General features: G+C 63.2%; 52 protein-coding genes and 5 pseudogenes. 27 read left to right on the top strand and 30 right to left on the bottom strand.

What is annotated here, in order from left to right:
• Window positions 1-426 precede the first annotated feature (426 nt).
• Window positions 427-678: an outer membrane lipoprotei OprI gene (gene oprI, locus CCOS864_RS10165; protein WP_003259780.1), complete on the top strand. Its 252-nt coding sequence runs from the start codon at window positions 427-429 to the stop codon at window positions 676-678.
• Window positions 679-807: 129 nt separating this feature from the next.
• Here oprI and CCOS864_RS10160 read toward each other — a convergent pair whose 3' ends face one another.
• From CCOS864_RS10160 to CCOS864_RS10150, 3 genes are all read right to left on the bottom strand, one after another.
• Window positions 808-1785: a L,D-transpeptidase family protein gene (locus CCOS864_RS10160; RefSeq protein ID WP_115086176.1), complete on the bottom strand. Its 978-nt coding sequence runs from the start codon at window positions 1783-1785 to the stop codon at window positions 808-810.
• 121 nt (window positions 1786-1906) lie between these two features.
• The gene (locus tag CCOS864_RS10155) at window positions 1907-2188 is read right to left on the bottom strand and encodes a hypothetical protein (protein WP_010222548.1); all 282 of its coding nucleotides are present in this window, start codon (window positions 2186-2188) and stop codon (window positions 1907-1909) included.
• 56 nt (window positions 2189-2244) lie between these two features.
• On the bottom strand, window positions 2245-2850 hold the full coding sequence (locus tag CCOS864_RS10150; RefSeq protein ID WP_115086175.1) for an arylesterase: 606 nt from the start codon (window positions 2848-2850) through the stop codon (window positions 2245-2247).
• 10 nt (window positions 2851-2860) lie between these two features.
• Between CCOS864_RS10150 and CCOS864_RS10145 the strand changes: the two genes are divergently transcribed.
• Together CCOS864_RS10145 and CCOS864_RS10140 are read left to right on the top strand one after the other, a co-directional pair.
• Window positions 2861-3544, top strand: coding sequence for an ABC transporter ATP-binding protein (locus CCOS864_RS10145; RefSeq protein ID WP_010222550.1), 684 nt, complete (start codon window positions 2861-2863; stop codon window positions 3542-3544).
• On the top strand, window positions 3544-6042 hold the full coding sequence (locus CCOS864_RS10140) for an ABC transporter permease (RefSeq protein ID WP_115086174.1): 2499 nt from the start codon (window positions 3544-3546) through the stop codon (window positions 6040-6042). Before CCOS864_RS10145 ends, CCOS864_RS10140 begins: the two co-directional genes overlap by 1 nt.
• Here the strand turns inward: CCOS864_RS10140 and greB are convergent, their stop codons facing one another.
• On the bottom strand, window positions 6043-6519 hold the full coding sequence (greB, locus tag CCOS864_RS10135) for a transcription elongation factor GreB (protein WP_010222552.1): 477 nt from the start codon (window positions 6517-6519) through the stop codon (window positions 6043-6045).
• A 152-nt stretch (window positions 6520-6671) separates the two neighbouring features.
• On the opposite strand from greB, the gene CCOS864_RS10130 reads away from it, so the two are divergent.
• A complete protein-coding gene (locus CCOS864_RS10130) occupies window positions 6672-7889 on the top strand; it encodes a DUF3422 domain-containing protein (protein ID WP_115086173.1) in 1218 nt (405 codons plus the stop codon).
• A gap of 21 nt (window positions 7890-7910) precedes the next feature.
• Here CCOS864_RS10130 and CCOS864_RS10125 read toward each other — a convergent pair whose 3' ends face one another.
• The 3 genes from CCOS864_RS10125 to CCOS864_RS10115 form a co-directional block, all read right to left on the bottom strand.
• A complete protein-coding gene (locus CCOS864_RS10125) occupies window positions 7911-8219 on the bottom strand; it encodes a hypothetical protein (RefSeq protein WP_115086172.1) in 309 nt (102 codons plus the stop codon).
• A gap of 407 nt (window positions 8220-8626) precedes the next feature.
• Window positions 8627-9064, bottom strand: a complete 438-nt coding sequence (locus CCOS864_RS10120) for a DoxX family protein (protein WP_115086171.1) — start codon at window positions 9062-9064, stop codon at window positions 8627-8629.
• A 104-nt stretch (window positions 9065-9168) separates the two neighbouring features.
• Window positions 9169-10593: an MltF family protein gene (locus CCOS864_RS10115; RefSeq protein ID WP_115086170.1), complete on the bottom strand. Its 1425-nt coding sequence runs from the start codon at window positions 10591-10593 to the stop codon at window positions 9169-9171.
• A gap of 158 nt (window positions 10594-10751) precedes the next feature.
• Between CCOS864_RS10115 and CCOS864_RS10110 the strand changes: the two genes are divergently transcribed.
• From CCOS864_RS10110 to CCOS864_RS10100, 3 genes are all read left to right on the top strand, one after another.
• Entirely contained in the window at window positions 10752-11558 is an 807-nt protein-coding gene (locus CCOS864_RS10110; protein WP_115086169.1) for a TatD family hydrolase, read from the top strand.
• Between the two features lie 86 nt (window positions 11559-11644).
• Window positions 11645-13123, top strand: a complete 1479-nt coding sequence (locus CCOS864_RS10105; protein WP_115086168.1) for a methyl-accepting chemotaxis protein — start codon at window positions 11645-11647, stop codon at window positions 13121-13123.
• A 76-nt stretch (window positions 13124-13199) separates the two neighbouring features.
• Window positions 13200-13562 (top strand): Mpo1-like protein, encoded by a 363-nt coding sequence (locus tag CCOS864_RS10100; protein ID WP_115086167.1) that lies wholly within the window; start codon window positions 13200-13202, stop codon window positions 13560-13562.
• Window positions 13563-13568: 6 nt separating this feature from the next.
• Here the strand turns inward: CCOS864_RS10100 and CCOS864_RS10095 are convergent, their stop codons facing one another.
• The 3 genes from CCOS864_RS10095 to CCOS864_RS10085 all read right to left on the bottom strand — a co-directional run bounded on the left by CCOS864_RS10095 (window position 13569) and on the right by CCOS864_RS10085 (window position 15516).
• Window positions 13569-14369 (bottom strand): acyl-CoA thioesterase, encoded by an 801-nt coding sequence (locus tag CCOS864_RS10095; protein ID WP_115086166.1) that lies wholly within the window; start codon window positions 14367-14369, stop codon window positions 13569-13571.
• Window positions 14370-14452: 83 nt separating this feature from the next.
• A complete protein-coding gene (locus CCOS864_RS10090; protein ID WP_115086165.1) occupies window positions 14453-15223 on the bottom strand; it encodes a CHAD domain-containing protein in 771 nt (256 codons plus the stop codon).
• A gap of 14 nt (window positions 15224-15237) precedes the next feature.
• Window positions 15238-15516, bottom strand: coding sequence for a hypothetical protein (locus tag CCOS864_RS10085; protein WP_028941416.1), 279 nt, complete (start codon window positions 15514-15516; stop codon window positions 15238-15240).
• 156 nt (window positions 15517-15672) lie between these two features.
• Here CCOS864_RS10085 and CCOS864_RS10080 point away from each other — a divergent pair, with 156 nt between their 5' ends.
• Window positions 15673-16713, top strand: coding sequence for a patatin-like phospholipase family protein (locus CCOS864_RS10080; RefSeq protein WP_115086164.1), 1041 nt, complete (start codon window positions 15673-15675; stop codon window positions 16711-16713).
• Window positions 16714-16822: 109 nt separating this feature from the next.
• Here the strand turns inward: CCOS864_RS10080 and CCOS864_RS10075 are convergent, their stop codons facing one another.
• From CCOS864_RS10075 to kdpF, 6 genes are read right to left on the bottom strand one after another with little or no spacing between them, the layout of a single operon-like run.
• Window positions 16823-17521 carry a response regulator gene (locus CCOS864_RS10075; RefSeq protein WP_115086163.1) on the bottom strand — a complete coding sequence of 233 codons (699 nt, stop codon included), beginning with the start codon at window positions 17519-17521 and terminating at the stop codon, window positions 16823-16825.
• On the bottom strand, window positions 17518-20172 hold the full coding sequence (locus CCOS864_RS10070; RefSeq protein WP_115086162.1) for a sensor histidine kinase: 2655 nt from the start codon (window positions 20170-20172) through the stop codon (window positions 17518-17520). The genes CCOS864_RS10075 and CCOS864_RS10070 overlap by 4 nt, the downstream gene beginning before the upstream one ends.
• Window positions 20173-20187: 15 nt before the next feature.
• Complete coding sequence (kdpC, locus tag CCOS864_RS10065) at window positions 20188-20748, bottom strand: potassium-transporting ATPase subunit KdpC (protein ID WP_115086161.1); 561 nt, start codon at window positions 20746-20748, stop codon at window positions 20188-20190.
• A gap of 15 nt (window positions 20749-20763) precedes the next feature.
• The gene (gene kdpB / locus CCOS864_RS10060) at window positions 20764-22818 is read right to left on the bottom strand and encodes a potassium-transporting ATPase subunit KdpB (protein WP_115086160.1); all 2055 of its coding nucleotides are present in this window, start codon (window positions 22816-22818) and stop codon (window positions 20764-20766) included.
• Window positions 22819-22828: 10 nt separating this feature from the next.
• Entirely contained in the window at window positions 22829-24523 is a 1695-nt protein-coding gene (gene kdpA / locus CCOS864_RS10055; RefSeq protein WP_115086159.1) for a potassium-transporting ATPase subunit KdpA, read from the bottom strand.
• Between the two features lie 8 nt (window positions 24524-24531).
• Window positions 24532-24621: a K(+)-transporting ATPase subunit F gene (kdpF, locus tag CCOS864_RS10050; RefSeq protein ID WP_036996387.1), complete on the bottom strand. Its 90-nt coding sequence runs from the start codon at window positions 24619-24621 to the stop codon at window positions 24532-24534.
• Window positions 24622-24915: 294 nt separating this feature from the next.
• Between kdpF and CCOS864_RS10045 the strand changes: the two genes are divergently transcribed.
• Entirely contained in the window at window positions 24916-25314 is a 399-nt protein-coding gene (locus CCOS864_RS10045) for a hypothetical protein (RefSeq protein WP_115086158.1), read from the top strand.
• A gap of 103 nt (window positions 25315-25417) precedes the next feature.
• Here the strand turns inward: CCOS864_RS10045 and CCOS864_RS10040 are convergent, their stop codons facing one another.
• The 3 genes and pseudogenes from CCOS864_RS10040 to CCOS864_RS28730 form a co-directional block, all read right to left on the bottom strand.
• On the bottom strand, window positions 25418-27106 hold the full coding sequence (locus CCOS864_RS10040) for a putative bifunctional diguanylate cyclase/phosphodiesterase (RefSeq protein ID WP_115086157.1): 1689 nt from the start codon (window positions 27104-27106) through the stop codon (window positions 25418-25420).
• A 22-nt stretch (window positions 27107-27128) separates the two neighbouring features.
• A pseudogene (locus CCOS864_RS28735) lies at window positions 27129-28142 on the bottom strand (methyl-accepting chemotaxis protein); the annotation flags it as partial.
• Between the two features lie 270 nt (window positions 28143-28412).
• A pseudogene (locus CCOS864_RS28730) lies at window positions 28413-28577 on the bottom strand (PAS domain-containing protein); the annotation flags it as partial.
• Window positions 28578-28960: 383 nt separating this feature from the next.
• Between CCOS864_RS28730 and CCOS864_RS10030 the strand changes: the two are divergent.
• The 7 genes from CCOS864_RS10030 (at window position 28961) to CCOS864_RS09995 (ending at window position 34354) form a co-directional block, all read left to right on the top strand.
• The gene (locus CCOS864_RS10030; RefSeq protein ID WP_115086155.1) at window positions 28961-29275 is read left to right on the top strand and encodes a helix-turn-helix domain-containing protein; all 315 of its coding nucleotides are present in this window, start codon (window positions 28961-28963) and stop codon (window positions 29273-29275) included.
• Window positions 29276-29522: 247 nt separating this feature from the next.
• Window positions 29523-30833 (top strand): C4-dicarboxylate transporter DctA, encoded by a 1311-nt coding sequence (locus CCOS864_RS10020; RefSeq protein WP_038994418.1) that lies wholly within the window; start codon window positions 29523-29525, stop codon window positions 30831-30833.
• A gap of 69 nt (window positions 30834-30902) precedes the next feature.
• Window positions 30903-31607 (top strand): FadR/GntR family transcriptional regulator, encoded by a 705-nt coding sequence (locus CCOS864_RS10015; RefSeq protein ID WP_115086154.1) that lies wholly within the window; start codon window positions 30903-30905, stop codon window positions 31605-31607.
• Window positions 31608-31623: 16 nt separating this feature from the next.
• On the top strand, window positions 31624-32310 hold the full coding sequence (locus tag CCOS864_RS10010; RefSeq protein ID WP_115086153.1) for a GntR family transcriptional regulator: 687 nt from the start codon (window positions 31624-31626) through the stop codon (window positions 32308-32310).
• 111 nt (window positions 32311-32421) lie between these two features.
• Window positions 32422-32868 carry a GNAT family N-acetyltransferase gene (locus CCOS864_RS10005; RefSeq protein ID WP_415842526.1) on the top strand — a complete coding sequence of 149 codons (447 nt, stop codon included), beginning with the start codon at window positions 32422-32424 and terminating at the stop codon, window positions 32866-32868.
• On the top strand, window positions 32865-33242 hold the full coding sequence (locus CCOS864_RS10000; RefSeq protein ID WP_115086152.1) for a DUF7079 family protein: 378 nt from the start codon (window positions 32865-32867) through the stop codon (window positions 33240-33242). Before CCOS864_RS10005 ends, CCOS864_RS10000 begins: the two co-directional genes overlap by 4 nt.
• 65 nt (window positions 33243-33307) lie before the next feature.
• On the top strand, window positions 33308-34354 hold the full coding sequence (locus CCOS864_RS09995; protein ID WP_115086151.1) for a hypothetical protein: 1047 nt from the start codon (window positions 33308-33310) through the stop codon (window positions 34352-34354).
• Between the two features lie 9 nt (window positions 34355-34363).
• Here the strand turns inward: CCOS864_RS09995 and CCOS864_RS09990 are convergent, their stop codons facing one another.
• Entirely contained in the window at window positions 34364-34810 is a 447-nt protein-coding gene (locus tag CCOS864_RS09990) for a PACE efflux transporter (protein ID WP_115086150.1), read from the bottom strand.
• A gap of 122 nt (window positions 34811-34932) precedes the next feature.
• Between CCOS864_RS09990 and CCOS864_RS09985 the strand changes: the two genes are divergently transcribed.
• From CCOS864_RS09985 to CCOS864_RS28720, 3 genes and pseudogenes are all read left to right on the top strand, one after another.
• The gene (locus tag CCOS864_RS09985; RefSeq protein WP_115086149.1) at window positions 34933-35817 is read left to right on the top strand and encodes a LysR family transcriptional regulator; all 885 of its coding nucleotides are present in this window, start codon (window positions 34933-34935) and stop codon (window positions 35815-35817) included.
• A pseudogene (locus tag CCOS864_RS28725) lies at window positions 35744-36976 on the top strand (cache domain-containing protein); the annotation flags it as partial. The gene CCOS864_RS09985 and the pseudogene CCOS864_RS28725, both read left to right, overlap by 74 nt.
• A gap of 117 nt (window positions 36977-37093) precedes the next feature.
• Complete coding sequence (locus CCOS864_RS28720; protein ID WP_415842527.1) at window positions 37094-37879, top strand: methyl-accepting chemotaxis protein; 786 nt, start codon at window positions 37094-37096, stop codon at window positions 37877-37879.
• A gap of 54 nt (window positions 37880-37933) precedes the next feature.
• Here the strand turns inward: CCOS864_RS28720 and CCOS864_RS09975 are convergent, their stop codons facing one another.
• The 3 genes from CCOS864_RS09975 to CCOS864_RS09965 all read right to left on the bottom strand — a co-directional run bounded on the left by CCOS864_RS09975 (window position 37934) and on the right by CCOS864_RS09965 (window position 40597).
• A complete protein-coding gene (locus CCOS864_RS09975) occupies window positions 37934-38998 on the bottom strand; it encodes a YkvI family membrane protein (RefSeq protein WP_115086147.1) in 1065 nt (354 codons plus the stop codon).
• A 71-nt stretch (window positions 38999-39069) separates the two neighbouring features.
• Window positions 39070-39447, bottom strand: a complete 378-nt coding sequence (locus CCOS864_RS09970) for a RidA family protein (RefSeq protein ID WP_010227046.1) — start codon at window positions 39445-39447, stop codon at window positions 39070-39072.
• A gap of 19 nt (window positions 39448-39466) precedes the next feature.
• Window positions 39467-40597 carry an NAD(P)/FAD-dependent oxidoreductase gene (locus CCOS864_RS09965; RefSeq protein ID WP_115086146.1) on the bottom strand — a complete coding sequence of 377 codons (1131 nt, stop codon included), beginning with the start codon at window positions 40595-40597 and terminating at the stop codon, window positions 39467-39469.
• 121 nt (window positions 40598-40718) lie between these two features.
• Between CCOS864_RS09965 and CCOS864_RS09960 the strand changes: the two genes are divergently transcribed.
• Together CCOS864_RS09960 and CCOS864_RS09955 are read left to right on the top strand one after the other, a co-directional pair.
• Complete coding sequence (locus tag CCOS864_RS09960; protein WP_010227048.1) at window positions 40719-41342, top strand: helix-turn-helix domain-containing protein; 624 nt, start codon at window positions 40719-40721, stop codon at window positions 41340-41342.
• A 232-nt stretch (window positions 41343-41574) separates the two neighbouring features.
• On the top strand, window positions 41575-42360 hold the full coding sequence (locus CCOS864_RS09955; RefSeq protein ID WP_115086145.1) for a sulfite exporter TauE/SafE family protein: 786 nt from the start codon (window positions 41575-41577) through the stop codon (window positions 42358-42360).
• A gap of 130 nt (window positions 42361-42490) precedes the next feature.
• Here CCOS864_RS09955 and CCOS864_RS09950 read toward each other — a convergent pair whose 3' ends face one another.
• On the bottom strand, window positions 42491-43531 hold the full coding sequence (locus tag CCOS864_RS09950; RefSeq protein ID WP_167458872.1) for a DUF1176 domain-containing protein: 1041 nt from the start codon (window positions 43529-43531) through the stop codon (window positions 42491-42493).
• 145 nt (window positions 43532-43676) lie between these two features.
• On the opposite strand from CCOS864_RS09950, the gene CCOS864_RS09945 reads away from it, so the two are divergent.
• Genes CCOS864_RS09945 through arsH form a run of 3 tightly spaced genes read left to right on the top strand, consistent with a single transcriptional unit; the run spans window position 43677 to window position 45207 of the window.
• Entirely contained in the window at window positions 43677-44021 is a 345-nt protein-coding gene (locus tag CCOS864_RS09945) for a metalloregulator ArsR/SmtB family transcription factor (protein WP_115086143.1), read from the top strand.
• Window positions 44022-44032: 11 nt separating this feature from the next.
• Window positions 44033-44503, top strand: a complete 471-nt coding sequence (locus tag CCOS864_RS09940; RefSeq protein ID WP_115086142.1) for an arsenate reductase ArsC — start codon at window positions 44033-44035, stop codon at window positions 44501-44503.
• Between the two features lie 11 nt (window positions 44504-44514).
• Entirely contained in the window at window positions 44515-45207 is a 693-nt protein-coding gene (arsH, locus tag CCOS864_RS09935; protein WP_100782374.1) for an arsenical resistance protein ArsH, read from the top strand.
• 96 nt (window positions 45208-45303) lie between these two features.
• Here the strand turns inward: arsH and CCOS864_RS09930 are convergent, their stop codons facing one another.
• The 5 genes and pseudogenes from CCOS864_RS09930 to CCOS864_RS09915 all read right to left on the bottom strand — a co-directional run bounded on the left by CCOS864_RS09930 (window position 45304) and on the right by CCOS864_RS09915 (window position 50798).
• Window positions 45304-47061: a putative bifunctional diguanylate cyclase/phosphodiesterase gene (locus CCOS864_RS09930; RefSeq protein WP_115086141.1), complete on the bottom strand. Its 1758-nt coding sequence runs from the start codon at window positions 47059-47061 to the stop codon at window positions 45304-45306.
• Window positions 47062-47070: 9 nt separating this feature from the next.
• Window positions 47071-48018: pseudogene (locus CCOS864_RS28715) on the bottom strand (methyl-accepting chemotaxis protein); the annotation flags it as partial.
• A gap of 360 nt (window positions 48019-48378) precedes the next feature.
• A pseudogene (locus tag CCOS864_RS28710) lies at window positions 48379-48636 on the bottom strand (PAS domain S-box protein); the annotation flags it as partial.
• A 111-nt stretch (window positions 48637-48747) separates the two neighbouring features.
• Window positions 48748-49704: a LysR family transcriptional regulator gene (locus CCOS864_RS09920; RefSeq protein ID WP_115086139.1), complete on the bottom strand. Its 957-nt coding sequence runs from the start codon at window positions 49702-49704 to the stop codon at window positions 48748-48750.
• Window positions 49705-50135: 431 nt separating this feature from the next.
• Window positions 50136-50798 (bottom strand): hypothetical protein, encoded by a 663-nt coding sequence (locus tag CCOS864_RS09915; RefSeq protein WP_148708524.1) that lies wholly within the window; start codon window positions 50796-50798, stop codon window positions 50136-50138.
• 283 nt (window positions 50799-51081) lie between these two features.
• Here CCOS864_RS09915 and CCOS864_RS09910 point away from each other — a divergent pair, with 283 nt between their 5' ends.
• Complete coding sequence (locus tag CCOS864_RS09910) at window positions 51082-51528, top strand: acetyltransferase (protein WP_115086137.1); 447 nt, start codon at window positions 51082-51084, stop codon at window positions 51526-51528.
• 43 nt (window positions 51529-51571) lie between these two features.
• Here CCOS864_RS09910 and CCOS864_RS09905 read toward each other — a convergent pair whose 3' ends face one another.
• Entirely contained in the window at window positions 51572-52033 is a 462-nt protein-coding gene (locus tag CCOS864_RS09905) for a hypothetical protein (RefSeq protein ID WP_115086136.1), read from the bottom strand.
• A gap of 341 nt (window positions 52034-52374) precedes the next feature.
• Between CCOS864_RS09905 and dusA the strand changes: the two genes are divergently transcribed.
• Both dusA and tal read left to right on the top strand, forming a co-directional pair.
• Window positions 52375-53385, top strand: a complete 1011-nt coding sequence (dusA, locus tag CCOS864_RS09900; protein ID WP_115086135.1) for a tRNA dihydrouridine(20/20a) synthase DusA — start codon at window positions 52375-52377, stop codon at window positions 53383-53385.
• Window positions 53386-53510: 125 nt separating this feature from the next.
• Entirely contained in the window at window positions 53511-54437 is a 927-nt protein-coding gene (tal, locus tag CCOS864_RS09895) for a transaldolase (RefSeq protein ID WP_115086134.1), read from the top strand.
• Window positions 54438-54536: the final 99 nt, after the last annotated feature.

The raw sequence follows: 54536 nt of genomic DNA, 5'->3' as shown, positions 1-54536 counted from the left end.
CCCTTTGGACAGCGAGAAGAGCATGGCTGTTCTCTGGCAAGTGAGCACGTACAAATAGTAGGCGCCCCATGCCCAGATGCTCAAGGTGGCTGGTCGCAAATTTCATCCACTTGGGGCACGCGGACAGGGCGACGAGCATCGGCCTGAACAGTTGCCGGATGTTGTAGTGCTATGACGAAGGATGACACTTTAAGTCACTTTTAGTTCAACAAAATACACACTTGCTACACTTGTTAGCACCCGCGCATGCGGCGCCTTCACAGTTTTTCTACATAAGGCTGTGGCGGACCCGGGACAGGCGCATTTTTTTGCAGTTCTTGCGCTCTGTCAGTTTACTTACTACAAGTAATGGGTACTATGTACGCCGGCCAGTTTCTCTTTCTTGAGAGATGGCTATTTAATAGAAAGTCCTTGAAGGGGAACACGATGAACAACGTTCTGAAATTTTCTGCTCTGGCTCTGGCCGCAGTTCTGGCAACCGGTTGCAGCAGCGTATCCAAAGAAACCGAAGCTCGTCTGACCGCTACCGAAGACGCAGCTGCTCGTGCACAAGCTCGTGCCGATGAAGCCTATCGCAAAGCTGACGACGCTCTGGCTGCTGCTCAAAAAGCACAACAGACCGCTGACGAAGCTAACGAGCGCGCTCTGCGTATGCTGGACAAAGCCAGCCGCAAGTAATAGTCCTTCGGGATTGTTATTGGAAGCCGACCCACTTGTGGGTCGGCTTTTTTATTGCCGCCAGCAAAGTGCAACGCCAGAAACGACGAGGCCTGCACGATGGCAGGCCTCGGGTATAGCAGGAATGGCTTACTGCATGTCGTAAGGCACGCTGGAAACCATCGGTGCCGGGCCGCCAGCGCCATTGGGCACGGCGATCTCCACCGGCATGCCGTCTTCGGCGGCGACCACGTCACGGACCATGTCCCAGTTCATGCGCAGGTTGTTGGCCAGGTCTTCACGCTTGAGCAGCGCGTTGATGACCGCGGTGTGCTTGTCGACCACCGACGGGTCGCCTTTGTCGTCAAGCGGCGTGTGCGCCTCGAGGTAGACCTTGCCGGCACTGAGGCCGAACTTGTACGGCTCGTTGATGATGCGTACCGGCACGCCGACCGGGGCCATCTTGGCCAGCTCCAGCACGTTGTTGTTGAACATGCGGAAGCAGCCGTGGCTGGTGCGCATGCCGATGCCGAACTTCTTGTTCGAACCGTGGATCAGGTAACCCGGCACGCCAAGGGTGAACTTGAACGGCCCCAGCGGGTTGTCCGGGCCAGCCGGTACCACGGTCGGGAGGATATCGCCGTCTTCGGCGTGTTCCTTGCGGATCGAGGCCGGTGGCGTCCAGGTGGGGTTCGGGGTCTTGGCGGTAACCTTGGTATTGGCGATCGGCGAGCCCCAGCCTTCACGACCGATACCCAGCGGGTAGGTGTGCACCACGTTCTGCCCTTTCGGGTAGTAGTACATGCGGTACTCGGCCAGGTTGATGACGATGCCTTCGCGCGGCCCCGGCGGCAGGATAAAGCGGGTCGGCAGGATGATTTCGGTGCCGGCGCCCGGCAGCCACGGGTCGACGCCGGGGTTGGCGGCGATCATTTCCAGGTAGCCCAGGTCGTTGGCGGTGCCGATGTCGGCAAAGGTGTCTTCGTACTTGGCCTTGATCACCTGGACCTGGCCGATGACGTCTTCACCGGGAGGCGGCAGGGGGAACTCCAGCGCAGCGGCGGGACCTGCCGCCAACAGGGCGGCCAGGGACAGGCAACGGGTGACGGCGGGAAAGCGCGGCAACATCCGGGAAATCCTTCGCTAATTCAATTGAGTCAAGCAATCGATTGTACACCGGCACCCGCGTAATCGGGAGATGTCCCGGGCGCAGTTGGCCGTACAGGGGATGAAAGGTTATATCGGCAGGTTACAGCTCGGGCCATACCGGCCGTGTGCCACGGCGCTGGGCATCGAGAATCGCCCGGCACAGCGAGCACAGGCGGCGGTCACGGTAAATGCTGCGCTCGGCCTGCGACCAGCGCGGTTGCGCCGGCAACAGGGTGCCGCACAGGGTACGGTCGGCCGAGCCACCGAGCTCGAGCTGGCGGGCTACCAGGTGGACGCGGATCTCCTGGCAGGCGAACAGGTCAAGCTGTTCGTCAGGCTCGATCAATTGATAGGCATACAGGGACCAGGCGGGACGCGGCATCGGGGGCTCCAAATCGGGGGCGCAACATTAGCCGAAAGCCGGTCACTATAAAAGCGTCAAAGCAGCGGTTTTAGTTGCGGCCAGGCATTTTCCAGCAACCTGGCCTGGGCGCCCTGCCCCGGATGAATGCCATCGGCCTGCATCAGCTCGGGCACACCGCCCACCCCTTCGAGAAAGAACGGCACCAGCGGCACCTGTTTTTCCGTCGCCAGGTTTTCATACACCTTGGCGAAGGCCTCGTTGTAACGCTTGCCGTAGTTGGGCGGCAGGCGCATGCCCAGCAACAGCACCTTGGCGCCGGCAGCTCGCGACTTGTCGATCATCGAGGCAAGATTTTGTTGCAATTGCGTTGGCAGATGCCCGCGCAGGCCATCGTTGCCGCCCAATTCAAGCACCACCAGCTCCGGCTTGTGCTCTGCAAGCAGCGCCGGCAGCCGCGCCTGGCCTCCGGCACTGGTGTCGCCGCTGATCGAGGCATTGACCACCTTGGCGTCGAAACCCTCGTTCTTCAGGCGTTTTTCCAGCAAGGCAACCCAACCCTCGCGGGTATCCAGGCCGAAAGCGGCACTGATACTATCGCCGACAATCAGCACGGTCCCCGCTGCTGCGCCCTGGGCCATGCACATCAAGGCCAGGCCAGCACTCAATAACCACACTCGCATCGGATTCTCCATGGGCCCCAGCATTCTCAGTGCGCGCAACCTTAGCAAAGTGGTCCCCAGCGCGGAAGGCGACCTGACCATCCTGCACGAACTCTCGCTGGAATTGAAACAGGGCGACAGCCTGGCGATCGTCGGTGCCTCGGGCTCGGGCAAATCGACCCTGCTCGGCCTGCTGGCCGGGCTCGACCTACCCAGCGCCGGCTCCGTGACCCTGGCCGGCCACGACCTCGGCCCGCTGGATGAAGACCAGCGCGCGCGGGTGCGGGCCGAGCATGTCGGCTTCGTGTTCCAGTCGTTCCAGTTGCTCGACAGCCTCAACGCGCTGGAAAACGTCATGCTGCCACTGGAGCTGGACGGTCGCCGCGATGCCCGCGAGCACGCCCGCAGCCTGCTTGAACGGGTCGGCCTGGGCCAGCGCCTGAGCCACTCGCCACGCCAGCTTTCCGGTGGCGAACAGCAACGGGTGGCCATCGCCCGCGCTTTTGCCGCCGAGCCCGCGGTGCTGTTTGCCGACGAGCCCACCGGCAACCTCGACAGCCATACCGGCGAGCGCATCAGCGACCTGCTGTTCGACCTGAACAAGGAACGCGGTACCACCCTGGTACTGGTCACCCATGACGAACGCCTGGCCCAGCGCTGCCGTCGCCTGATCCGCCTGGACGCCGGCCACCTGGTCGCGCCGCTGGAGCCTTGATGAAGCGCTTGCCGTTGTTCCCCCTGGCCCTGCGCCAGTTGCTGCGCGACGCCCGCGCCGGCGAGTTGCGCGTGCTGTTCTTCGCCCTGCTGGTAGCGGTGGCGGCCAGTACCGCCATCGGCTATTTCGGCGCCCGCCTCAACGGCGCCATGCTGTTGCGGGCTACCGAGTTCCTCGGCGCCGACCTGGTGCTGCAGGGCAGCTCGCCCGCAGAGCCCGGGCAGGTCAACCGCGGCACCGCGCTGGGCTTGCAACACGCCCGGGTGGTCGAGTTTTCCAGCGTGATCGCCACCGACAACGGCATTCAGCTGTCGAGCATCAAGGCGGCCAACGATGCCTATCCGCTGCGCGGCGAGCTGCGCAGCGCCGCCGAACCCTATGGCGTCGAAACCGCTGGCGGCGGCCCGGCGCCGGGCGAGGCCTGGGTCGAACCGCGGCTGCTGGCAGCGCTGGACCTGAAAATAGGCGACAGCATCGATGTAGGCATGAAAACCCTGCGCATGAGCCGGGTGCTGACCTACGAACCCGACCGTGCCGGCAACTTCTATAGCCTGACCCCGCGGGTACTGATCAACCTCGCCGACCTTGAGGCCACCGGGGTAGTGCAACCGGGCAGCCGGGTCAGCTACCGCGAACTCTGGCGTGGCGAGCCCGACGCCCTGGCCAGCTACCGCGATGCGCTCAGCAACAACCTCGCCGCCAACCAGCGCCTGCAGGATTCACGGGATGGCAACCAGCAGATCGGCGGCGCCCTGGGCAAGGCCGAGCGTTACCTGAACATGGCCAGCCTGGTGGCGGTGCTGCTCGCAGGTGTTGCCGTGGCGCTGTCGGCCAGCCGCTTCGCTACCCGGCGTTTCGATGCCAGCGCCCTGCTGCGCTGCCTGGGCTTGTCGCGCCGCCAGGCATTGAGCCTGTTCTGCCTGCAACTGGCGATTCTCGGCAGCATCGCCGCCGTGTGCGGCGCAGCGCTTGGCTGGCTGGCCCAACTGGGCTTGTTCGAATTGCTGCAAGGTCTGATGCCGGCGCAGATTCCTCCTGGCGGTGTCGGTCCGGCCCTGGCCGGTATCGCCACCGGCCTGGTGGCCCTGGCCGGGTTCGCCCTGCCGCCGCTGGCCGCCCTTGGCCGGGTGCCACCCCTGCGGGTGCTGCGTCGCGACCTGCTACCGGTACCAGCCAGCAGCTGGCTGGTGTACGGCGCCGCGCTGTTCGCCCTGGGCCTGATCATGTGGCGCCTGAGCCTCGACCTGCTGCTGACCTTCGCCCTGCTCGGCGGTGGCCTGGTCGCCGCCTTGCTGCTGGGCGGGCTACTGTTGCTCGGCCTGCGCAGCCTGCGGCGCTTGCTTGCCGACAGCCCGCTGGCTTGGCGCCTGGGCCTTGGCCAATTGCTGCGCCACCCACTGGCGGCTGCCGGGCAGTCCCTGGCCTTCGGCCTGATCCTGCTGGCCATGGCCCTGATCGCCCTGCTGCGTGCCGAGCTGCTCGACACCTGGCAGAACCAGTTGCCCAAGGACGCGCCCAACTACTTCGCCCTGAACATCCTGCCCGACGACAAGAACAACTTCGCCCAACGCCTGACCGAGTTCTCCGCCGAGGCCGCACCGCTGTACCCGGTAATCCCCGGGCGCCTGACCGCCATCAACGGCGAGCCGGTGCAACAGATTGTCAGCAAGGAATCCACCGGCGACCGCGCCGTGCAGCGCGACCTGAGCCTGACCTGGGCCGCCGACCTGCCGCAGGGCAACACCCTGAGCGAAGGCCAGTGGTGGCAGGTCAAACCTGCAGCCGATGCCTTGCCCGGTGTTTCAGTGGAAGCCGAGCTGGCCCTGAGCCTCAAGCTCAAACTCGGCGACCAGCTGACCTTCACCATTGGTGGCCTGCAACGCCAGGTGCAAGTCACCAGCCTGCGCACGGTCAACTGGGACAGCTTCCAGCCCAACTTCTACATGATCTTCCAGCCTGAAACCCTGCAGGACCTGCCGACCACCTACCTGACCAGCTTCTATCTGGCACCCGGGCATGACCAGCAGGTGGTCGCGCTGTCGCGGGCGTTCCCGGCGGTGACCATCCTCCAGGTCGACGCGTTGCTGGCTCAGTTGCGCAGCATCCTCGCCCAGGTCACCCTGGCGGTGGAGTACGTGCTGTTGTTCGTGCTGGCGGCAGGCCTGGCGGTGCTGTTCGCCGGTTTGCAGGCGACCCTCGACGAACGCATTCGCCAAGGCGCCCTGCTCCGCGCCCTGGGCGCCGGGCGCGGATTGCTGGTCAAGGCACGGCGTATCGAGTTCGGCCTGCTGGGGGCGGCCAGCGGCCTGCTGGCAGCGATCGGTTGCGAGCTGATCACCCTGGTGCTGTACCGTTATGCCTTCGACCTGCACTGGAGCCCGCACCCGTGGCTACTGCTGCTGCCGGTCATCGGCGCCCTGCTGGTCGGCGGTGCCGGGGTCTACGGCACGCGCCGGGCGCTCAATGCCAGCCCGCTGGCAGTACTGCGCGAGGGCTGATCAGGGTTTGACGTAGTCGATGGCGTTGACCCACCAGCACATCTCGCCGGAAGGGGTCTGGACGATGACTTCATCGCCGACCTCTTTTTTCAGCAACGCGCGGGCCATGGGTGAGTCGATCGAGATGTAGTCCATGCGCCCGTAGATCTCGTCGTAGCCGACGATGCGAAAGCGCTTGGTCTCGCCCTCCTCGTTCTCGATCTCGACCCAGGCGCCGAAAAACACCCGGCCCTCCTGCTCCGGCGAGTACTCCACCACACGCATGTCTTCCAGGCGCTTGCGCAGGTAGCGCACGCGGCGGTCAATCTCACGCAGAAGCTTCTTGTTGTACTGGTAATCGGCGTTCTCGCTGCGATCGCCCAGGGACGCTGCCCAGGTGACTTTCTGGGTGATATCGGGACGCTTTACCCGCCACAGATGGTCCAGCTCCTGCTTGAGCGCTTCGTGACCTTCCTTCGTGATGATTTGCGTACTCAACAAAAATTCTCGCTTCCAGGCTGACTGAGTGGCTTGCAGGGCCTGATCATCAACCCTGTCGAGGCGCGGCGCAACTGCACGTGACTTGTGCCTGTCAGCTCCAGTCCCAAGAGTGAAACCGCAGACAACCACAACAATACGGTCTGACCCGCATGCACGCCCAACGCACCGCCTTGCACAACGAGCTGCACGCCCGTCCGTCGCTGTACTTCGACGAACCGGCGCATGTCTTCCATCTGGCGTTTCTCGGCACCGATGCCGACTGCAATGCCCTGTTGCAGCGTTGCTGCCCGGACGCCTTCGAGCCCGATGCCGCACAGGGCATCACCCGGCTGGACGGTCATCCGTTCAAATGGGAGCGCCATTCCGAGTTCTTCACCCTGACGCTGGTGGTGCCCGCCGCCAGCGGCGAGCTGAACTGGACCACCCTGCCCCCGGCCCTCGCCGCAGGCGTCGAGCCCTACCGCGAGCAGATGATCAACGCGGTGCAGGTGCTGGTGCGCGACGAACAGGACCTGGACCTGAGCCGTTATGGCTTCAAAGACCCCTGCGGCTCCTGCGTAGGCGGCGGCGATGCCGTGGTGTGGAGCGATTTTCGCCTGACCGCAGATGGCACCAACCGCTTCCTGTTCATCAACCGCCGGCTCAATGCCTACCGCCAGGGACGAATGATCCGCCGCCTGCTGGAGATCGAGACCTACCGGATGATGGCGTCATTGTCGCTGACCGCCGCCAAGGCCCTGAGCCCGCAACTGGACGCCTATGACCGCAAGCTGGTCAGCCTGTCGGAGCGTAACGTCAGCAGTGACGGCGGCAATGCCAAGGCATTGCTCGCCGACATCGCTCAGCTGTCGCGCCAGGTGGTCGGCAGCACGGTCAAGCACCGCCATCGCTTCAGCGCCACCCAGGCCTACGCGCAACTGGTGTTCGAGCGCCTGGGCGAGCTGCGGGAGAGCCATGTCGGTGATTGCCAGCGCCTGGGAGTGTTCATCGAGCGGCGTTTCAAGCCCACCGTGCGTTATTGCGCGGTCACCGAACAACGCCTGGAACACCTGGCCGAGAGCGTGGCCAACCTCGGCGACCTGCTGCAGGCGCGGGTGCAGGTCGAGATGGAAGAACAGAACGCCGAGATCCTGCGCAGCCTCAACGCCCGCGCCGATACCCAGATCAAAATCCAGCGGGCAGTGGAAGGCCTGTCGATCATCGCGATCAGCTACTACCTGCTGAGCCTGTTCAAACTGTTCTATGCCGGCCTGCACACCCTGGGCGCGCAGATCAGCGCACGCGAGGCGCTGCTGGGTATGGCGCCGGTGGTGGTATTGATCATGCTGGTGATTGTGCTACGGATCAGGAAAGCCAAGGCACATTGAGCGGCTAACCCGGGCTGTCACTCAAGCCCGGGTGATCAGGCCCTGTCGAGCGACACGGGTCAGGTGACCGAGAACTTCGGCGGCATCTTCGGCGCTGGGCGACTGAATCACCGCCAGATCGAAACGGTCGTTGGCGAACTGGCCAAGCGAGGCGCAGGTGTCGGCAAACTGGATCAGGAAGGCAGTGGCACGGCCTTTACGGCGTGGCCAGCCATCGAGGTAGCGCAGAAGTGTTGGCTGATGGCTGCCGCCCAAGAGAATACGCGGCGTGCGCGTAGCCTGGCTGGCAGGCAAGGGGGTCAGGCAAACACTGGAACGTGGACAACTCATGGAGTAGATCTCCGCCTCGCAAAACCCGCTGGGCTGCGGTGGGAGGCGTCACCGAACCAGCGTTTTAGCGGTATTAGGTGAAACCCCCGAAGAGGAAACCCTGCGCCCCGCAAGTAGCTGTTTAAATCGGCGCAAGTCAGCATCCTAGAGAAGCTGCGGGTGGGATGTCAACATGTGACTGTAGGAGCGGGCTTACCCCGCGATAGCGTCCCGCCTGCCACATCGCATCGCGGGTCAGGTCGAGTCGTCGCACCGCCGCTCCCATAGAGTCAGGCAAGCAAGAGCGAAGCGTAGGGCCCCTGGTGGGCGAGAATTTTGGCTTACTATTGTTTCGACTGAACAAAGTAAGGCGCCGTAAAGGCGCAAAGGTGAGGCAGCAGCGCTGCCTCACCCGGATCGACCCAACCTTAGCGAGCAATCAACCGGTCCAAAGACCCCCGCCCTGCCCCCTCGACCAGCACCGCCAGCGTCCCCGCCATCAACGCCAGGGCAAACTCATAGCCGTTGTTGGCCATGAACAACCCATTGCCGATATGCACCGAGAAGATCGCCACGATCAACGTCACGGTCAGCGCCAGCGCCGCTGGCCGTACCAGCAAGCCGATCACCAGGGCCAGGCCGCCGAAGAACTCGGCACCGCCGGACAGCAGCGCCATCAGTAGGCCAGGCGCCAGGCCAAGGCTTTCCATGAACTGCGCAGTCCCCGCCAGGCCGCCGCCGCCAAACAGGCCGAAGAGCTTCTGCGCGCCATGGGCCATGAAGATGATACCGACCAGAATACGGATGATGCTCAGGCCCCAGCTGGCACGGCTGGCAACTACGGCGTTGAGGATGTTGTTGTTCATGAGTGTTCCTTAAGGGGGGTGATGTGTGGTGTTGGGCGCCATATTAATCGAATCAACCAATAGTAAAATCGCAATATTTGCGACATTAAAATCGAATTATTCGATTATTTTTGCCCCACACCTTTACCCCCTTTCGGCTCCAGGGATGCGCGCTCACGGTCAAAGGCCAGGAAGTACTTGTTGACGCTGTTCACATAGCTCACCGGCCCCATGCCCACCTGTTCCATGGCGATGCGCTCGGTCTGGAAGAACCACTGGTTGCCATTGAGCCCACGCCGCCGCGCTTCGGCACGCATCGCCTGAACCCGCTCCGGGCCCAGGTTATAGGCCGCCAGGGTGAACGCCATGCGTTCACGCTCGTTAAGCTGGTTGCTGGAAAAGAACTTGCGCCGGATCAGCGCCATGTAGCGGGCGCTGGCCTGAACATTGCCATCGACATTGGCAATATTGCTCACCCCCACCCGCTGGGCGGCGCTGGGGGTGATCTGCATCAGCCCGTGGGCGCCCCCTGCCCCGCGGGCAGTCGGGTCAAGGGAGGACTCCTTGAAGGCCACCGCAGCCAGGTTCAGCCAGTCGATTTTCTGTTCGCGGGCATGGCGCTGCAGCACCGGCCGCAAGGCCTCCAGGCGCTTGCGATCAGTGCGTGCCAGGGGATTGTGGACCCGGTACAGACGCCGGTAGATCCGCTCAAACGCTGCATCCTGATTGGCCGGCGCCTTGTAGCCCTGAAGAAAGCGGTCGACGCTGGCGTGCAGCATTACCGCGTCACGGCGCACGTACCAGCGCATGGCCTCGGGGCTGGCCACATGCAGCTTGCGCTCGACCCGCAGCTTGGACATGACCTTGGCCCAGCGTTCGGCAATCGGCTGCTCGACCACGGTCAGGTGAAAAATCCCGGCCTGGACCATCTCCAGCACATCTTCGACCGCCAGCGTCGGGTCGACCCACTCGACCTTGATCGGCGCCAGCTTACGCAGGGCCAGCTTCTGGTTGATCTCATGCAAGGTATCGCCGGCGGCACTTGAGCTGGTCAGCGCCAGGGTGCGCCCGGACAGCTGCTCGACGCGCTGGAAACTGCGCTCGCCCTTGCGCCCGACCAGCACCAGGGGCACCTTGTCGACCACCGGATCGCTGGCGCTGAGGCCACGGGTAGAGGTGGGGTCGACCAGTTCGCCCGGTGCCACCAGGTCGGCTTCGCCGCGCTGCAATGCGGCCAGCAGTTGTTCCTTGGCGCGGGGGATGATCTTCAGGCGGATTTCCTCGCCATCGCGGGCGCGGGCGTTGAGGTAATGCTCGAAGGCTCGCAGACGATGGTACTCGACGCCCACCGGCTCGCCCTTGACTTCACCGGAGCTGTTGCGGCTCTGATTGACCAGCACCTTCAATACCCGGCTGCTGCGGATCTGCGCCAGGTCGCGCGCCTGGGTCTTGGGCACCGCCTGTTGCGGCCCGGCCAGACGCGCACTGGCCGGCCCTGCAGGCAGCAGCGAGAGGCTCAGCACGATCAACAAAAACAGCGCTCGGGTCATCCGTTGCAAGGTCCGCGCGTGTGGGGTTGGCGCCATAGTCTGCAGTCGTTCCATGACAATTGACCGCAACAGACCACGACAACTCGTTGAAGTTCTTGGCTTTATCGATTTTCGCCGAGCTTTGTTATGCTGGCCGGCCCCCGGCCTGAGGTAGCACCATGCAACTCATCGACATCGGCGTCAATCTGACCAACCCAAGTTTTGCCGACAAACATCAGGCGATTCTCGAACGCGCCGTGGCTGCCGGGGTGGTACAGATGATGGTCACCGGCACCAGCCTTGAGGGTAGCGAACAGGCCCTTGAGCTGTGCCAGCAGCTCGATGAAAGCGCCCAGCGCCTGTTCAGCACCGCCGGTGTTCATCCCCATGACGCCAGCAGCTGGAGCGCCGACAGCAGCCGCCAGTTGCGCGCGCTGCTTGGGCAGCCGCGGGTGCAGGCCGTGGGTGAATGCGGGCTGGACTTCAACCGTGATTTCTCGCCGCGCCCGCAGCAGGAAAAGGCGCTGGAAGAACAGCTGGCCCTGGCCGTGGAGCTGCAGATGCCGGTGTTCCTGCACGAGCGTGACGCCAGCGAACGCCTGCTGGCGATCCTCAAGGAGTTTCGCGATCGCCTGCCAGCAGCGGTAGTGCACTGCTTTACCGGCGAGCGCGCGGCGCTGTTCGGCTACCTCGACCTGGACCTGCACATCGGCATCACTGGCTGGATCTGCGACGAACGACGCGGCACCCACCTGCACCCGCTGGTCAGCAGCATCCCCCAGGGCCGCCTGATGCTCGAAAGCGACGCGCCGTACCTGCTGCCGCGCAGCCTGCGGCCCAAGCCGAAAAGCGGGCGCAACGAACCGGCCTTTCTCACTGAAGTGCTGCGCGAAGTAGCCCTGCACCGCGGCGAAAGCCCTGAGCAACTGGCTGCCCACAGCACCGCCAGCGCCCGCGCCTTCTTTAACCTGCCCGCGATTATTTGACGCATATCAAAACGTCTTGATGATCGAGTCGGCACAATGATGGCACCTTGCCAACAATGTTTCCGCTCAATCAGAGAAGACCTACCATGGGTGCCTGGCTTAGCAATATCTCCCTGAAGTACAAGTTCTGGGCCGTGAACGCGGTCGCCTTCGTCACCACGCTGTTCCTGGTGCTGTATGCCGTGCATCTGGAGCAACAGGCCCGGGCCCAGAGTGCACAAAGCAAAGCCCAGGCCGAGGCGCAGTTGCTGGCGGCCTGGCCCGCCGGGCAAGCCCTGCCGAACAATGCGCTGTGGCTGACTTACAGCCCCGGCCAGGCGCCGCAATTCGAAGGACAAAGCCTCGATACGCTGGCCACGGCCCAGGGCTGGGTCGAGCTCGAAGGCTTGCCGTTGCTGGGCCGCGATCCGCTGACCGGTGCCCAGGTCATCAGCCGTGATAACCAGCAGATCGCCGTGCTCGCCCCCTCCCCCAGCCTGGTCCAGGTGTTCACCGACCGCTTCACCAACTACGCCGTGTGCGTGCTGATCCTGATGCTGGCGATGCTTTGCGCCTCGCAACTGCTCATCCGCTTTCTGCTCAGCCAGCTCAACACCCTCAAGGACGTAATGCTGCACGTGGAAAAAACCGGCGACCTGTCGGCCCGCGTACCCCTGGCCTGTGGTGATGAAGTCGGACAGATGGCCAGTGCCTTCAACGCCATGCAAACCACCTACCACCGGGTGGTCAACACCGTCGCGCGCACCGCCGCACAACTGGATTCCGGCGCCGCGCGCCTGGCCGCGAGCATGAACGACGTGCGTCACGGCATGCTTGGCCAACAGAGCGAAACCGATCAGGCCGCCACCGCCATCAACGAAATGACCGCCACGGTCTATCACATCGCCCAGCACGCCGGCGCCACCCGCGACCTGTCGCAGAGCGCCGACACCCTGGCTGGCAGCGGCCAGGAAGTGGTCAGCCGGGTACAGACCTCGATCGCCGGGCTGTCCAGCGGCGTACAACAGACCGCCGAAATGATCCGCCAGCTGGCCGACGACAGCCAGAAGATCAACGGCGTGGTCGGGGTGATTCACAGCATTGCCGAACAGACCAACCTGCTGGCCCTCAACGCCGCCATCGAGGCCGCCCGCGCCGGCGATCTGGGCCGTGGTTTTGCGGTGGTCGCCGACGAAGTACGCAACCTGGCCAAACGGGTGCAGGCTTCCACCGACGAAATCACCACCATGGTCTCGGCGCTGCAGGCCGGTACCCGCGACGCCGTGGATTTCATGCAGGAAAGCTCGTTCAAGGCTGACGACTGCGTACAGCAGGCCCAGGAAGCCGGTGCCGCGCTGGCAGAAATCACCAGCGCGGTGGCGCAGATGCGTGAAAGCAACACGCAGATTGCCGTGGCCGCCGAGCAACAGAGCCAGGTGGCCGAAGAAATGAACCGGGCAGTGGTAAGTATCCGCGACGTAACCGAAGAGACCGTGCAGCAAACCGTCGACTCGGCCACCACCAGCAGCGAACTGGCGACCCTGGCCGGCGAACTGAACAAAGCCATCGGCCAGCTCAAGCTATAGGCGTCATAGCCGCCATCGATTGGCCCCTTCACCGGGGCCGCACTATTCTTCAGGCAAGCCCCTGAGGAAAATTTCCATGAGCAAACGCCTGCCCAACCTGCCCGCCTGGCAATGGCGTGGCTACCACCACAACCACCGCAACCCGACCAACCTGGTGCTGCACCTGATCGCCGTGCCGTTGTTCATCCTCGGCGTATTGCTGGTGCTTTCGGGGTTGTTCTCGCTGGACCTGGGGCAACTGGCCGTTGGCATCATCGCCCTGATCGCCGGGCTCGGCCTGCAACGCCAGGGTCACCGCCTGGAAGCCGAACAACCCGAGCCGTTCGCCAACCGCAAGGATGCCATTGGCCGCCTGCTGGTCGAGCAGTTCGTCACGTTCCCGCGCTTTGTACTCAGCGGTGCCTGGTGGCGCGCCTGGCGCGACCGGCACCGCCATTGAGCCGTCTCAGCCGAACACGGTCACGGTCTGGCGGCTGAGCGCCAGCAACTCGCCCTTGTCGCTCCACAGCGCGGCCGCCGCATGCCCGTAACCATCTCGGGCATGTTCGGTTTCGACGTGGTAGCGGCACCAGTCCAGGGTGGTCAGGCTCGGCACCGGCTGGATGAATTCGATGGTCCAGGTCAAGGTGCTGCCGGACGCCGGTTTGTTCAGGTGCGAAAGCAAGGTCGGGGGCCAGGCGTCAACCAGCGCCAGCAAGTGCGCTTCACTGACCGGCTCTTCACGTTCGCTGTCGCGAAAACGTACCCAGCCGCCCATGTCCCGGGACTTGTTATTGCTGAACGGAATGCCGCCGATGGCCCAGCGCAGGGACACATGGCGCATGAACTCCGGGGTCACCCCCTTGATGTACGGAAGCTCTGTGCTCGATTGCTCAAGCGGCTTCATCTCTACCGCCGGCAAGGCCGGCACATCGATCATCGAATCGCGGCCGCTGCCAAAGCTGCCCTGCATCAGGGTAACCACCTGGCCGTTCTGCAGGGCGCGCCCGAGCAGCGAGCTGACGGCCTTGCCCTCGCGCAGCAGTTCCACTTCGAAACTGATCGGCACCTCAGGTTCGGCCGGGCCGACAAAGGTGATGGCCAGGGAGCGCACCGGACGCCCCGGCGAGGTCTTGGCCAGCATGGCCTCATACAGCAAGGCAGCCATCAGCCCGCCAAAACAGGCGCGACCCTGGGCCCAGCTTGAATCAATGGTCACGGCCTGGGGATGCTGGCGGACCGCCGTGAGCAATTGTGAGAAGTTCATGCCGACCTCAGCGATTTGAAAAGAAACTGATCTTAACCAGCCAGCAAGTGGTCTACAGCACGCATTTCGGCCATTTCAGCGGGCTATCGCTGCGCAAGCTGCTCCTGCAGGCGATCGAGGGTGGCATCGGCGCATTGTTCGGCCTTGGTCAGTTGCATTTGCCAATGGCTGACACACGGGGCCAGGTCGCTTTGCTGCTCGGCTTGCAGCAGCCACTGCAGCAGGTCGTGCCAGCTGCCCAGATCGCCCTGGGCACGCCTGAGGGCCTTTTGCAGGCGTGGGTTGGAGTGCTGCAGTTGCGGGTAGGCTTCAGCCGCGTAGCGCACCCGCTTGATCAGCAGGCGCAGGCGATGACGGTCGTGGGCAGGATCGTCGAGGGCCTGGCGTAGCTGCTTCCACTGCTTTTCCAGGCGTTTGTCGATGCGCTGTTGCAGCCGGCGGATCAAGCCCTGGCGCTGCGCCGCGCGCAGAAACACCGGGAAGGCGTCGACGATTGCCAGCAGGCGCGCCAGTTCGGCACTGGCGGCGACGCTGGCGAAGGTCTGCGCGCGATGGGCCAGGCGCGTATGCGCCGCGACCGTCTGGCGGCGCTCGAGCAACTGCGCGGCCAGTACCTCACGGTCGCGCATTGGCGTGGTCAGGCTACCCAGCGCCTGGGCAGCCGCTTCCAGCTGCTCGACTCCGGGCAATTCACGCAGCGGCCGCAGCAGGCTGCGCAAGCGCCGCACGCCGATGCGCAGGTCGTGCAGCGCCTCGCCGTCGGTATCGGCGGCCAGGCGCGCCTGGCAGGCCAGCAGGCGCACCTGCAGGCTCAGTACCTGGGCAATGACGTGGTCGAGCATGGCCGACGACATGGTCTACTCCTGTATCAGCGCCCGGCGCGGGATTCACGAATGTAGAAACGGGCCTTCTCGGCCTTCTTGCTGCAGCCCTCGAACGCTTCGAACTGCTGCTGGGTCTTGGCCCCGGTCAACAGCGACAGCGCCTTGGAGTAACTGACGGTACCGGCGAAACCTTCGGCCTTGGCCAGGTCGAGCTCTTTCCAGGCCGAGTCCAGCTGATTGGCGCAGCTGTCGCGGTAGGCTGTCTTGCCAGCGCAACCGGTCAGGACCAGGGCAATCAGGGGCAGGCAAATCCAGGCTTTCATCGGCAATACCTCAAAAAAAAGTTCAGGGTGGCGACTTCGACGGTAAACAGCGAGAAAAGTGCCCTGTTCAGCGTAGCGCAGCGCCAGCGACGATTGAAGCACAGACACAATTGGGCGCATTGTTAGACCATGGAAGCAGAACACCGGGGAAGCATCATGAAAAAACGCGTCGCACTGGTTCTGGGTTCAGGCGGGGCCCGGGGCTACGCACACATTGGTGTGATCGAAGAAATCGAGCGCAGAGGCTACGACATCGCCTGTATTGCCGGCTGCTCCATGGGCGCGGTGATTGGTGGCATCTATGCCGCCGGCAAGCTCGATGAGTACCGCAACTGGATCGAGAGTCTGGACTACCTGGACGTGCTGCGCCTGGTCGATGTGAGCTTTCGCCTCGGGGCGATTCGGGGCGAGAAGGTCTTCGGGCAGATCCGCAAGATTGTCGGCGAGGTCAATATCGAAGACCTGCGCATCCCCTACACGGCGGTGGCCACCGACCTCACCAACCAACAGGAAATCTGGTTCCAGGAGGGCTGCCTGCACCAGGCCATGCGCGCCTCGGCAGCGATACCGAGCCTGTTCACCCCGGTGGTGCAAGGTAACCGCATGCTGGTCGATGGCGGTATCCTCAACCCCTTGCCGATCATCCCGGTGGTGTCCAGCCACTGCGACCTGATCATTGCCGTGAACCTCAACTCGACCAACCAGAAGCAGTATCAACTGCCGGTGATCGAACGCCCGGCGGCGTTCAAGCTGCGCTTTGACAACCTGATCAACTCCCTGGGCTCGCACTTGCCGTTCCGGCGCAAACCGGCCGAGCAACTGATGCGCATCGAGCAGGAGCTGCAACCCGAGGCAGCGCAGATTCCCAACCCCTGGCTCAGCGATGCCGCCGACCCCGAAGCCCAGCAACCGGCGGCAGCCCCGGAGATTGAAGGCGCGCCAAAATCGGCCACTGGCTCGTTTATCATCGACAACGTCGGGCCGGCGTCGCTGCTGGACTTGATCAACCAGAGCTTCGAGGTGATGCAGACATCACTGGCGCAGTACAAGATTGCCGGGTACCCGCCAGATGTACTGATCAACGTGCCCAAGCGGGTATGCCGGTTCTTCGAGTTCTACAAAGCGCCGGAGCTGATTGCCCTGGGGCGGGAGATTGCCCGGGATACCCTGGATAACTATGAGGCGGAGCGGCGTTGACGGCTCTGGCCTCATCGCTGGCAAGCCAGCTCCCACAGGTAAAGTGCACACCGGACCTTGTGGGAGCTGGCTTGCCAGCGATGAGGCCAGCAAAATTCAACCCCAGCCCTCAGCCCTGTTCCGGCCCGATCAACCGATACCCCACCCCAGGCTCAGTCACGATAAACCGCGGCGCCGTCGGGTCATCGCCGAGCTTCTGCCGCACATGGGCGACGACGATACGCAGGTAATGACTGTCATCGACATGGGTCGGCCCCCAGATATCCTTGAGCAGTTGCTGCTGGGTGATCACCCGCCCCGGATGGCTGGCCAGTTGCGCCAGCAAGGCATACTCCTTGCGGGTCAGCGCCACCTCGATGCCGTCCAGAGTCACCCGGCGAAACGCCAGGTCGACGGTCAAGGGCCCGAAGCTCAAGGCCGAGGCGGTGGTGGAAGCCTGCGGCGCCTGGCGCAGCAAGGCACGCACCCGGGCAAGGAATTCCTGAATGCCGAAGGGCTTGGTCACATAGTCGTTGGCACCGTTGTCCAGCGCCTCGACCTTCTGGATTTCACTGGCCCGCACCGACAGCACCAGCACCGGCACCGCGCTCCACTCACGCAGCTCACGCAGCACCTGCTGGCCGTCCATGTCCGGCAGGCCGAGGTCGAGCACCACCAGGTCGGGGCGCGCCAACGCCGCCTGGGTCAGGCCCTCAGCGCCGGTGCCAGCTTCCACCACCTTGTAGCCCTGAGAGCTCAGGCTGATACGCAGGAACTTGCGGATTTGCGGTTCGTCATCGATCACCAGCAGGGTCGCGCTCTGGCTCATGGGGCTTCGCTTTCAGGCTCGGGTTGGGTCGGCAGCGGCAAGCATAAAGTGATGCAGGTGCCCTTGCCATCGATACCGTCGGCCACCCGGATGTGCCCGCCGTGGGCGCCGATCATGCCCTGGCAGATCGCCAGGCCCAGCCCCGTGCCCTGCCCGCCCCGGTCACCGCGCGCAGCGGTGTAGAACATGTCGAAAATGCGCTCGCGGTCGGCCTCGGGAATGCCCGGCCCTTCATCGCTGACGGCAAAACACAACAACTCGCCCTCAGTGCTGACCTGAAGCTCCAGCCGCCCAGCGGCCGGAGAAAAACGTGCAGCGTTCTCCAGCACATTGATCAGCGCCTGCTCGATCAACGCGGCGTGAACGAACAACAGCGGCAAGTCGGCCGGCACCTCGGTGCGCAGTTGCAACGGCGCCAGCACCACCCGCAGGCGGTTCAGGGCGCTGCCGACGATATCGGTGGGCGCCACCCAGTCGCGCGCCAGTTTCAGCCCGCCATGGCCCAGGCGGGTCATGTCGAGCAGGTTCTGGATATAGCGGTCCAGACGCTCGGCTTCATTGCGGGTGCCTTCGAGCAGCTCCTGACGGTCAGCCTTGGGGATCGCCTCACCGAGGGCCAGCAGGCTGTCGATGCTGCCGCGCATGGCGGTCAGTGGCGTGCGCAGGTCGTGGGACACCGAGGCCAGCAAGGCGCTGCGCAACTGTTCGGTTTCGCCATGCAGGCGTGCCGATTCGAGCTGCTCGGCCAACCGCGCCCGGGCCAGGGCCTGGGCCAGCGGCTGGCTCAGGGCCTTGAGCAGGCGGCAATGCTGGGCGGTCAGTTGCTCGTCCTTGCGCGGGCGCACACCGAGCAGCGCCAGGCGCGCGTCATCTACCGACAGCGGCCACCACCACCAACGGCCATTGGGCAAGGTATCGCTGCCCAGGCCAGCCGCCTGGTCATGCTGCCAGGCCCAGTCGGCAGCGGCGCGTTCGTTGTCGCTCAACTGCAGGTTGCCGCCACTGGCCACCTGCAGACGGCCCTCGGCGTCGCGCTCAAGCAGGCACACCTGCAGGTCCTGCCAGCCATCCAGATGCTGGCCGGCGGCGGTGAACACCGCCTGGCGGTCGGTGGCAGCGGTGAGCTTGCGCGACAGTTCGAGCAACTGGCTGGTCTGCTCCTGGGTTTCGCGCAGGGCCTGCAACTGCCGACGCTGGCGCGCAGCAAGGTTACCGGTGAGCGCTGCCATCAACAGGAAGAACAGCGAAGTCAGTACGTCCTCTTCACGCTGGATGCTGAACGAGAAAGTCGGCGGGATGAACAAAAAATCGTAGGCCAGGAACGACATCACCGCACAGGCCAGTGCCGGGCCCAGGCTGCTGCGCACCGCCACCAGCAGCACGGCGGCGAGAAACACCAGGGAGATGTTCGGCAAAGCCAGCACGCTGGCCACCGCCCAGGCCAGGCCGGACGCCAGCATCGTGGCGGCCAGGGCCAACAGGTAATGGCGCCACACCCAGACTTTTTTCACCGCCGCGCTCGGCGGCTCGGGCTGGGTGTCGCGGTCGAGCACGTTGATTTCCAGGCCATGGGCATCACGCAGCAAGCGCGTCGCCACCCCGGCGCCGAACAGGCGCCGGCGCAGGCGATCGCGCGACTGGCCGACCAACACCAGGCTGGCGCGCCGTTCCAGGGCATGCTGGATCAGGGTTTTGGCCACCTCGCCAGCACGCAGCAGCACCACTTCGCCGCCCAGGCGCTCAGCCAGTTGCTGGGCCGCCTGCAAGCGCTGGCGCGCGGTTTCGTCGCGCAGCCGGCCGTTGTCCACGTGCACCAGGGTCCAGGGCAGATGCCGCCGCTGCGCCACCCGGCTGGCGTGGCGTACCAGGCGTTCGGCCTGGGCATCGCCATCGACGCCGACCAGCAAACGCCCGCGCAAGGCCGGAGCGTCCTGGCCGAGCTGGCGGTAGCCGTGGGCCAGGTCGGCATCGACCTGGGCCGCGGCCGTCTGCATGGCCAGCTCGCGCAAGGCAGTAAGGTTGGTTTGGGAGAAAAACGCATCGATCGCCGCCCGGGCCTGCTCCGGCACGTACACCTTGCCTTCGCGCAGGCGTTCGAGCAGCTCGCGCGGTGGCAGGTCGATCAGCACCAGTTCGAAGGCTTCCTGCAGCACCCAGTCCGGCAGGGTTTCGCGTACCTGCACGCCGGTGATGCCACGCACCTGGTCGTTGAGGCTTTCCAGGTGCTGGACGTTGACCGTGGTGTAGACGTCGATGCCAGCGGCGAGCAGTTCCTGGACGTCCTGCCAGCGCTTGGCATGACGACTGCCTGGGGCGTTGCTGTGGGCCAGCTCGTCGACCAGCACCAATTGCGGGCGGGCCTTGAGCAGGCCGTCAAGGTCCATTTCTTCCAGCAGCATGCCGCGATAGTCGCTGCGCAGCAGGGGCTGTTGGGGCAAACCGCCGAGCAGCGCTTCGGTTTCGCTGCGCCCGTGCGTCTCGACCACCGCCGCCAGCAGCGTCACCCCCTGGCGCAGCTGGGCATGGGCGGCCTGGAGCATGGCGTAGGTCTTGCCCACCCCAGGTGCCGCGCCCAGAAATACCTTGAGCCGGCCGCGCCCTTCGCGCGGCAGCCCGGCCAACAACGCATCAGCGCGTTCGGAATTGCTCATGCTCACTGCCTGTCCTTATTTCGACGCCGGCGACAGCCGCTCAAGGGCGCTGTTCAGGGCCAATACATTGACCACCGGCGGGCCGATCAAGGGGTGCAGGGTGGACTGCTCGACCAGTACTTGCAAGGCCTCGGGCGCAACCTGGCGCGCCGCTGCCACCCGCGGCAGCTGGTAGGCCACCGCGGCTGGCGACAGGTGCGGGTCAAGGCCGCTGCCGGAGGTGGTCAGCAAGGCCAGCGGCACCGGCCCTTGTGCTTCGATGTACAACTGCGCAGCGCTGTTGGTGACCCGCTCGACCAGCGCCGGGTTGCTCGGCGCCAGGTTGCTGGCGCTGCTCGATACCGTGGCGTAGTCGCCCGCCGAAGGCCGCGACTGAAACCAGCCCTCGCCCTCGAAGCGTTGCGCGATCAACTGCGAGCCACGCACCTGGCCCTGGTCGTCGCGCAGCAGGCTGCCATTGGCCTGCTCGGGGAAGGCCACTTGGGCGATGCCGGTGACCACCAGCGGGTACACCGCGCCGGTGATCAGGGTCATCAACAGGATCAGGCTCAGGGCCGGACGGATATGGGTAGTCATGGTCATCTCCTTGGTTCAGACCAGCTTCAGGGCGGTGAGCAACAGGTCGATCAGCTTGATCCCGGCGAACGGCACGATCAGCCCGCCCAGGCCGTAAATCAGCAGGTTGCGGCGCAGCAGGTGGGCGGCGCTGGCGGCCTGCACCCGTACTCCGCGCAGGGCCAGCGGGATCAGCACGACGATGATCAGGGCGTTGAAGACGATCGCCGAAAGGATCGCGCTTTGCGGGCTGCTCAGGTGCATCAGGTTGAGCACGCCCAGTTGCGGGTAGATCGCCGCGAACAGCGCCGGGAGGATGGCAAAATACTTGGCCACGTCGTTGGCAATCGAGAAGGTGGTCAGCGCGCCACGGGTTACCAGCAGCTCCTTGCCGACCTGGACCACATCCAGCAGCTTGGTCGGGTCGCTGTCCAGGTCGACCATGTTGGCCGCCTCGCGGGCTGCCTGGGTACCGTCGTTCATGGCCATGCCGACATCGGCCTGGGCCAGCGCCGGGGCGTCGTTGGCACCATCGCCGCACATGGCTACCAACCGGCCGTCATTCTGCTCCTGGCGAATGCGCGCCAGCTTCTTCTCCGGGGTGGCTTCGGCGAGCACGTCGTCGACCCCGGCTTCAGCGGCAATGGCGGCGGCAGTCAGTGGGTTGTCACCGGTGACCATCACCGTGCGGATGCCCAGCTTGCGCAGCTCGGCAAAGCGCTCGCGGATGCCCGGCTTGACCACGTCCTTGAGGTGGATAACCCCCAGCAGGCGCTTGTCGACGCACACCAGTAACGGCGTGCCGCCGCTCTGGGCGATCTTGTCCACTTCCCGGGCCAGCGGCACTGGCATTTCCAGGCGCTGCATGGCGACGAAAGCCAGCACCGAATCCACCGCGCCCTTGCGGTAGCGACGCTGCTGATAGTCGATGCCGGACAGCCGGGTTTCGGCGCTGAAGGCTACCGGTGTGAACTGGTCGGCCGCCGGTTCGTTGAAGTCATGCAACTGGCGCAGGTATTCAACGATCGACTTGCCTTCGGCGGTATCGTCGGCCAGCGACGCCAGCAAGGCGCCCTCGCCCAGCTCCCGCGCAGTGACGCCCGGTGCCGCATGCAGGGCGCTGCAGCGGCGGTTGCCGAAGGTGATGGTGCCGGTCTTGTCGAGCATCAGCACATGCACATCGCCTGCGGCTTCTACCGCACGGCCGGAACGGGCAATCACGTTAAGGCGTACCAGGCGGTCCATGCCGGCAATACCGATGGCCGACAGGAGGCCGCCGATGGTGGTCGGAATCAGCGTGACCAGCAGCGCCACGAGGAACACCAGCGGGATGCTGCCACCGGCAAAATGGGCGAACGGCTGCAGGGTCACCACGACCACCAGGAAGATCAGGGTCAAGCCGATCAGCAGGATGTCCAGGGCGATCTCGTTGGGTGTTTTCTGCCGTTTGGCGCCTTCGACCAGGGCGATCATGCGGTCCAGGGTCGACTCGCCGGGGTTGCTGGTGATGCTGATCAGCAGCCAGTCGGACACCAGCCGGGTGTTGCCGGTGACCGCCGAACGATCACCGCCGGACTCGCGGATCACCGGCGCGGATTCACCGGTAATCGCCGCCTCGTTGACCGCGGCGATGCCTTCGAGCACCTCGCCGTCACCAGGGATCATCTCCCCGGCCGAGACCTTGACCACATCGCCCTTGCGCAGGCTGGTGGCCGGGACAATCTCGAAGCTGCCCGAGGCCGTACGGCGACGGGCACTGAGGCCCTGGCTGCCGGCCTTGAGGCTGTCGGCGCGGGCCTTGCCACGGCCCTCGGCGAGGGCTTCGGCGAAGTTGGCAAACAGTACGGTGAACCACAGCCACAGGGCGATCTGCACCGCTACGCCGGTCGGCACGCGGCTATCGGGCAGCAAACACAGCAAGGTGGTGAAAATCGCGGTCAGTTCCACCACCAGCATCACCGGCGAGCGCTTGAGCTGACGCGGGTCGAGCTTGACGAAGGCCTGCACCAGCGCCGGGCGCCACAGGGCGGCAAAGGTGGTGCGCGCAGCCTCGGGGGCCTGCGCCTTTACTTCAGGAATCGGCATGTTCATCAGTTGTTCCTCACAAGCCCAGGCTCAGGTATTCGGTCACCGGCCCCAGGGCCAGGGCCGGCAGGAAGGTCAGGCCACCGACCAGCAGGATGGTCACCACCAGCAAGGTGACGAACAGCGGGCCGTGGGTCGGGAAGCTGTTCTGCCCCACCGGTGCGGATTTTTTCAGCGCCAGGCTACCGGCCAGGGCCAGCACCGGCAGGATGTAGCCGAAGCGGCCGATCAGCATGCCCAGGCCGATCATCACGTTGTGGAAGGTGGTGTTGGCACCGAGGCCGGCGAAGGCCGAACCGTTGTTGGCGCTGGCCGAGGTGTAGGCGTACAGCAGCTGGCTGAAGCCATGGGCACCGGGGTTGCTGATCGCTGCTGCCGGGCCTGGCAGGCTGGCCGCCAGGGCGCCGAGCACCAGCACGCCGACCGGCATCACCAGCAAGGTGGCCACCAGCAACTGCACTTCCCGCGCCTGCAGTTTCTTGCCCAGGTATTCCGGGGTGCGGCCGATCATCAGACCGGCGAGGAACACCGCGATCAGCACGTTCAGCAGCATGCCGTAGAGCCCGGCACCGACGCCGCCGAAAATCACCTCGCCAACCATCATGTTGACCAGCGCGACCATACCGCTGAGCGGGTTGAGGCTGTCGTGCATGTTGTTCACCGAGCCGTTGGAGGCGGCGGTGGTGGTCACCGTCCAGAGCACGCTGGCGGTGGTGCCAAAGCGGCTTTCCTTGCCTTCCAGCGGCGCGGTCTGCTCAACCAGCGGGCTGTTCAGCGTCGGGTTGGCCTGGTGCTCGCTCCACAGCGCGGTGCCGCCGCCGATCAAGAACAGCGCGAGCATGCCGGCGATGATTGCCCGGCTCTGGCGCATGTCCTTGACGTAATGGCCGAAGGTAAACACCAGGGACACCGGAATGAGGATGATCGAGGCCACCTCGAACAGGTTGCTCCAGGCCGTCGGGTTCTCGAACGGGTGCGCCGAGTTGACACCGAAAAAGCCACCGCCGTTGGTGCCCAATTGCTTGATCGCGATCTGGCTGGCGGCCGGGCCGAGCGGGATGGTCTGGTCGGCGCCTTGCAGGGTCAGGGCATGCACGTAATCGGCGAAGGTTTGCGGTACACCCTGCCATACCAGCAACAAGGCCAGCAGCAGGCACAGCGGTAGCAGGCCGTAGAGGGTGGCACGGGTCATGTCGACCCAGAAATTTCCCAGGGTCCTGGCCGAACGGCGGGCGATGCCGCGGCACAAGGCAACCAGTACGGCGAGGCCGGTGGCGGCGCTGACGAAGTTCTGCACGGTCAGGCCGAGCATCTGGCTCAGGTAGCTGACCGAGGCTTCGCCGCTATAGGACTGCCAGTTGGTGTTGGTGACAAAGCTCACCGCGGTGTTGAACGCCAGCGACCACTCCTGCCCCGCCAGCTGCTGCGGGTTGAGCGGCAGGTAGCCCTGCAACAGCAGCACGGCGAACACCAGCACGAAACCGGCGAGGTTGAAGGCCAGCAAGGCCAGGGTGTACTGCTGCCAGCTCTGTTCCTTGCTGGCGTCGACCCCGGCCAGCCGGTAGCAGCCACGCTCGACCGGCCCGAGCAGCGGCGACAGCCAGGTGCGCTGGCCCTCCATTACCTTGAAAAAGAAACGCCCGAGCAAGGGTGCCGGGAGCAGTACCAGCGCAAAGAACGCCAGCAGCAACGCGTAATCGTAACTGTGCATGGTCGCTCCTAACCCCGATCGGCGCGCAGCAGCGCGACCAGCAGGTAGATCATCAAGGCCACTGCCAACAGCAGTGACACCCCGTCCAGAATGCTCATGAAAACTCTCCGTCCTTACGGCACGTGCCGCTGACGGTCATTGTCGGTAGAGGGGCTGTAAAGGGGCGAGATCGAGAGCCTGGGCCGGGCATAAAGAATGCGTAAATAACGCAACCCAGCGTCGCCTGGATTGCGACCGCTGCGCGCTCGATCGCGGGGCAAGGCCCGCTCCCACAGGGGCAGCGCATAGATATTTGTGGGATGTTTCCGATTCCGCCCAGCGGTGCGCCAGGTCGAGATTGTCGGTGCTAGGTTCCGGGCCTCTTTGCCTGAATGCATCTATGAGGCACAGCGATGATAGATATCAATACCTGGCCCCTGAACGCCCAGATCGGATTCGGCCTGGCGCCTTTCGTTATCGCGTTATCCGGCGTTGCCATCGACGTGCATATCGCCTGCTCACGACATTTCGAGGTTATGTGTACAGCGCTGCAGAACAATCGCGGGCTGGAGCAACAAATTCAGCTATGGGGACGCAGGGGCGTTATGTCACGCACCCTGGTGGTTGCATCTATCAGTGGCGCGCTAGCTTGGCCGAGCACCGGCATTGGCAGGAGGGTCCTTGAAGTGGAAGAAATTCACGAGCTTCCTACCTACCTGCAGCGCCGAATGAAGGTGTCTTGCTGGTTGACGCTTGTAGGCGGCATCTGGCTGATGATCGGCGCCGGCTTGGTACAGTTGGGGAGGTACTAGTGAGCCCGGCGTCGCCTGGCGTGCGACCGCTGCGCGCTCGATCGCTGGCAAGCCAGCTCCCACAGAGGACCAGCGCTGGTAGGAGAGGATTCCAGGCCCGCCCCTACTGGATTTGCCACTGCAGGGGTTGCTGGTAATCGGCAACCCAGTCGATCACCTGCTCAGCCGGCATCGGCCGGGCGATGCAGTAGCCCTGGGCGACGTCGCAACCCAGGCCCATGAGCAATTGTCCATGCTCGACCGTCTCCAGGCCCTCGGCGATCACCTGGCGGCCAAAGGCCCGGGCCAGGCCGATCACGGCGCGGGTCAGGGCCAGGTCGTCCTGGTCGTGGAGGATGTCGCGGACGAAGGATTTGTCGATCTTGATGGTCCGCGTCGGCAGGCGCTTGAGGTAGCTGAGCGACGAATAGCCGGTGCCGAAATCATCCAGGGAGAACTGCACGCCCAGGCGCTGGCAGGCCTCCAGGCACTGGCTGACGCGCTGGATGTTTTCAATGGCGACCGACTCGACGATTTCCAGGTCGAGCATGGCCGGGGCTACATCCGGATGACGGCCCAGCAACAGTTTCAGGCGTTCGACAAAGTCATCACGCTGCACATGGCGGGCGGCGATATTGACGCTGACCGGCCACTGGTGACCCAGCGCCTGCCAACGCTGCATCTGGCTCATGGCCTGATCGATGACCCATTCGCCGATCTCGACGATCAGGTCGGTCTGCTCGACCTGCGGCAGAAAATCGCCGGGCATGACCAACCCCTTGCTTGGATGCTGCCAGCGCAGCAACGCTTCGAAGCCGATGACCGCGCCGCTGTGCATGTTGACCTTGGGTTGGTAGTGCAGGCACAGCTCGCCCTTGTGCAGGGCCTGGCGCAGACGCGCCACGGTCTGGTGGGTAGCCTTGACCTCCTGGTCCAGCGACACGTCGAACAGGTGGAAGCGATTGCGCCCGCTCTGCTTGGCCACGTACAGCGCCTGGTCGGCGTGACGCACCAGGGTGTCGGTGTCTTCGTTGTCCTGGGGGAACAGGGTCACGCCGATACTGGCGCTGACGCGAATCTCCTGGTCGCGGATCTGGTAAGGCGCGGCTATCGCGGTCAGCACCCGGTCGAGCGCCGCCTGCAAATGCGCCGGGTTCTGCACATGGCGCAAAATCAGCACGAACTCGTCGCCCGACAACCGCGCCACGGCATCACCACCGCGCAGGATGCCCTTGAGGCGCGTGGCCACTTCGACCAGCAGCAGATCGCCGCTGGCATGACCGTAACCGTCGTTGACCGCCTTGAAGCCATCCAGATCGAGCATGCACACGGCCAGCGGAATGTCCTCGTTGCGCGAGAACTCCAGGGCCTGGTTGAGCAGGTCGGACAGATAGGCACGATTGGGCAGACCGGTGAGCACATCGTGGCCCACCCGCCATTGCAGGGTGTGCAGCAGCTGGCGTTTCTCGGTGACGTCGAAGCGGATCGAGACAAACTTGCGCACCTTGCCAGTGGCCGGATCAATCAACGGCACCATGGTGCTGTCGACCCAGTACAACGAACCGTCCTTGGCCCGGTTGCAGATCTCGCCCTTCCACACCCGTCCGGCGACCAGCGCGCGCCACATGCCAATGAAGAATTCCGGGCCGTGCAGGCCGGAGTTGAGGATCCGGTGATTGGCCCCCAGCAGTTCCTCGCGGCTGTAGCCGGAGATGCTGCAGAACTGCTCGTTGACGTACGTGATCCGGCCACTGAGGTCGGTTTCGGAAAAGATCGCGGCGGCATCGACAGCCGCGCGGTAGTTATCGTCCATGAATTCCTCTGCACCCTGGTGGTTAGCGATTGAAACGCTCGACCAGGGCCCGCAGGCCCGAAGAAATGCTTTCCAGCTCGGTGCCGCGGCTGGCCGCGGCATTGGCGTTGCGCGCGGTGGCCTGCACCGTGCTGGCAACGTTGTTGATCTGCTCGGAGACTTCTTCGGCCACCGAGGATTGTTCTTGCGAGGCGGCAGCCATCTGCTGGCTCATGTCGCTGATGCGCTCGACGGCGGCACGAATGCCCTGCAAGGCGCGCTGCGCCTCCAGCACCTGGGCCACGCCCTGCTCGGCCTCGTGGATGCCGAGGCTGGCGATGCTCACCGCTTCGTCGGCGCCGCTGCGCAGGTTCTCGATGATACCCTGGATCTGCACGGTCGAATGCCGGGTCTTGGCCGCCAGGGCGCGAACCTCATCGGCGACCACGGCAAAGCCACGACCCTGCTCGCCGGCGCGGGCCGCTTCAATGGCGGCGTTAAGTGCCAGCAGGTTGGTCTGTTCGGCAATCGCGCGGATCACTTCAGCGGCGAGCATGATGTCCTGGGTCTGCCCGGCCAGGTGGGTGACCGCCTGGTTGATCTGGCTGACAGTATTGGCCAGTAACTGGATGGCCTCGCGGCTGGTGCCGGCGACCTGGCTGCCCTGCTCGGCCAGTTGGTTGGCGGTCTGTGCCTGGACTGCGGTCTGCTGCACATGCTCGGCCACCTCGCCGATGGACGCGGCCATTTGCGTCATGGCGGTGGCGGTCATGTCGGTTTCGGCGCGCTGTTCAAGCAACGCGGTTTCGGTGCTGCTGGACAGGCGACTGGAATCGCTGGCGGCTTCGGCCATCTGCGTGGCCAGGTCGCTCAGGCGGGTGAGCGCGGTTTTGAGCCGCGCTTCCTCGCTGATCAGGATCATCTGCAACTGCGCCGCCGGGCCCAGTTGATCGCTGTAGGTCAGGGCGCTGATCTGATCGGCAAAGGTGTTGTTCGAGCACGCCACGATCTGCCCGAGTTGGCGGCCCAACCGGTTATGGGCCCAAAGGCCGATCATCGCGAACAGGCCAAGGGTGATGCCCTGGCCCGGCCAGCCCGGCAGCGCCTGGTTGGCCGCCACTGCCAGCGCGCCGGCAGCCAGGGGCAGGCTCATCACCTGGCTCAACTGGGCCAGACGGCGCCCGGCCGAGACCGCCGGCTTGCCTTCACGCAACCGCGCATAGAGTACTTCGGCGCGGCGCACCTGCTCGCGGCTCGGCTTGACCCGCACCGACTCGTAGCCGACCAGGCGGCCGTCTTCGAGTATTGGCGTGACATAAGCGCTGACCCAGTAGAAGTTGCCGTTCTTGCAGCGGTTCTTGACGATCCCCATCCAGCTCTGGCCGGCCTTGAGGTACTGCCACATCAGGGCAAACACCGCCGGCGGCATGTCCGGGTGGCGGACCAGGTTGTGCGGGCTACCGATCAACTCGGCCTGGCTGAATCCGCTCATAGCGGCGAATTCGGCATTGCAGTAGGTGATGTTGCTGGCGATGTCGGTGGCGGAAATAAGCCGCTGATCCTCGCCGAAAGTCTGTTCGACCGAGGTGACCGGCATGTTGAGACGCACGATAAAACTCCATTTGCAGTGGTCTGCCAGGTTGTCCTGTGCAGCGCACAAACCATTCGTCCGACACCGAGATCAGCCTTCTGCAGGGGTGCTTTGCTGAAGAGTCTCAGCTGGCTCACCCCGGTTGAAACTCGATGGCTTTTGACCTGTCCAAACGATCAATTCTACGAATTACATCACATTATGCAAACAAAGGTGATGAATTGTGGCGTTGTCTCTTGCGGATAGATATCGTTAAGTTCTTGATTCTAAATGGGAATTAAGCGATGACAATTTCAAGTTTGGGTTCGGCCATCAGACGCTACCGCAAGGTAGCCGGGCTCACTCAGGCTGAACTTGGCGAGAAAACCGGTTTTGACCCCAAGACCATCAGTCGCTTCGAAACCGGCACCTACACTCCCAGCGTGGAAGCCCTGCTGACCTTTGCCGAGGTACTGGGCATCAAACTCAAAGCCTTCTTCGCCGAGCAGGACGACGAAGACGAGCAACGTGCCTACCTCTTTGGTGTCATTCACAAGGCCCCACGCCAGGACCTGGGCAAGCTGATTGCGGCGGTAGACCTGGCCTTGTCCAAGCCTTAGTCCCGGCAACACGGAAAAAGCGGCAGGCTGAACCTGCCGCTTTTTTCTGCCCGCGCATTGCACCTCAACTGGTCAGACCGGTAAAGCCAATTCTTGCCCTTTCGACCGAAAACCCCTTGCAAAGCTGAAAAATTCGCGCCTACACTGACCCCGCACTGGACATACCGGTAAGACCACAATAATTAAGTCCTCCGCTCTTTCGCCCCTCGTGGCATCGAAGCAGGGACACCGACCAGAGATCCCTCCCATGCTCAAATGGTGCTCGCGTTCGATCTTCCTCCAAGTGGTGTTGGGCCTTGTGCTAGGCATAGCCTGCGGCCTGAGCTTTCCTGAAGTTTCCCTGCAACTCAAACCCCTCGGTGACGGCTTCATCAAGCTGATCAAGATGTTGATCGGGCTGATCGTGTTCTGCGTGGTGGTCAGCGGCATCTCCGGTGCCGGCGACCTGAAAAAGGTCGGGCGCATCGGCCTGAAATCGGTGATCTACTTCGAAATCCTGACCACCATCGCCCTGGTGATCGGCCTGGTATTCGCCTTTACCTCCGGCATCGGCAGCGGCGCCAACATTCACCTGGACCAACTGGCCAGCAGCGAAGCCAGCAACCTGGCCGAACGCGGCCAGCACATCCACGGCACTGCCGCGTTCCTCATGGACCTGATTCCGACCTCGGTGGTCGGTGCCTTTGCCGACAACAACATCCTCCAGGTCTTGCTGTTTTCGGTACTGTTCGGCAGCGCCCTGAACCTGGTGGGTGAAGCGGCCTCGGGCATCTCGCGGCTGATCAACGAACTGAGCCATATCATCTTTCGCATCATGGGCATGATCGTGCGCCTGGCACCCATCGGCGTATTCGGCGCCATTGCCTTCACCACCAGCAAATATGGCCTGGAATCGCTGCAGCACCTGGGCGGCCTGGTCGCCTTGTTCTACCTGACCTGCACCGGCTTCGTGCTGCTGATCCTGGGCACCGTGATGCGCCTGTCGGGGCTGAAGATCCTGCCGTTCATCAAGTACCTGCGCGAAGAGCTGACCATCGTCCTCGGCACCGCTTCTTCCGACGCCGTGCTGCCGCAGATCATGCGCAAGCTCGAGCACCTGGGCATCGGCAGCTCGACGGTAGGCCTGGTGATTCCTACCGGTTACTCGTTCAACCTCGACGGTTTCTCGATCTACCTGACCCTGGCGATCGTGTTCATCGCCAACGCCACCGGCACACCGCTGGCCATGACCGACCTGCTGACCATTCTGCTGGTGTCGCTGATCACCTCCAAGGGCGCCCACGGCATCCCCGGCTCCGCCCTGGTAATCCTGGCCGCGACCCTGACTGCCATCCCGGCGATCCCGGTGGTCGGCCTGGTGCTGGTGCTGGCGGTGGACTGGTTCATGGGCATCGGCCGGGCGCTGACCAACCTGATCGGCAACTGCGTGGCCACCGTCGCCATCGGCCGCTGGGAAGGCGATATCGACATGGAGCGGGCCAACAATGTGCTGTCGGGTAAACAGGGCTTCGGCTTTGCCCAGCGCAAGACCCCGAATGCCCATCAACAAGAGTTCTGAGCAATAGGGCCGGCAGCCCCACTGCCGGCCACAGGAGCAAACCATGCAAGTGTTCTCATGGAGTGAACAATGATTACTTCATCGACAGTAGTGAACTCAGTGGTGGAAAAACTCCGCCAGGCCCTGGCCCGCGGCCAGTGGCGTTCCGGTGACATGCTTCCGGGCCAGCGTGAACTGGCCGAACAACTGGGCATCAGCCGACCGAGCCTGCGTGAAGCGGTGACCGTGCTGGAGACCCTCGGCCTGGTGCGTTCGATGCCAGGCAAGGGCGTGCAGGTGCTGGACGCCGATGCGGCAGAAACCGCCATGCCCCAGAGCGGTGTCGCCGAGGCCAGCCTGGAAGACGTGCTGCAACTGCGCTACACCCTCGAACCCTTCATCGTCGGCCTGGTGGCACAGTCGATCAGCAGCAAGGAAATCGGCCAGCTGCGCCTGACCCTTATGGACATGCGCGAAGCGCTTGAGGCCGAAGACAGCGAAGCCGGGGTCAACGCCTACATCGCCTTCCACGAAGAGCTGTTCACCCTGACCGCCAACCCGATCTTCCAGAGTGTGGTGCAACAGACCAGCAATGCCCTCAAGCAAAGCGCCGCAGTGCTGCGCAACTCGCCCGAGCATCTGGCGGCAAGACTTGAGGAAAACGAAGCGGTGGTGCGCGCCATCCGCAACAAGAACAGCGCCCAGGCCAGCGCGCAGATGCGCCACCATATCCTCCAGGAAGGCCGGCGCATGGGTATCGAACTGAACATCCCGGACGATCATCCGGGCAACTGACCCCAGGAGTGCGACCATGAACGCCAGCGCCCACGCCCATGACACCGCCCTGCCCTCGCTGCTCGCCCAGGGTGAGCGCCGATTGTCGGCCGAGCAGATCTACCCGCGCCTGTTCGATGCCATCCTCGAACAGCGCCTGGCCCCTGGCAGCGCCTTGACCGAACAAGCGCTTGGCGATGCCTTCGGGGTCAGCCGCACGGTAATCCGCCGGGTGCTCGGGCGCCTGTCGGATCAACAGGTGATCGTCCAGCGCCCAAGCCACACCGCGCGCCTGGCCGCACCCGACCCACAGCATGCGCGGCAGATCCTCAGCGCCCGGCGCCTGGCCGAAACCACCCTGATCAGCCTGGCGGCCAAACGTTCACGACCGGCGAAGATCCGCCAACTGCGCGAGCTGGTGGCCCGCGAGCGTCAGCACCATGAGCAAGGTCAGCGCTGCACGGCGATTCGCCTGGGTGGCGAGTTTCACCTGAAACTTGCGGAAATGGCCGACAACGTGCCGTTAGCGCGTTTTCTCAACGGCCTGGTACCGCAAACCTCGCTGATCATTGCCCAGTACGAAGCACGGCCGTGCAGCCATTGTGCCTGGCAGGAACACGCGGCGATTATCGATGCGCTGGAGGACGGCAATGGCGAGGCCGCGTTGGCGTTGATGCATGAGCATCTGGACCATATCGAGGCCAAGCTCAACCTGGATGATTGAGGATTTTCACCGGGAACAGCGGTCTGGTGTAGGAGCGGGCCTTGCCCCGCGATACGATGTGGCAGACAGGACGTTATCGCGGGTCAAGCCCGCTCCTACACATAGATGAGCATGCTGATGAACGAAAGGATCACCCCGGTAGACCCCGACCAGTACCCGACCCTGACTGCCGTCTGGGAAGCCTCGGTACGCGCCACCCATGACTTTCTGCCCGAAGGCTACGTCGACCAGCTGCGCCCGCTGATCCTCAACGACTACCTGCCCGCTGTCGAGCTGCGTGCCTGGCACGACAACCAGGGCCAGATCCGCGGCTTTGCCGGGGTCAGCAAAGGCAAGCTGGAAATGCTTTTCGTCGATCCTCAATCGCGCGGCCAGGGCGTGGGCAAGGCCTTGCTCAGGCAAGTAATCAGCGAACTGGCCGTGCGCGAAGTCGACGTCAACGAGCAAAATCCCCAGGCCGTCGGCTTTTATCTCAAGCAAGGCTTCGAACAAGTAGGCCGCTCGGCCCGCGATGGCCAGGGCAACCCCTACCCGCTGCTGCACCTGCGCCTCAAATGACGCCGCAGCAGCGCCGCCAGGTGCAAGTGGCGATGTCCGATGCGTTCGTCGACACCCACATCGAATACCTCTGGATCGCCCGCCACCTCGTTGGCTTTGACCGCGAGCTGCTGAAAGAAATCTTCTACAGCGAAGTCGCCCCCGCCTGCTACAGCAACATCATGACGCCAGTACCGCCGATCTGGACCGGCTTCGACGAAACCTGGCTGCACGAGGAGATCGAGCAATCCCTGCAAGCCCGCCGCGACAGCTGGTGGCGGCGCCATATTGACCGCGTGCTGAACGCCACCTGGGTGTGGTTTTTCTGCCGGGAAATCTGGGCAGAGATCGTCGAGGCGCTGGATCAGGCCGAGGCCGAACAGCAGCCCGAGTGACGGCACCTATACTCAAGTAACCACCGCGTTCGACCTTTCCCAAACCACAAGGGGGCTGCGAGTTGATGCCGCGTTCCCCGCTCATCGCCCTGTTGCTCGCCTTTTTACTGGCGCTGGGCGGCTGCGGCTCACGGCAAAAGGCCCCGGAACTGCCGCCCATCCCGGTCAGCGCCGCGACCTGGCAACAGATCGACCGGGACATCATCGACGCGTCGCTGGCCACTACCAGTTCGGTCAACGACTATGCCCGGCGCTCCATGCGGGTGTGGAAGGAGCGTGTGCAGCAGTACACCGAAAGCGACTTCATCCCCTGGTTCACCGGTTATTGGACCCAGCAATGGCTGACCATGAAAGTGGCCTGGTACAAGATGAACAGCGGCGACGGCAAGGATCCGCCGGAAAAACGCCTGGCCCTGTACCTGCAGCAGCAGTACCACGAGCGGGTGCTGGACCCGGTGGCCAAGGAAATCGACCCCGAAGCCATTCGCGACCGGGCCATGGAGCTGTATATCCAGCTGCTTGGCCAGCAGTTGCAGCAGATTGCCCAGCGCTACCGCGCGCCACCCGAGCAGTTCAACCTGCACCTGACGCGGATCCAGGCCATCGGCCTCGGGCCACCGGCCAATAACAACGCTTCGCTTCATCAACTGCTGTACAGCAAACCGCTGGAGCAGCAACCCGCTTATACGGCGCTGATCAAACGCATGCACAGTGCCGTGCGCGCCGGCACCCAGCGCTCGGACATCGGCTTGTCATCGGTCGCCCGGCAAGCCAGTGAAAAGCTCGGCGCCACCCTGGCGCCACGGGGCATTGCCAGCGCAGTGGCGGCGGCCGTCGGTCGCGCGGCGGGCACGGTGATTTCCCTGGCGGCAACCGGTATCGGCGTCATGACCCACAACCGTGAACAACCGGCGATGATCGAGCAGCTGCGAGTGATCCTCAACGTGGCACTGAACGAGGAATGGCGCGAACTGATGGAGAACCGCAAGACCGGCGCCATGGCCGGGGTCTACTACCTGTCGGGGGAGATAGAAGACAGCCTGCTGGCCGCCGAAGGCCCCGAGCGCGAGCCACAGCCCGCCGCCCAGGTGATCACCCTGCCCGCCCAATAAAGGCGCGGTTTATGCGGTGACGCGATTGTCCGGCTGGGCCTGGGCCGAGGTCGGCAAGCCGAAGATCCGGTCGAACAGCCAGTTGTAGATGAAGGTGTAGCACGGGATGAGAATGATAAAGGCCAGGTCGACGACAAAGGCCTCAAGCAGGCTCATGTCCAGCCACCAGGCAATCAGCGGAATCAAGTACACCACCAGGGTCAGCTGAAAGCCGATCGCATGCGCCAGCCGCCGGGCAACACTTCGACCGCGCTTGGCCTGACGGCTTTCCCAGTACTCGAACAGGGTGTTGTAGATGAAGTTCCAGGCCATGGCGATGGTAGTGATCATTACCGCCAGCGGCCCGGTATTGCTCGGCGCGCTGTCGGCCAGGTAGGCCAGGCCCAGGGTCGACATGCACAGGCCGATCAGTTCATAGGCGGTCACATAGACCAGTTTGCGTTTGACACCTTGCACGTTGCTAACCTCGGCTTTGCATAAAAACGCCGCCCCTTGGGGCAGCTGAGGCGGGCAAGCATGCGTCAATCTTCTTGACAGCCAAAGTCAGCAGTTATCAGATTGGCTGATAGGAGATTGCCATGAACTTTTCCAGCGACAACATCGAACTATTTCTCGCCGTGCTCGACCGCGGTTCGTTTTCCGCCGCCGCCCGGGCTTTGGGCCGAGTGCCTTCGGCAGTGAGCATGGCGATCGGCAACCTCGAAGCGGAGCTGGGCTTCACCCTGTTCGAACGCACCCACCGGGAAACCCGCCCCACCGCTATGGCCCAAGCCCTGGAACCCCACGCACGGATGATCGCCAATCAGCTCGGGCAGTTGCAGGTGCATGCACTGGAGTTGTCCCAGGGGCTGGAAAGCACCCTGAGCATCAGCGTGGTACCGGACATCGACCACACGCGCCTGCTGGCAGCGATCAGAACCATCAGCGAGCGTCATCCACTGTTGGATGTCGAGGTGCTGACGACCCCGCAGGAAGATGCCCTGCAACTGCTGCACGACGGCCGCGTCAGCCTGTGCCTGGCCTTTGCCGGGCTGGCGGTGGACGCCCGGCAGCGCTTTCAGAACATCGGCATGGAATCGCTGGTGGCCTGCATCGGCCCACAGCACCCGGCCCTGCAGCAACGCCCACGGCAAATCGTCTACCTTGAAGACCTGGCCAACGTAAGGCAGATCCTGGTAGCCAGCCGCGACCTGCCGCTGAGCGACACCCGCGCCCTGATCGGCAAGGCGCACTGGCGCACCGACAGCCTGGCCATGGCCATCGAGATGGTCGAAGCCGGCCTTGGCTGGGGCGACTTCCCGTTGTCGCGCGTGGCGCCTTTATTGGACGCGGGACGCCTGGTGCGCCTGGATTTCAGCAACACCCGCAACGAGCTGCAACTGCCGGTGCATGCGTTCTGGCGCCAGCACCAGCCGCTGCAAAAAGCCGCCCAGGAACTGGTGCGTTTACTGGGCGCGCAGTAACGCACCGGGCTGCAACACGCACGCCAGAGCAGGCCGTAGGAAAATCCTGTCAGCCCCTGCGGCAAAACTTCCTATCAATTTTTCAGTTTCGCGGCCGATACCCGTCTGGATAGGTACGAGCACACGCCAAAAGCGCCGCTCGGCACTCCTCTTTACTGGCACAAGGTCTCGGAACATGAACCTGAAATTTCGCCACAAGATCCTGCTGTGCGCCTGCGGCGTCGTGGTTCTGGCATTTGCACTGTTCACGCTTTACAACGATTATCTGCAACGCAGCACCATCCGACAGAACATCGACTCGTCGGTCAAGCAGGCCGGCGCGCTGGCCGCCAGCAGTGTGCAGAACTGGATGAGCGGACGCATCCTGGTCCTGGAAAACCTCGCCCAGGACGTCGCCCACCAGGGCGCCAACGCCGACCTCCCGGGGCTGGTCGACCAGCCTTCGTACACCAGCAACTTCCAGTTCACCTATGTCGGCCAGTCCAACGGCGTGTTCACCCAGCGTCCGGACGCGAAGATGCCCGACGGCTACGACCCGCGCCAGCGTCCGTGGTACACCGCTGCCGTGACCGCCAACCAGACGATGCTGACCCCGCCATACATGGCCGCGGTCGGCGGCCTGGTGGTCACCATTGGCATGCCGGTGAAGAGCAAGGCCAACGGCGAGCTGCTCGGCGTGGTCGGCGGCGACCTGAGCCTGGCAACCCTGGTCGACATCATCAATGCCGTGGACTTCGGCGGTATCGGCCACGCCTTCCTGGTCGACCGTAACGGCCAGGTGATCGTCAGCCCGGACAAAGACCAGGTGATGAAGAACCTCAAGGACATCTACCCGGGCAGCAACCTGCATATCGCCCCGGGCACCCACGAGGTGACCCTGAACAAACAGGACCGGATCATTTCCTTCGCCCCGGTCAGCGGTCTGCCGACGGCTGACTGGTACATCGGCCTGTCGATCGACCGTGACAAAGCCTACGCAGGTCTGAGCCAGTTCCGCACCTCGGCCATCATCGCCATGTTGATCGCCGTGGCTGCCATCGCCGGCCTGCTGAGCCTGCTGATTCCAGTGCTGATGCGTCCGCTGACCACCATGGGCCGTGCCATGCAGGACATCGCCCAGGGCGAAGGCGACCTGACCCGCCGCCTGGTCGTCGAGAACAAGGACGAGTTCGGTGAATTGGCCGGTGCCTTCAACCAGTTCGTCGAGCGGATTCATGCCTCGATTGCCGAAGTGTCCTCGGCCACTCGCCAGGTTCACGACCTGTCCGAGCGTGTGATGAGCGCCTCCAACGCCTCGATCACAGGTTCCGAAGAACAAAGCATGCGCACCAACAGCGTGGCCGCAGCGATCAACGAGCTGGGCGCCGCCACCCAGGAAATCGCCCGCAACGCCGCCGACGCCTCGCAACACGCCAGCGGCGCCAGCGAGCAGGCCAACGACGGTCGTCAGGTGGTGCAGGAAACCATCTCGGCAATGACTTCGCTGTCGCAGAAGATCAGCGAATCCTGCGAGCAGATCGAAACCCTCAACGCCAGCACCGATGACATCGGCCAGATCCTCGACGTGATCAAGGGCATCTCCCAGCAGACCAACCTGCTGGCGCTCAACGCTGCCATCGAAGCGGCCCGTGCCGGTGAAGCCGGGCGTGGTTTCGCCGTGGTTGCCGACGAGGTCCGCAACCTGGCCCACCGCACCCAGGAGTCGGCCGAAGAAATCCACAAGATGATCACCACCCTGCAGGTCGGTTCCCGCGAGGCGGTGCACAACATGAACGCCAGCCAGGTCTCCAGCGAAGAAAGCGTGCTGGTCGCCAACCAGGCCGGCGAGCGCCTGAGCAGCGTGACCCAGCGCATCGGCGAGATCGACGGCATGAACCAGTCGGTGGCTGCCGCGACCGAAGAGCAGACCGCCGTGGTCGAAAGCCTGAACCTGGACATCACCCAGATCAACGTGCTGAACCAGCAAGGCGTGGCCAACCTCAATGACACCCTGCGTCATTGCGATGCCCTGGCCCAGCAGGCCGGGCGCCTGAAGCAACTGGTCGACAGCTTCAAGATCTGACACGCGCAAACAACAAAGGGGCCATTTGCGGCCCCTTTGCTTTACCCCTCCCCGCTACACCGCCAGCACCCGCTTGGCCCGCCCCAGGCGCAACCAGCCGATCAATACCGCCAGCATCAGCACGAAGCCCAGGTAACCGAAGAACGGATAGACCTGGCCGACCAGGCTGATAAAGCCGATCAGGCTGCAGACAAACGCCGCCACTCCCGCCGCCACCGAGCCCAGACGAAAACTGCGGGTGCCCGCCGGCAACAGCCGCGCCAGGAACGAATACAACGTGCCCACTGCGGTGTTGACGATCATGCCGAAGATGATCACGCACATGATCACGCCCAGTGCCGGGGAAATTTCGCTGGCAATCGACAGCATCGGCATCGGCAGATCGGCGACGGTATCCAGGCGTGACAGCAGCCCTGCGCTCATCACCAACATCAGCCCGCCCAAGGCCGCACCGCCAAGAATCCCGCCCCAGATCGCGGTCTTCTCCAGGCGTGCCGAGCCGCCGAGAATCGCCAGGATCGGCGCACCGGCGACGATGTTGTACGACACGTACAGGAACGCACCGAGCAACCAGTGGCTGGTGCCCGCCTCCTGCTGGCTGGCCACCTGGTCCAGGGCGGCAAAGCTCAGCTCGCGGGTGAACACCGCGTACAAGGCAATGGCCGTGGCGATGAGGATCAGAAACGGCGTCACCGCACCGATCAGCAGGATCACCTTTTGCACATCCAGGCACACCACCGCCACCACCAGCACGGTGACCAGCATGCTACCGGCCAGCGCCGGAATGGCGAACTGCTGTTCCAGCAAGGCCCCACCGCCAGCAAGCATCACCACGGTGACCGCGAACATGAAGAAGGTGATCAACAGGTCGACTAACAAGCCCAAGTGGCGCCCGCAGATGGCATACACCACATCCTTGTGCGAGGCCGCCTGCAAGCGATTGCCCAGCCCGGCCAGGGCCATGCCGAGGAAAGTGAACAACGCTGCGCTGACCAGCGCCCCGAGCAGGCCCCAGAGGCCGAAGTCGACAAAGAACAGCAACAGCTCCCGCCCCGAGGCGAAACCCGCGCCAACGATCACGCCGATAAAGGCGCCTGCAATTTTCAGCTGCTCTTTCATTTTCAACCCTCTGGTATCGATGGCCCTGCCCGGGCCTTGTTGTTGTTTTTACCCAGTGTTGCTGTGGTGCCTCAGTCGTTGCCGATCCAGGCCTGTACTTCGATCTCGACATCCACGCCCAGGGCCAGGCCGGCACTGACGGTGGAGCGCACCGGGTAGCCGTTGGCGAAGAAGCTTTTGTACACCTCGTTGAAACCGGCGAAATGGGCCATGTCGGACAGCCACACAGTGGCCTTGATCACCTGATCGAAACCGACGCCGCATTCGGCCAGGGTTTCGCCGATGCGTTCCAGAGCGGCCCGGGTCTGAACCTGAATGTCGCCACGCACCACTTCGCCGTCGGCGCGCATGGGGATCTGCCCGGAAAGGAACAGAAAGCCGCCGACCTTCACCGCCTTGGAGAACGGATACGGCAGGTGGCTGGGGATACGCTGGATAGTTGAGCTCATGGGAAATCTCCTTCGGGGGTTAACGAAAGCGCGCCGGGGACAAGCGTTGCGGCTCGACCCCTTCGGCGCTCAAGGTTGCTGCAAGCGGCTGCTCAAGCAGCAGCGCGCACGCCAGTTGCGAAGCGCCAGCGGCGGACTGGATACCGTAACCGCCTTGCGCCGCCAGCCAGAAAAACGCCGGATTCTGCGGGTCGCGGCCGATCACCAGGTCGCCATCGGCAACGAACGAACGCAGCCCGGCCCAGGTATGGCTGGGCCGGCGAATCGCCAGGGTGGTGATGGCTTCGATGTTGTAGATGCCGATGGCCACGTCGAGCTCTTCGGGCATCACGTCCTGGGGCTCGACCGGGTCGGCGTTGGCCGGCGAGCCGAGCAACTGCCCGGCATCGGGTTTGAAATAAAAGCTTTCATCGACGCCGATCACCGCTGGCCATCGGCTGAAGGCCTGGTCCTGCGGGCCTTCGAAGGTAAACGCCGAGCGTCGGCACGGCTGCAGGCCGATGGGCTGGATACCACAGACCGCAGCGATGCGATCGGCCCAGGCGCCCGCGGCATTGACCACCTGGCGGGCCTGAATGCCGCTGCCGTCGGCCAGGCTCAGGTGCCAGTGGCCCTCGTGGTAGCGGCCCTCCACCACCTCGGCGTTGCACCGCAACTGGCCGCCGGCCTGGCGGTAACCGCGCAGAAAACCCTGGTGCAGCGCATGCACATCCAGGTCCATGGCACCGGGCTCCAGCACTGCTCCGGCCAATACCTCGCCACGCAGGCTCGGCACCAGCGCCAGCGCCCCATCGCGGTCGAGCAAGGTGACCTCGGTGCCGTTGGCCAGGCTTTGGGCATAGGTGCTGTCGAGCAGCGCCTGTTGCTCCAGCGTCGCCACATACAGGCAGCCGCGCGGCTCGAGCAGCGCATGCTCGCAGAAGCCTGGCGGCGGCGACTCATAGAAGGCCCGGCTGGCGCGAGTCAGCGCCTGGATCTGCGGTGTGCCGTAAGCCTCCATGAACATCGCGGCCGAGCGTCCTGTGGAGTGGTAACCGGCTTGGGTTTCGCGCTCGAGCATCAGCACCCGTTGTCCGTCAGCCAGGCGATAGCCCAATGAAGCGCCGGCAATACCGGCGCCGATGATCACGATGTCGAAGGTCTCTGTCATAGCCGTGCAATCGCCTGCGCAGTGAAATTATCATTTGTGAGAATTCTAATATATGAGAATTTCGGATTATGCAAGCCGCCACGGTAAGATGCGGGTCCGTTTTGTCTGACCGAGATGCTTGATGAGTGCCGACCGCTCCCCTGCCGACGACCGCCCTGGTGCGCTGCCACTGATTGACCGCGCCGAAGTCGGAGCGCGCCTGCGTAGCGTGCGCAAGGCCCAGCAACTGACGCTCAAGCAGTTGTCAGCACTGTCCGGGGTACCGGTGTCGACCCTGTCGAAAATGGAACTGGCCCAGGTCTCGGTGAGCTACGAGAAACTGGCGGCGGCGGCGCGGGCGCTGAAGGTTGATATTGCCCAGTTGTTTCGCGCTTCAGGCGTGAGCGATATGCCGGTGCCGACCACGGTGGTGGTCAACTCCCTGCCCACGGCGCCCGGCTACAGCACTGGGACCTACGACTACCACCCGATCGCCGGGGAATTTCCCGAGCGGCTGATGACGCCAATGTATGCGCGGATCATCGCCCGCGAGCGGCAACAGTTCGATGAATTCATCCGCCACCCGGGGCAGGAATTTGCCCTGGTGCTCAGCGGGCGGGTGCGCATTGTGTTCGAGACGGGTGAAGCCGTGAGCATTGGCCCGCAGGAGACGGCGTACTTCAACAGTAATGTCGGGCATATTTATCTGTCGGAGACGGAAGATGGTGGGGATGCGCATGTGATGGTGGTGATGACGGATCGGTGATGCGCTGCCTGTGATATCGCATCGCGGCTCAAGCCCGCTCCCACAAGAGCAGCGTAGCGCCCTGGTGGGGCAAGCATTTTTGCTGGAGCTGTCCCCTGGCAAACGGATAATCTTCCCCCTCCCGACACCTCACACAGTTATAACCTAATAACGAACTAGTCTATTTAGCTATAAAAAAACCTTTATGCTGGCTGCCATCCGATCACGGGCACGTTGGGCGTTTAGGTTACTTATGGATGTAGGTTCTTTCGGTTTTACCCTTGCAGGCCTGGTAGTAGGATTCATCGTCGGCATGACCGGCGTCGGCGGCGGCTCCCTGATGACCCCGATCCTGCTGTGGTTCGGCATCAACCCCGCCACCGCCGTAGGCACCGACCTGCTCTACGCCGCCATCACCAAAGCCAGCGGCGTCTGGGTCCACGGCAAGAACAAGAATATCGACTGGAAAATCACCGGCTGGCTGACCCTCGGCAGCGTCCCGGCCGCAGCCCTGACCCTGTGGTTCCTCGCCAGCCTGGACGCCGACACCCAGGCCGCCAACGCCATCATCAAACAAGGCCTGGCCGTCGTTCTGGTCCTCACTGCCCTGGCCATCCTGTTCAAAAGCAAACTCCAGGCATTCGCCAGCAAACATGCCGGCGACCGCTATCACCTGAGCGGCACCAGCCTCAACCTGCTGACCGTAGCCACCGGTGTGGTGCTCGGCGTCATGGTCTCGCTGACCTCCATCGGTGCTGGTGCCCTGGGGACCGTGGCGCTGTTCCTGCTCTACCCCTACCTGGTTACCCGCCGCCTGGTCGGCACCGAAATCGCCCACGCCGTGCCACTGACCCTGGTCGCAGGCCTGGGCCATGCGAGCATGGGCAACATGGACTGGTCGCTGCTCGGCTACCTGCTGCTGGGCTCGCTGCCGGGCATCTACATGGGCAGCCACCTGACCGGACGGATTTCCGACAGCATCCTGCGCCCTTGCCTGGCGGGCATGCTGCTGATGATCGGCTACAAGCTGGCGTTCTGAGTGTGTCGCTTGATCTACGAGTGCTACGCACTTGATCGCTGGCAAGGCCAGCGCCCACAGGGGTAGCAGGCGACATCACCCCTGTGGGAGCCGGCCTTGCCGGCGATGGGCTACGCCGTAGCCCCAAGGTTCAATCCTGCGTGCGCCACAGCACCGGCCACTTGTCCGGCCAGCTGCCGCTGCAACTGCCCATCCGCGCCAGCGAGCGCAGTTGCATGCGCTCACCATCGAAGCGCCAGCTCTGGTCGACACCGCAATCGCCTATGCCTCGGGCCAGGATGAAACTGCTGAGCACGCCGGTGTCCGGGTCATAACCCACCGAACCACCGAAATCGCCCCACTGCTCCTGCCCGGCAATATTCTCGAACTGCAACGCCTTCGCCTGCTCGGGGTGAGCCCGCGAAGTGGTGTACAGCACATATTCGCAGTTGTAGGCGCCGCAGCCGAAACGAAAGCTGACCAGCGCAGTATCCCGGCTCAAGGCATAAGCCTGGGCGCTGTCCGGTGTCCAGTCCGCGTCAGGATCGCGCCAGTCGCCTGCGGTGGCCGCCATGACCACCTCGGTAATACGCCTGGCCTCTGCTTCGCCCATCGGTTCGGGGCGTACAAATGGCGCCAGCTTCGGCAGCGCCGGCGCCGGCGGCACGGCGCTGTCCGACGCCACACCTGGGCGGACGAAGGCACTGCGATGCCCCACCCGCCCCTGCACCGAATCGATCAGCAACAACGAAGCACTCAGACCGTTGAGAGAACTGCCGAGCTGGCCATCATTGCTCTGCGAGGTCAGCTGCGAACCATTGCGCAAGGCCTTGAGCAGGGTCATGGCCTGCTCGCCACTGGCGTGCCAGTAAACCACGCCGTTGGCCTGTGCCTCGTTCAACGGTAGCGCCAGCGGCTTGCCATCGAGCTGTAACGGCCCCTCCAGCGAGCTCCTGCTGTAAATCGTCACCTGCAGTTGGCCATCGCTGCCAGCCCCTCGCACCACCTGGATTCCAAGCGGCATGTCGGCCCTGGTATCGGCCGCCAGCGCCGTGCACTCGCGGGTGTTGTCACAGCCCACCACCCAGTCCTTGAGGGGCTGGTACAGCGGTACCGGTTCTGCGGGCGCGGCCTGGGTAGCGCCAGGCAAGGCCAGCAGGGAGAGAAAGGCGGCATGCAGCGGTGCGGTCATGATGAATTCCGTTTCAGGTGAGCGGCGCATTCTACCGCTGGGCATCCTGATCGGGGAGCTGCTGGCCGGTTAGCACATCGGGCTTGCCATATATATGCGGATATCCGTATATTCGATTTTCCACATATTACCTCGGGTCGATTCGATGCTTACCCCTACCGCCCTGTTCAAATGCCTGGCCGATGAAACCCGCGCCCGCGCCACGCTGCTGATCGTTCGCGAAGGCGAGCTGTGCGTGTGCGAGCTGATGTGCGCGCTCGACGACAGCCAGCCGAAAATCTCCCGGCATTTGGCCCAACTGCGCACCTGCGGCCTGTTGCTCGACCGCCGTCAGGGCCAGTGGGTGTATTACCGGCTCAACCCGCAACTGCCGACCTGGGTGAGGGAAGTGCTGCAACTGACCCTCGAGGCCAATGGCCAGTGGCTCGACGCCGACAGCACCCGTCTCGACGGCATGGGTGATCGCCCTGCCCGTGCAAGCTGCTGCTAAGGAGTTGTCCCATGCGAGTCCTGTTCATGTGCACTGCCAATAGCTGTCGCAGCATCCTGTCCGAGGCGCTGTTCAATCACCTGGCTCCGGCCGGTTTCGAAGCGGTCAGCGCCGGTAGTTTTCCCAAGGGCCAGGTGCATCCTCGCAGCCTGTCGACCCTGCAACGCGCGGGTATCGACATCCGCGGCCTGACCAGCAAAGGCAACGACGCCTTCGCCAACAACCCGCCGGACATTGTCATCACCGTTTGCGACAACGCCGCTGGCGAAGCCTGTCCGCTGTACTTCGGCCCGGCACTGAAAACCCACTGGGGCCTGGCAGACCCTTCCGAAGTCCATGGCAGCGAAGCCCAGCTCGATGCCGCCTTCGACGCCTCCCTGGCGCACATAGAGCTGCGCTGCAAAACCTTCCTCTCCCTGCCCTTCGAGCGCCTGAGCCGCGACCAGCTCCAGGCTGAAATCGACCGCATCGGCACTTTGTAAACGGAGCCCCAATGAGCGACCACCTACCCAATCTCGATCTCGACCTGATCCCGGCCAACGCCGCACATGACGGACACAAACCACGCATCCTGCTGCTCTATGGCTCAACCCGCGAACGCTCGTTCAGCCGCCTGCTGACCGAGGAAGCCGCGCGCCTGCTCGAACACTTCGGCGCCGAAACGCGGATCTTCAACCCCAGCGGCCTGCCCCTGCCTGACGACGCGCCCGACAACCATCCCAAGGTCGTCGAACTGCGCGAACTCATGCAATGGTCCGAAGGCCAGGTGTGGTGCTCGCCGGAGCGTCACGGCGCCATGTCGGCGGTGTTCAAGGCGCAGATCGACTGGGTGCCATTGGCCATGGGTGCAGTGCGCCCGACCCAGGGCAAGACCCTGGCGGTGATGCAGGTGTGTGGCGGCTCGCAGTCGTTCAATGTGGTCAACCAGCTGCGTGTACTGGGGCGCTGGATGCGCATGTTCACCATCCCCAACCAGTCCTCGGTACCCAAGGCCTGGCTGGAGTTTGACGGTAACGACCGGATGAAACCTTCGGCCTACTACGACCGCGTGGTCGACGTGATGGAAGAGCTGGTCAAGTTCACCCTGCTGCTGCGCGGGCGTAGCGATTACCTGGTGGACCGCTACTCCGAGCGCAAGGAATCGGCAGAGGCGTTGTCACAGCGGGTTGGCCAGCGTTCGATCTGAACGGCGGCCTGCAGGAAGGTGTCGGGAAGTCCTTTTCCAGGTGAGTTCATTGCCGTTGTGCAGGGGATGATCGAGTCAAGACAAGCCTTGCCACAGCTATCTGACCAGCCGACACCCGGCCCGCTCACGCCCCATGACAAACTGCAGCAACCTGTCCATCGGCAACGGTCGGCAGAACCAGAAACCCTGACCGAAACTGCACCCCTGTGCCTTGAGGTAATCCAGCTGCTCGCGGGTCTCCACGCCCTCGGCCACCACCTGGATCCTCAAGCTCTCGGCCAGCATCAGGTAGCCTTTGACGATGGCCTGGTCAATCGGGTTGCCCTGGACCTCGCTGATGAACACCCGGTCGATCTTGAGCTTCTCGAACGGCAAGGCGCGCAAGGTACTGGGCGATGAATAGCCAGTACCAAAATCATCGATCGACACCCGCACGCCCATACCTTGCAACAGCAAAACGTTCTGCCGGGCCTGCTCGATATCCTTGAGCGCGGCCGTTTCGGTCACCTCGATTTCCAGGCGGTTGGCCGGCAGGCCGCTGCGCTCGAGGATGGCCGTAAGCTTGGCGACAAAATCGCACTGCATGAACGAATAGCCACTCATGTTCACCGCCACCGGTACGTCCAGCAGGCCGGCCTCGATCAGCGCACGGTTGTCCGCACACGCCCGTGTAACCACCCAGGCGTTGAGCGCTGACATCAGGCCGTTCTGCTCGGCCAGGGGGATGAACACCTCGGGCGACACCGGGCCATTGGCCCCGTCGTTCCAGCGCAGCAAGGCCTCAAGCCCGGTGATCCGTTGCGGGTCGGCCAGCCCGAACTGCGGCTGGTAATGCAGCTCCAGCTGCTGAGTTTCGATAGCCTGGCGCAAGCGCTCCAGACGCTGCTGTTCGCGGTGCTGGGTGATGCGCATGGCCGGGTTGAAACAAGCGATGCGACTACCGCCGGCCTTCTTCGCCTGATACATGGCAAAGTCGGCATCGATGATCAGTTGATCGGGCGCCGGCGTTTCGCCCTCAGGGCAATTGGCGCAGGTGCTGACCCCGAGGCTCGCGCGCACAGTCAGGGCCATGCCATCGATCCGCAGCGGTGCCTGCAGGCAGTCGAACAGGCGCGTGGCCAGGCTCATGCCGCCCTGCTCGGCAAATGGCTGGCGCACGACCACGACAAACTCGTCACCGCCGACCCTGGCCAGCAGGCCCATGCCGGCCAGGCACTGGCGAAAGCGCTCGGCGACGCCGACCAGCACACGGTCACCGACGTAATGGCCATGGTTGTCGTTGATGTTCTTCAATCCATCGAGGTCGATGAACACCAGCACCAGTTGCTGCACATGGGCTACCGCCAGGGCGATCTCCTGTTGCAGGCGCTCATGCAGGGCGCTGCGGTTCATGCAATGGGTCAGGGTGTCGTGGCTGGCCAGGTGGTTGATGCGCCGATGCATCTGCAACTGCTCACTGATGTCATAGCAGACCCCGATCAGCAACTGCCGGCCGCCTAGCAACAGCTCGCCGACACTGACGTGCAGGTCGAACAACGAACCGTCCTTGCGCTTGCCGAGCAGCTCGCGCACCAGGCCATTGAGCTTGCGCCCGGCGCCGGCGCGGTAGGACGCCAGGCACTGATCATGACGCTCGGCGTAGGCCCTGGGCATCAGCCGGGCAATATTCGCGCCGGCAAGTTCGGCAAAACTGTAGCCGAACAATTTCTGCGCGGCCGCGTTGATTGCCTGCACCCGCCCCCACTCATCAGTGATGACAATAGCGTCGGCGGCGGCTTCGAAAATCGCATAGGGAATGCTGGTCAGCTCGCGCTCGGCGTTGGCCGCGAGCTTGTCGAAATCTTCTCGGGTCATGATCGCGGCCTAGCGGTTGAACCGGTCCACCAGCGCATACATCTCATGCGCCGTGTGCTCAAGCTCACGGCCGATGGTCGCGGAGCTGGCGGCGATATCGACGTTCTGCTCCGAGACCTGGGCGATGGTGGTGATCTGCCGGCTGATGTCTTCGGCGACATGGGCCTGCTGCTCGGAGGCGGCGGCCATCTGCTCGGTCATCTGGTGGATATGCTCGACCGCCACGCCGATGCCTTCCAGAGCGTTCTGGGTGGCGATCACCTGATCGACACCGGCATGGGCCTCGTCACTGCCCTGGCGGGCGATATCCACCGCCTGGTTGGCAGCGCTGTGCAGCGACTGGATGATGGTCTGGATGGTTTCGGTCGACTCCTGGGTCTTGAACGCCAGCGCCCGTACCTCATCGGCGACCACGGCAAACCCACGGCCCTGCTCGCCGGCCCGCGCCGCTTCGATGGCGGCGTTGAGGGCCAGCAGGTTGGTCTGGTCGGCGATCTGGCGAATCATGTTCGAGGCGATCTGGATCGACTGGGTTTCGTCGGCGAAGTTCTCCACCGACTGGCTGATCTGGTTCACCGTGTCCTGCAGTTTCTCGATTACCAGACGGGTCTTGCCTGCCTCTTCGGAGCCTACGCGAGTCAGCTGGTTGACGTCGTCGGCTTCGCGGGCAGTGTCGTGGATGTGGGTCGACACCTCGGAGATCGATGCGGCCATCTGGGTCATGGCAGTGGCTGCCATGTCGGTTTCATCGCGCTGGCGTTGCAGCGACGACTCGGAGGCCTGGGCCAGCTTGCCGCTTTCGCCGGCCATGCTTTCAGTCTTCTGCGCATAGTCGCCTGAGCGGCTCAAGGCCGTGCGCACCTTGGCCTGTTCGCTGATCAGCGCCATCATCAACTGCGCTACGGCGCCCTGCTCGTCGGTGTAGGTGCGGGCAATCAGCTCGCTGTCGAAACTGTCGCCGGTGGCGCGCCTGGCCAGGGCGAACTTGTGCTGCAGATTCCAGTGGGCGGCCACCTGCATGCCGACAAAGCCACAGGCCAGCACGCCAAGGGCAGCCCAGGTGTCCAGGTAGATCACCGCGGCAAGGCCCGGCACACCCAGCGCCACGGGCGCCAGTGCCTGTTCCTTCAACACCTGTGCCAGGCCTTTCAGGTTCCAGTTTTTTTTGCCCGTACGCATACGCTCATAGAGCGCGGCGGCGCGCTCGATATCGGCACGCTGCGGCTTGACCCGCACCGACTCGTAGCCCACCACCACGGCCCCTTCGAGGATCGGCGTGACATAGGCGCTAACCCAATAGTGATCGCCATTGCGGCAACGGTTCTTGACGATGCCCATCCAGCTCTTGCCGTCCTTGAGGTACGACCACATGTGGGCAAACACCGCCTCCGGCATGTCCGGGTGACGGACGATATTGTGCGGGCTGCCCAGCAGTTCGTCACGGCTGAAGCCACTGATGGCCACCAGCTCATCATTGCAGTAGGTCAGGTTGCCGTGCAGGTCGGTGGCAGAAATCAGCCGCTGTTCGTTCTGGAAGATGACTTCCTGCTGGGTGACCGGCAGATTGCTTCTCATGCGCTGGGTATCCGTTATTGCGGGATCAATCGGTACCCGCATTGTAGGTGTGGCAATTAGCCATACCTCATGAATAGAGCGGCTTCAGCTATAGCGATATGGAATAGCGGGTTAATTTTGCGCATTGGGCCGATTGGCCAGGGTCAGGCATTCGCGGAACAGCCGGCTGGCCGGGTCGAGGTTGCGATTGGCCGAGTAGAAGCAACCGATACGGCCGAAGCTCAATGGCTTGCCGAGGTCGAACGCCTTGAGCTTGCCGCCATGAGCCAACTGCTGGGTGGTTTGCAGGGGGAAAAAGCCGACGGTCTGTTGGTCCTGCATCAGTTCGTAGTTGGTCAGGGCCGCAATCGATTCGATGACATTGGCCGGTGGACCCAGGTCCAGCTCCTCGAACAGACGGTCGACGGTGCGCCGCAGCAGGCCGCTGCGCGGCGGCAGAATCCACGGGAACGGATGCAGCTCGGCCAGGCTCACAGGTCGACCGCTGGCGTGCAGCGGGTGTTCGGCGCCGGCGACGATGCACAACCCCTCCTCGCACAGCACATCGACCTTCAGCCGCGGCTCGTACTCATGCCAGCGCCAGTCGTCCGGGATGCGCCCGACGACAATATCCAGCTCACCGGCCAGCAGGCTTGAGAACAGCTGGTCCATGTGCCCGACCCGCACCGTCACCAGCACCCCCGGCGCACTCTCCTTGAGCAAGCGCAGGGTATGCGGCAACAGCAAGGCCGATGACGAGGTCAGCGAGCCGACCATGACCTGGCCGGTGGTGCCGCTGTGGTAGGCGTTAACCTCATCGGTGAGGCTGCGCAGTTCGGTGAGCATGGCATGGGCCCGGCGCACCACCACCCCGCCCAACTCGGTGGCGCGCACCCCGCGGTTGCCGCGCACCAGCAAGGCGGCGCCGAGGAAGGCTTCCATTTCGTGAATGATCTTGGTCACCGCCGGCTGGGTCAGGTTCAACGCCTGGGCCGCGCCCACCAGCGAGCCGCTGCGCAGCACCTGGTCGAAGACCACCAATTGATAGAGTTTGAGTTTGCGGGCAACAGAGACAACGGTCGACTTCATGGGTAACACCGGATGATGATCGAGTGCACTGCGTAACAGCACTCAACCTAACGGGCGATTCCTTATTGTTTTATAAACTTTCACACCAAAACTTCGCAGCGTGGCGGAGAGAGTTATTCATTCCTTTAAATTCAATATAGAGGGCGCAGGCGAGCGAAAAACTGATGTAGATCATCAATTTAGGTGAGAAAAACAGGTAAGGAGAAGGTGTGCGGCGGGGGTTATTTTCCGAGCATAACATACTTTCAGACATCAGCAAGGCAGCGACGGATTTGTTATTCCAAGCAGCGTATAAGCAGGGCACTGAAAGTAGAAATAAAAATAATGAACTCAACTATAACAACTTGGAATATCTGCAGAACTTAATACTTCTACTTTCCGCCAGGCATGAAAAACCCCGCTTGGGGCGGGGTTTGGTCTGGCGTTGATGGTCAGAAGGATTCGACCGGCTTCTGCGCCGCCGCTTCGGCTTTTTCCATCTCCAGGTTGGGGAAGGAGAAGCGGATGTACAGCGCCGAGTCAGCCCCCTCACCGGTCAGCATCAGCTCGGCGCAGCGGATGTTATCTGCAGAGCCATTTAGCAAGGTTGGGACACTGGTGTATTTCTTCGAGGTATCGGCCCCTTCAAGGAAGGTGTAGGTGAAATCCCCCGCCGCAACGCCCACTTCTTCATAGCGGGTATACCGGGTCAAGTAGTCGTCGCGATTGCGCGCACTGCTCGCCAGCTCGATCAAGTCCAATTGCGTGTTGGCGTCCGACATCGAACTCAACATGAACGTCTTGTTCAGTGCTGTCATGGCGTTGGTGTAGATCTCCTGATCAAAGTCACTGATCAGCGAAACCGTGTTCAGTTTGCCGCCTGCAAACACCAGGGCCAGGGTAAATTTGTGGCCGATAAAGTCCACATCATCCTTGCACATGGCGGGAGCGAGAAGATCTTCCGAGCAGTCGTAATAGCCTTTGGCTTCGGTATAGGCTGACCGTGGCGAGTCAAAGGCAAAATCCTTGAACAGCTTTTCTTCGGCCATTGCCGACGAGCTGGCTCCGAGAGTCATGGCCAACGCCAATCCGAGAGAACCCATTTGTTTCGACATCAGACATTCCCTTGCAGGTGAGCAAAATCTTCGTTAATGGCTCAATGCTATCGCATCCTGAGCACTGATGTCCCAACCTTGCTCCTTGACGCCTCCCAAGCGTCCAGTTTCTTGACACATCGAAAGAGACTCAGTAATTTTTTCGCCCCTCCTTTTCGGCTACCTCTGCCGTGCACTGCCCAGGCGTTAACTCGCGAAGCGGTCATACAGATGCCGACACTTATACGGTCGCTAGCCACTGGCGTGCCTCCATCTCCGATATCAAGTGTACAAGGATGATTTTATGATCATTCGTCAGGCTAATACTGCCGACTACCCGCTACTGCTCGACATTTGGCTGCGCTCCGTGCGCGCTACTCACCACTTCCTGCAAGCGTCCGACATAGACGCGTTGCTCCCGCAACTGCGCGACGTCTACCTACCCGCTGTTGAGTTATGGGTTGCAGTAGATACTGAAGACTGCCCACTGGGTTTTGTTGGGCTCAATCAAACGCACGTAGAAATGCTCTTCATTGATCCAGACCTGCGTGGGCAAGGCATTGGCCGAGCGCTACTGGATTACGCCCGCGGTTCGCGCGATACGATGAGCGTTGACGTAAACGAGCAAAATCCCCAGGCGGTGGGGTTTTATCTGCATTACGGTTTTGTTCAAACCGGCCGCTCCCCTCTGGATGGCGAAGGCCGACCGTTCCCGTTGCTGCACATGAGCTTGCCGGCTGCAACGGCCTGAAACGGTCCTGGGTTCTGTACGAAAACTGCAAGCAGGCGTTGGGTCAGTGCGCCAGTGACGGTTGAGTAGCGACCGAGACGGTGAAGATCACTATGAACAGCACAACGAGTACCCAGAACATCACCACGATTGTCAGCATGACAACCTTCAGGCTTTGATATAGCCAGCGCAACCAATGACCTTCGGGTCTTACTGCTGAGCGGGTTCTGAGTACGCCTTTCAAATAGAAGCCGAGCAGGGCCAATAGTGCGCCATCAATCAATAGCGCGGGCAGCCCGGCTACGGGGAAAATGCTTTCCCACCGATAGAATGGCGAGCGGCTCAGGAATACCACATAACACGTGAGGCTACCGTAGGGGATGGCTCGCCATCCTTTACCGGCCAGCGCCCCGGCCATCAGACACATAACCACCATGAACGGATTGAGGAGAATATCGATCATCCATTCCAGTACGCTGGGGAAGTAGCCCGGGGAATGGATGCTGCGCCAGATGTGTTCGAACAATGTTCAGGCTCCTGCCTTTTATGGACCTTGCGCTGCACGGTATCGGCGTATTGTCGGGTTACATGAGTCCTGTTTAGGGGCTGTACGAAAAGCTATCGGCTCGCTGTTGGTGAAGCCCGTTCATCTGCCGCCATTCGAAAATCTGGCGCGGGCTGCGGGTGCAGAAAAACAGTGCAGCGCTACCGGCGAAGAAGTTCTGCCTCTCGTCGCAGCCTGCTTACGAGCGAACGCTCGGCACTCTTGGTAGACTAATGCCCCCCTGTTTTTGCTTCTCGCCGGCAAGCTGTAACAAACCGCGCAGAGCAAAACACCCCTGAATCGCTGCAAACGCGTCGTAGAACATGCCCCTAGAATCCGCCTCAACCCCAGTAAACCCACGCCCTGAGCCGTCTCGCCGCTTCAGCGTTGCACCTATGATGGATTGGACCGACCGCCACTGCCGGTTCTTCCTGCGCCTGCTCTCCAGCAACGCCCTGCTCTACACCGAAATGGTCACCACCGGTGCCTTGCTGCACGGCGATGCCGAGCGGTTCCTGCGCCATGACGAGGCCGAGCATCCGTTGGCCCTGCAGTTGGGCGGCAGCGTGCCGGCTGACCTGGCCGCGTGCGCCAAGCTGGCCGAGGCCGCAGGCTATGACGAGGTCAACCTCAATGTCGGCTGCCCAAGCGATCGGGTGCAGAACAATATGATCGGCGCCTGCCTGATGGGCCATCCGGCGCTGGTCGGCGATTGCGTGAAGGCGATGCAGGATGCGGTGCAGATCCCGGTAACGGTCAAGCACCGCATCGGTATCAATGGCCGCGACAGCTACGCCGAGCTGTGCGATTTCGTCGGCCAGGTGCGCGACGCCGGTTGCCGCAGTTTTACCGTGCATGCGCGGATCGCGATTCTCGAGGGCCTGTCGCCGAAGGAGAACCGCGAGATTCCACCGCTGCGTTATGACGTCGCCGCGCAGTTGAAGGCCGACTTCCCGGACCTGGAACTGGTGCTCAACGGCGGGATCAAGACCCTGGCCGAATGCCAGGAGCACTTGAAGATTTTCGACGGGGTGATGCTCGGCCGCGAGGCTTATCACAACCCGTACCTGCTGGCCGAGGTCGACCAGCTGTTGTTCGGTAGCACGGCGCCGGTGATCAGCCGCAGTGAGGCGCTGGCCAAATTGCGTCCTTACATTGCCGCGCACCTGGCATCCGGCGGCGCCATGCACCACATCACCCGCCATATTCTCGGCCTTGGCCAGGGCTTCCCGGGGGCGCGCAAGTTCCGCCAGTTGCTGTCGGTGGATATCCACAAGAGCAAGGACCCGCTGGCCCTGCTCGACCAGGCCGGCGAGCTGCTGCAGGGGCGTTAGTTCTGGAACCTGTGGCCCGTTCGGCACTCGAAGGCTTATCCCCTTCGCCCCGCCTGCCAGCCAGCCCTTGAGCGGCTGGCAGCGCTCGGGTAATGTCGATCCATTGCACAGGACAGAGCACGCCCATGACTTCCAAGCTGGAACAACTCAAGCAGTTCACCACTGTGGTTGCCGACACCGGTGATATCGACGCCATCAGCCGCCTGAAACCGGTCGATGCCACCACCAACCCTTCCCTGCTGCTCAAGGCTGCGGCCATGCCCGGTTATGCCGAGCTGCTCAAGCAATCGGTCGAGCACAGCAAGGGCGATGTCGGCGTTGCCTGTGACGCCTTTGCCGTAGCCGTTGGCGCCGGCATTCTCAAGGTGATTCCGGGGCGTATCTCCACCGAGGTCGACGCCCGCCTGTCCTTCGACCAACCGGCGCTGCTGGCCAAGGCCCGGCAGTTGATCGCGCTGTACGACCAGGCCGGTATCGGCCGTGACCGGGTGCTGATCAAGCTGGCCTCGACCTGGGAAGGCATCCGCGCCGCCGAGGTGCTGGAAAAAGAAGGCATCCAGACCAACCTGACCCTGCTGTTCTCCTTCGCCCAGGCCCAGGCCTGCGCCGACGCCGGGGTGTTTTTGATTTCGCCGTTCGTGGGGCGCATCTACGACTGGTACAAGAAGTCCACCGGCAAGGACTACGTCGGCGCCGAAGACCCGGGCGTGCAGTCGGTAACGCGCATTTACGACTACTACAAGACCCATGACTACAAGACCGTGGTCATGGGCGCGAGCTTCCGCAATATCGGCCAGATCGAACAACTGGCCGGCTGTGACCGGCTGACCATCAGCCCCGAGTTGCTGCAGCAGTTGAGCGATGATCAGGGCGAGTTGCCGCGCATCTTGAAGCCAGGCAAAAACGGCGAGGCGCGCCAGGTGCTTAGCGAAAGCCAGTTCCGCTGGGCGTCGAACGAAGATGCCATGGCCACCGAGAAGCTGGCCGAGGGGATTCGCCAGTTTGCCCGGGATCAGGAGAAGCTTGAGGCGTTGTTGGCGGCAAAGGCCTGATACAAATCTGGGTTTGCCAGTGAGGTAGATTGCGCGGAGCATCAATCAGTTCGCGTCGCCTGCAATCGCTGGCAAGCCAGCTCCCACAAGGTCCGATGA

Source organism: Pseudomonas wadenswilerensis, from assembly GCF_900497695.1.
Taxonomy (GTDB): Bacteria; Pseudomonadota; Gammaproteobacteria; order Pseudomonadales; family Pseudomonadaceae; genus Aquipseudomonas; species Aquipseudomonas wadenswilerensis.
This window is presented reverse-complemented; position numbering and strand designations above follow the sequence as displayed.

Excerpts from the sequence above, each read along its gene's own strand:
- oprI (WP_003259780.1), top strand. The coding sequence starts at position 427 with ATGAACAACGTTCTGAAATTTTCTGCTCTGGCTCTGGCCGCAGTTCTG.
- CCOS864_RS10160 (WP_115086176.1), bottom strand. The coding sequence starts at position 1,785 with ATGTTGCCGCGCTTTCCCGCCGTCACCCGTTGCCTGTCCCTGGCCGCC.
- CCOS864_RS10155 (WP_010222548.1), bottom strand. The coding sequence starts at position 2,188 with ATGCCGCGTCCCGCCTGGTCCCTGTATGCCTATCAATTGATCGAGCCT.
- CCOS864_RS10150 (WP_115086175.1), bottom strand. The coding sequence starts at position 2,850 with ATGCGAGTGTGGTTATTGAGTGCTGGCCTGGCCTTGATGTGCATGGCC.
- CCOS864_RS10145 (WP_010222550.1), top strand. The coding sequence starts at position 2,861 with ATGGGCCCCAGCATTCTCAGTGCGCGCAACCTTAGCAAAGTGGTCCCC.
- CCOS864_RS10140 (WP_115086174.1), top strand. The coding sequence starts at position 3,544 with ATGAAGCGCTTGCCGTTGTTCCCCCTGGCCCTGCGCCAGTTGCTGCGC.
- CCOS864_RS10130 (WP_115086173.1), top strand. The coding sequence starts at position 6,672 with ATGCACGCCCAACGCACCGCCTTGCACAACGAGCTGCACGCCCGTCCG.
- CCOS864_RS10125 (WP_115086172.1), bottom strand. The coding sequence starts at position 8,219 with ATGAGTTGTCCACGTTCCAGTGTTTGCCTGACCCCCTTGCCTGCCAGC.
- CCOS864_RS10120 (WP_115086171.1), bottom strand. The coding sequence starts at position 9,064 with ATGAACAACAACATCCTCAACGCCGTAGTTGCCAGCCGTGCCAGCTGG.
- CCOS864_RS10115 (WP_115086170.1), bottom strand. The coding sequence starts at position 10,593 with ATGACCCGAGCGCTGTTTTTGTTGATCGTGCTGAGCCTCTCGCTGCTG.
- CCOS864_RS10110 (WP_115086169.1), top strand. The coding sequence starts at position 10,752 with ATGCAACTCATCGACATCGGCGTCAATCTGACCAACCCAAGTTTTGCC.
- CCOS864_RS10105 (WP_115086168.1), top strand. The coding sequence starts at position 11,645 with ATGGGTGCCTGGCTTAGCAATATCTCCCTGAAGTACAAGTTCTGGGCC.
- CCOS864_RS10100 (WP_115086167.1), top strand. The coding sequence starts at position 13,200 with ATGAGCAAACGCCTGCCCAACCTGCCCGCCTGGCAATGGCGTGGCTAC.
- CCOS864_RS10095 (WP_115086166.1), bottom strand. The coding sequence starts at position 14,369 with ATGAACTTCTCACAATTGCTCACGGCGGTCCGCCAGCATCCCCAGGCC.
- CCOS864_RS10090 (WP_115086165.1), bottom strand. The coding sequence starts at position 15,223 with ATGTCGTCGGCCATGCTCGACCACGTCATTGCCCAGGTACTGAGCCTG.
- CCOS864_RS10085 (WP_028941416.1), bottom strand. The coding sequence starts at position 15,516 with ATGAAAGCCTGGATTTGCCTGCCCCTGATTGCCCTGGTCCTGACCGGT.
- CCOS864_RS10080 (WP_115086164.1), top strand. The coding sequence starts at position 15,673 with ATGAAAAAACGCGTCGCACTGGTTCTGGGTTCAGGCGGGGCCCGGGGC.
- CCOS864_RS10075 (WP_115086163.1), bottom strand. The coding sequence starts at position 17,521 with ATGAGCCAGAGCGCGACCCTGCTGGTGATCGATGACGAACCGCAAATC.
- CCOS864_RS10070 (WP_115086162.1), bottom strand. The coding sequence starts at position 20,172 with ATGAGCAATTCCGAACGCGCTGATGCGTTGTTGGCCGGGCTGCCGCGC.
- kdpC (WP_115086161.1), bottom strand. The coding sequence starts at position 20,748 with ATGACTACCCATATCCGTCCGGCCCTGAGCCTGATCCTGTTGATGACC.
- kdpB (WP_115086160.1), bottom strand. The coding sequence starts at position 22,818 with ATGAACATGCCGATTCCTGAAGTAAAGGCGCAGGCCCCCGAGGCTGCG.
- kdpA (WP_115086159.1), bottom strand. The coding sequence starts at position 24,523 with ATGCACAGTTACGATTACGCGTTGCTGCTGGCGTTCTTTGCGCTGGTA.
- kdpF (WP_036996387.1), bottom strand. The coding sequence starts at position 24,621 with ATGAGCATTCTGGACGGGGTGTCACTGCTGTTGGCAGTGGCCTTGATG.
- CCOS864_RS10045 (WP_115086158.1), top strand. The coding sequence starts at position 24,916 with ATGATAGATATCAATACCTGGCCCCTGAACGCCCAGATCGGATTCGGC.
- CCOS864_RS10040 (WP_115086157.1), bottom strand. The coding sequence starts at position 27,106 with ATGGACGATAACTACCGCGCGGCTGTCGATGCCGCCGCGATCTTTTCC.
- CCOS864_RS10030 (WP_115086155.1), top strand. The coding sequence starts at position 28,961 with ATGACAATTTCAAGTTTGGGTTCGGCCATCAGACGCTACCGCAAGGTA.
- CCOS864_RS10020 (WP_038994418.1), top strand. The coding sequence starts at position 29,523 with ATGCTCAAATGGTGCTCGCGTTCGATCTTCCTCCAAGTGGTGTTGGGC.
- CCOS864_RS10015 (WP_115086154.1), top strand. The coding sequence starts at position 30,903 with ATGATTACTTCATCGACAGTAGTGAACTCAGTGGTGGAAAAACTCCGC.
- CCOS864_RS10010 (WP_115086153.1), top strand. The coding sequence starts at position 31,624 with ATGAACGCCAGCGCCCACGCCCATGACACCGCCCTGCCCTCGCTGCTC.
- CCOS864_RS10005 (WP_415842526.1), top strand. The coding sequence starts at position 32,422 with ATGCTGATGAACGAAAGGATCACCCCGGTAGACCCCGACCAGTACCCG.
- CCOS864_RS10000 (WP_115086152.1), top strand. The coding sequence starts at position 32,865 with ATGACGCCGCAGCAGCGCCGCCAGGTGCAAGTGGCGATGTCCGATGCG.
- CCOS864_RS09995 (WP_115086151.1), top strand. The coding sequence starts at position 33,308 with ATGCCGCGTTCCCCGCTCATCGCCCTGTTGCTCGCCTTTTTACTGGCG.
- CCOS864_RS09985 (WP_115086149.1), top strand. The coding sequence starts at position 34,933 with ATGAACTTTTCCAGCGACAACATCGAACTATTTCTCGCCGTGCTCGAC.
- CCOS864_RS28720 (WP_415842527.1), top strand. The coding sequence starts at position 37,094 with ATGAGCGCCTCCAACGCCTCGATCACAGGTTCCGAAGAACAAAGCATG.
- CCOS864_RS09975 (WP_115086147.1), bottom strand. The coding sequence starts at position 38,998 with ATGAAAGAGCAGCTGAAAATTGCAGGCGCCTTTATCGGCGTGATCGTT.
- CCOS864_RS09970 (WP_010227046.1), bottom strand. The coding sequence starts at position 39,447 with ATGAGCTCAACTATCCAGCGTATCCCCAGCCACCTGCCGTATCCGTTC.
- CCOS864_RS09965 (WP_115086146.1), bottom strand. The coding sequence starts at position 40,597 with ATGACAGAGACCTTCGACATCGTGATCATCGGCGCCGGTATTGCCGGC.
- CCOS864_RS09960 (WP_010227048.1), top strand. The coding sequence starts at position 40,719 with ATGAGTGCCGACCGCTCCCCTGCCGACGACCGCCCTGGTGCGCTGCCA.
- CCOS864_RS09955 (WP_115086145.1), top strand. The coding sequence starts at position 41,575 with ATGGATGTAGGTTCTTTCGGTTTTACCCTTGCAGGCCTGGTAGTAGGA.
- CCOS864_RS09950 (WP_167458872.1), bottom strand. The coding sequence starts at position 43,531 with ATGACCGCACCGCTGCATGCCGCCTTTCTCTCCCTGCTGGCCTTGCCT.
- CCOS864_RS09945 (WP_115086143.1), top strand. The coding sequence starts at position 43,677 with ATGCTTACCCCTACCGCCCTGTTCAAATGCCTGGCCGATGAAACCCGC.
- CCOS864_RS09940 (WP_115086142.1), top strand. The coding sequence starts at position 44,033 with ATGCGAGTCCTGTTCATGTGCACTGCCAATAGCTGTCGCAGCATCCTG.
- arsH (WP_100782374.1), top strand. The coding sequence starts at position 44,515 with ATGAGCGACCACCTACCCAATCTCGATCTCGACCTGATCCCGGCCAAC.
- CCOS864_RS09930 (WP_115086141.1), bottom strand. The coding sequence starts at position 47,061 with ATGACCCGAGAAGATTTCGACAAGCTCGCGGCCAACGCCGAGCGCGAG.
- CCOS864_RS09920 (WP_115086139.1), bottom strand. The coding sequence starts at position 49,704 with ATGAAGTCGACCGTTGTCTCTGTTGCCCGCAAACTCAAACTCTATCAA.
- CCOS864_RS09915 (WP_148708524.1), bottom strand. The coding sequence starts at position 50,798 with ATGTCGAAACAAATGGGTTCTCTCGGATTGGCGTTGGCCATGACTCTC.
- CCOS864_RS09910 (WP_115086137.1), top strand. The coding sequence starts at position 51,082 with ATGATCATTCGTCAGGCTAATACTGCCGACTACCCGCTACTGCTCGAC.
- dusA (WP_115086135.1), top strand. The coding sequence starts at position 52,375 with ATGCCCCTAGAATCCGCCTCAACCCCAGTAAACCCACGCCCTGAGCCG.
- tal (WP_115086134.1), top strand. The coding sequence starts at position 53,511 with ATGACTTCCAAGCTGGAACAACTCAAGCAGTTCACCACTGTGGTTGCC.